41 protein-coding genes, 1 pseudogene and 1 riboswitch (1 of these 43 running past the window's edge) are annotated in these 57,671 nt (G+C 30.3%); of the genes and pseudogenes, 20 read left to right on the top strand and 22 right to left on the bottom strand.

All coding sequences use genetic code 11. From position 1 onward, the window contains the following. The 12 genes from FIA58_RS20085 to FIA58_RS20030 all read right to left on the bottom strand — a co-directional run. A protein-coding gene (locus FIA58_RS20085) for a thrombospondin type 3 repeat-containing protein (protein ID WP_140964490.1) crosses the window boundary here: on the bottom strand, positions 1 to 8,030 show its 5' portion. 3,358 nt of this gene lie to the left of the window's left edge; the window shows 8,030 of its 11,388 coding nt (coding positions 1-8,030); its start codon is at positions 8,028 to 8,030; its stop codon lies beyond the left edge, outside the window. Between the two features lie 17 nt (positions 8,031 to 8,047). Then, on the bottom strand, positions 8,048 to 8,758 hold the full coding sequence (locus tag FIA58_RS20080) for a hypothetical protein (RefSeq protein ID WP_140964489.1): 711 nt from the start codon (positions 8,756 to 8,758) through the stop codon (positions 8,048 to 8,050). A gap of 2 nt (positions 8,759 to 8,760) precedes the next feature. Then, positions 8,761 to 12,327, bottom strand: coding sequence for a choice-of-anchor J domain-containing protein (locus FIA58_RS20075; protein WP_140964488.1), 3,567 nt, complete (start codon positions 12,325 to 12,327; stop codon positions 8,761 to 8,763). A 10-nt stretch (positions 12,328 to 12,337) separates the two neighbouring features. Beyond that, positions 12,338 to 17,995: a hypothetical protein gene (locus FIA58_RS20070; protein ID WP_140964487.1), complete on the bottom strand. Its 5,658-nt coding sequence runs from the start codon at positions 17,993 to 17,995 to the stop codon at positions 12,338 to 12,340. After that, a complete protein-coding gene (locus FIA58_RS20065; RefSeq protein WP_243754714.1) occupies positions 17,992 to 18,594 on the bottom strand; it encodes a hypothetical protein in 603 nt (200 codons plus the stop codon). The genes FIA58_RS20070 and FIA58_RS20065 overlap by 4 nt, the downstream gene beginning before the upstream one ends. 48 nt (positions 18,595 to 18,642) lie before the next feature. Next, complete coding sequence (locus FIA58_RS20060) at positions 18,643 to 19,146, bottom strand: OmpH family outer membrane protein (RefSeq protein ID WP_140964485.1); 504 nt, start codon at positions 19,144 to 19,146, stop codon at positions 18,643 to 18,645. A gap of 309 nt (positions 19,147 to 19,455) precedes the next feature. Beyond that, positions 19,456 to 20,577, bottom strand: coding sequence for a type II secretion system F family protein (locus FIA58_RS20055; RefSeq protein WP_140964484.1), 1,122 nt, complete (start codon positions 20,575 to 20,577; stop codon positions 19,456 to 19,458). 1 nt (position 20,578) lies between these two features. Then, positions 20,579 to 21,061, bottom strand: coding sequence for a PulJ/GspJ family protein (locus tag FIA58_RS20050; RefSeq protein WP_165928965.1), 483 nt, complete (start codon positions 21,059 to 21,061; stop codon positions 20,579 to 20,581). Next, entirely contained in the window at positions 21,051 to 21,377 is a 327-nt protein-coding gene (locus tag FIA58_RS20045; protein WP_140964482.1) for a hypothetical protein, read from the bottom strand. The genes FIA58_RS20050 and FIA58_RS20045 overlap by 11 nt, the downstream gene beginning before the upstream one ends. Next, complete coding sequence (locus tag FIA58_RS20040) at positions 21,352 to 22,575, bottom strand: hypothetical protein (protein ID WP_140964481.1); 1,224 nt, start codon at positions 22,573 to 22,575, stop codon at positions 21,352 to 21,354. Before FIA58_RS20040 ends, FIA58_RS20045 begins: the two co-directional genes overlap by 26 nt. Beyond that, positions 22,575 to 23,285 (bottom strand): toxin-antitoxin system YwqK family antitoxin, encoded by a 711-nt coding sequence (locus FIA58_RS20035; protein WP_140964480.1) that lies wholly within the window; start codon positions 23,283 to 23,285, stop codon positions 22,575 to 22,577. The genes FIA58_RS20040 and FIA58_RS20035 overlap by 1 nt, the downstream gene beginning before the upstream one ends. A gap of 72 nt (positions 23,286 to 23,357) precedes the next feature. Next, positions 23,358 to 24,395 carry a tyrosine-type recombinase/integrase gene (locus FIA58_RS20030; protein WP_140964479.1) on the bottom strand — a complete coding sequence of 346 codons (1,038 nt, stop codon included), beginning with the start codon at positions 24,393 to 24,395 and terminating at the stop codon, positions 23,358 to 23,360. A 212-nt stretch (positions 24,396 to 24,607) separates the two neighbouring features. On the opposite strand from FIA58_RS20030, the pseudogene FIA58_RS20025 reads away from it, so the two are divergent. The 12 genes and pseudogenes from FIA58_RS20025 to FIA58_RS19970 form a co-directional block, all read left to right on the top strand. Next, a pseudogene (locus tag FIA58_RS20025) lies at positions 24,608 to 25,711 on the top strand (RHS repeat-associated core domain-containing protein); the annotation flags it as partial. A 40-nt stretch (positions 25,712 to 25,751) separates the two neighbouring features. Continuing rightward, complete coding sequence (locus tag FIA58_RS20020) at positions 25,752 to 26,078, top strand: hypothetical protein (RefSeq protein ID WP_140964477.1); 327 nt, start codon at positions 25,752 to 25,754, stop codon at positions 26,076 to 26,078. A gap of 428 nt (positions 26,079 to 26,506) precedes the next feature. Further along, positions 26,507 to 26,719 carry a VF530 family protein gene (locus FIA58_RS20015; protein ID WP_140964476.1) on the top strand — a complete coding sequence of 71 codons (213 nt, stop codon included), beginning with the start codon at positions 26,507 to 26,509 and terminating at the stop codon, positions 26,717 to 26,719. 520 nt (positions 26,720 to 27,239) lie between these two features. Next, positions 27,240 to 27,337: riboswitch (TPP riboswitch) on the top strand. 66 nt (positions 27,338 to 27,403) lie between these two features. After that, positions 27,404 to 27,610, top strand: a complete 207-nt coding sequence (gene thiS, locus FIA58_RS20010) for a sulfur carrier protein ThiS (RefSeq protein WP_140964475.1) — start codon at positions 27,404 to 27,406, stop codon at positions 27,608 to 27,610. Between the two features lie 71 nt (positions 27,611 to 27,681). Then, positions 27,682 to 29,505, top strand: coding sequence for a phosphomethylpyrimidine synthase ThiC (gene thiC, locus FIA58_RS20005; RefSeq protein ID WP_140964474.1), 1,824 nt, complete (start codon positions 27,682 to 27,684; stop codon positions 29,503 to 29,505). 45 nt (positions 29,506 to 29,550) lie between these two features. Next, positions 29,551 to 30,138 carry a thiamine phosphate synthase gene (locus FIA58_RS20000; protein ID WP_140964473.1) on the top strand — a complete coding sequence of 196 codons (588 nt, stop codon included), beginning with the start codon at positions 29,551 to 29,553 and terminating at the stop codon, positions 30,136 to 30,138. Continuing rightward, complete coding sequence (locus tag FIA58_RS19995) at positions 30,111 to 30,866, top strand: hydroxymethylpyrimidine/phosphomethylpyrimidine kinase (protein ID WP_140964472.1); 756 nt, start codon at positions 30,111 to 30,113, stop codon at positions 30,864 to 30,866. The genes FIA58_RS20000 and FIA58_RS19995 overlap by 28 nt, the downstream gene beginning before the upstream one ends. Further along, positions 30,859 to 31,482: a thiamine phosphate synthase gene (locus tag FIA58_RS19990; RefSeq protein WP_140964471.1), complete on the top strand. Its 624-nt coding sequence runs from the start codon at positions 30,859 to 30,861 to the stop codon at positions 31,480 to 31,482. Before FIA58_RS19995 ends, FIA58_RS19990 begins: the two co-directional genes overlap by 8 nt. Next, a complete protein-coding gene (locus tag FIA58_RS19985) occupies positions 31,469 to 32,239 on the top strand; it encodes a thiazole synthase (RefSeq protein WP_140964470.1) in 771 nt (256 codons plus the stop codon). Before FIA58_RS19990 ends, FIA58_RS19985 begins: the two co-directional genes overlap by 14 nt. A 205-nt stretch (positions 32,240 to 32,444) precedes the next feature. Further along, positions 32,445 to 32,828 (top strand): GxxExxY protein, encoded by a 384-nt coding sequence (locus tag FIA58_RS19980; protein WP_140964469.1) that lies wholly within the window; start codon positions 32,445 to 32,447, stop codon positions 32,826 to 32,828. 69 nt (positions 32,829 to 32,897) lie between these two features. Further along, positions 32,898 to 34,025: a 2-iminoacetate synthase ThiH gene (thiH, locus tag FIA58_RS19975; protein ID WP_140964468.1), complete on the top strand. Its 1,128-nt coding sequence runs from the start codon at positions 32,898 to 32,900 to the stop codon at positions 34,023 to 34,025. Positions 34,026 to 34,060: 35 nt separating this feature from the next. After that, on the top strand, positions 34,061 to 34,771 hold the full coding sequence (locus FIA58_RS19970; protein WP_140964467.1) for a HesA/MoeB/ThiF family protein: 711 nt from the start codon (positions 34,061 to 34,063) through the stop codon (positions 34,769 to 34,771). On the opposite strand, the gene aat is transcribed toward FIA58_RS19970, so the two are convergent. From aat to FIA58_RS19955, 3 genes are all read right to left on the bottom strand, one after another. Continuing rightward, positions 34,755 to 35,405: a leucyl/phenylalanyl-tRNA--protein transferase gene (aat, locus tag FIA58_RS19965; protein WP_140964466.1), complete on the bottom strand. Its 651-nt coding sequence runs from the start codon at positions 35,403 to 35,405 to the stop codon at positions 34,755 to 34,757. The two genes, FIA58_RS19970 and aat, sit on opposite strands and share 17 nt — an antisense overlap. A 100-nt stretch (positions 35,406 to 35,505) precedes the next feature. Further along, positions 35,506 to 35,883 (bottom strand): DUF3127 domain-containing protein, encoded by a 378-nt coding sequence (locus FIA58_RS19960; RefSeq protein ID WP_140964465.1) that lies wholly within the window; start codon positions 35,881 to 35,883, stop codon positions 35,506 to 35,508. A gap of 11 nt (positions 35,884 to 35,894) precedes the next feature. Further along, positions 35,895 to 36,770 (bottom strand): flavin reductase family protein, encoded by an 876-nt coding sequence (locus tag FIA58_RS19955; protein ID WP_140964464.1) that lies wholly within the window; start codon positions 36,768 to 36,770, stop codon positions 35,895 to 35,897. Positions 36,771 to 36,949: 179 nt separating this feature from the next. On the opposite strand from FIA58_RS19955, the gene FIA58_RS19950 reads away from it, so the two are divergent. Further along, complete coding sequence (locus FIA58_RS19950) at positions 36,950 to 38,104, top strand: sensor histidine kinase (RefSeq protein ID WP_140964463.1); 1,155 nt, start codon at positions 36,950 to 36,952, stop codon at positions 38,102 to 38,104. Positions 38,105 to 38,135: 31 nt separating this feature from the next. On the opposite strand, the gene FIA58_RS19945 is transcribed toward FIA58_RS19950, so the two are convergent. Further along, positions 38,136 to 38,525 carry an HIT family protein gene (locus FIA58_RS19945; protein WP_140964462.1) on the bottom strand — a complete coding sequence of 130 codons (390 nt, stop codon included), beginning with the start codon at positions 38,523 to 38,525 and terminating at the stop codon, positions 38,136 to 38,138. A gap of 3 nt (positions 38,526 to 38,528) precedes the next feature. Continuing rightward, positions 38,529 to 39,005, bottom strand: a complete 477-nt coding sequence (greA, locus tag FIA58_RS19940) for a transcription elongation factor GreA (protein ID WP_140964461.1) — start codon at positions 39,003 to 39,005, stop codon at positions 38,529 to 38,531. Between the two features lie 157 nt (positions 39,006 to 39,162). Here greA and FIA58_RS19935 point away from each other — a divergent pair, with 157 nt between their 5' ends. Beyond that, on the top strand, positions 39,163 to 39,594 hold the full coding sequence (locus tag FIA58_RS19935) for a hypothetical protein (protein ID WP_208022838.1): 432 nt from the start codon (positions 39,163 to 39,165) through the stop codon (positions 39,592 to 39,594). 189 nt (positions 39,595 to 39,783) lie between these two features. Here the strand turns inward: FIA58_RS19935 and FIA58_RS19930 are convergent, their stop codons facing one another. Continuing rightward, positions 39,784 to 40,410 (bottom strand): RHS repeat-associated core domain-containing protein, encoded by a 627-nt coding sequence (locus FIA58_RS19930; protein ID WP_140964460.1) that lies wholly within the window; start codon positions 40,408 to 40,410, stop codon positions 39,784 to 39,786. A 13-nt stretch (positions 40,411 to 40,423) separates the two neighbouring features. Here FIA58_RS19930 and FIA58_RS19925 point away from each other — a divergent pair, with 13 nt between their 5' ends. Then, positions 40,424 to 40,900 (top strand): hypothetical protein, encoded by a 477-nt coding sequence (locus tag FIA58_RS19925; protein ID WP_140964459.1) that lies wholly within the window; start codon positions 40,424 to 40,426, stop codon positions 40,898 to 40,900. Next, positions 40,872 to 41,471, top strand: a complete 600-nt coding sequence (locus FIA58_RS19920) for an SH3 domain-containing protein (RefSeq protein WP_208022837.1) — start codon at positions 40,872 to 40,874, stop codon at positions 41,469 to 41,471. Before FIA58_RS19925 ends, FIA58_RS19920 begins: the two co-directional genes overlap by 29 nt. 138 nt (positions 41,472 to 41,609) lie before the next feature. On the opposite strand, the gene FIA58_RS19915 is transcribed toward FIA58_RS19920, so the two are convergent. From FIA58_RS19915 to FIA58_RS19900, 4 genes are all read right to left on the bottom strand, one after another. After that, positions 41,610 to 42,647 (bottom strand): GMP reductase, encoded by a 1,038-nt coding sequence (locus FIA58_RS19915; protein WP_140964457.1) that lies wholly within the window; start codon positions 42,645 to 42,647, stop codon positions 41,610 to 41,612. A 334-nt stretch (positions 42,648 to 42,981) separates the two neighbouring features. Beyond that, complete coding sequence (locus FIA58_RS19910) at positions 42,982 to 43,899, bottom strand: GYDIA family GHMP kinase (RefSeq protein ID WP_140964456.1); 918 nt, start codon at positions 43,897 to 43,899, stop codon at positions 42,982 to 42,984. 123 nt (positions 43,900 to 44,022) lie between these two features. After that, positions 44,023 to 45,339 (bottom strand): hydroxymethylglutaryl-CoA reductase, degradative, encoded by a 1,317-nt coding sequence (locus FIA58_RS19905; protein ID WP_140964455.1) that lies wholly within the window; start codon positions 45,337 to 45,339, stop codon positions 44,023 to 44,025. Between the two features lie 33 nt (positions 45,340 to 45,372). Continuing rightward, entirely contained in the window at positions 45,373 to 51,339 is a 5,967-nt protein-coding gene (locus tag FIA58_RS19900; protein WP_140964454.1) for a PAS domain S-box protein, read from the bottom strand. A gap of 132 nt (positions 51,340 to 51,471) precedes the next feature. Here FIA58_RS19900 and FIA58_RS19895 point away from each other — a divergent pair, with 132 nt between their 5' ends. The 4 genes from FIA58_RS19895 to FIA58_RS19880 are packed head-to-tail and all read left to right on the top strand — an operon-like array spanning position 51,472 to position 57,548. After that, positions 51,472 to 53,643 carry a S9 family peptidase gene (locus FIA58_RS19895; RefSeq protein WP_140964453.1) on the top strand — a complete coding sequence of 724 codons (2,172 nt, stop codon included), beginning with the start codon at positions 51,472 to 51,474 and terminating at the stop codon, positions 53,641 to 53,643. A gap of 1 nt (position 53,644) precedes the next feature. Beyond that, positions 53,645 to 55,204, top strand: coding sequence for a peptide MFS transporter (locus FIA58_RS19890; RefSeq protein ID WP_140964452.1), 1,560 nt, complete (start codon positions 53,645 to 53,647; stop codon positions 55,202 to 55,204). Between the two features lie 16 nt (positions 55,205 to 55,220). Further along, complete coding sequence (locus FIA58_RS19885) at positions 55,221 to 57,032, top strand: peptide MFS transporter (protein ID WP_140964451.1); 1,812 nt, start codon at positions 55,221 to 55,223, stop codon at positions 57,030 to 57,032. 51 nt (positions 57,033 to 57,083) lie between these two features. After that, entirely contained in the window at positions 57,084 to 57,548 is a 465-nt protein-coding gene (locus tag FIA58_RS19880) for a thioredoxin family protein (RefSeq protein WP_140964450.1), read from the top strand. The last annotated feature ends 123 nt before the right edge of the window (positions 57,549 to 57,671 follow it).

Raw genomic sequence — 57,671 nt, 5'->3', positions numbered from 1 at the left:
ATACTTTTAGAATCCATAGCCTTAATTCTATTCAACTGGTCATATTTATAATAGTTAAATTGAGTAGAGAGTGCACTCTGGTTTTCATCTATTAATGAAGTAACCATTTCCTTAATATTACCATTATAAAGATCTCTGTTGCCTTCTAAGGAATTTTCTTTTGACAACTTGAATGGAGTAGTTGTATTGAATCGTGACTTGTAGTCTCCATTGTAGTAATTTAAAGCAAAACCAAATGCATCTTGAGCTACATTTAAGCCATCTTTACCTGCATCGTAATCTTTCCCGATTGTTTCAGAGTTTACGGTTTTTAACCAGCCTTGTAGTGTGTAGATATAATCTAAACCTTGCACTTCTTTATCACCTATTACTGTTCTAGCTAGAGGACCATGTTGATAATATTCATAATTCGCTTCTTTTTCCCAAACTATTTTATCCTTACTAGTGTAAACCTCGGTTATTCTGTTATCTGCATCATAAGTATATTTATGTACAAATTGCTCTAATTTATTATCTGGTTGATAAGTTACACTATTTACATTACCACTAATTAGATCGTAATCATATACAATTTTTTTAGTTCTATGTGCTTCATTTAATTCTGTGTCATTAACACGTTGCACTAGTTCTTTTACATTTCCATGAACATCGTAATCATAAAATATAGCATTGTCATATTCTGAGTCAAGTGTTGTATTTGTATAAGTATCAAAATACAACACAGCAGTTACTCTTTTAAAAGTATTATCTGAACCATAGTTTGTAAAAAAAGATGCTGCTCCTTGAAAGGCTTGATCATAAATAGTTTTGGTAACTTGTTTGAAATTTGAAGCAATGTTTCTTGGAAAACTATCATTATAATTATTAGTTGAATCAAAATCAATATCAATTGGATCATTATTATTATACAATAACTTACCTGTATCATCAATCTTATAATCGTTAATACTTGCAATAAACTCACCTGCTTCAAAAATTCTGCCTAGTTGATCATAACGAGTGTAACTAAAAATACCTGTCTGATTAACAGTAGAATTTTTTAATTGTTTCGCATTTTGAGAAGCCACAATTCTTCCTAATGCATCATATGCAAAACGAGTTTCACCTCCATCTGGTGTTTTTTGCCAAACTAGCTGATTCAAAGAATTGTATTTATACTCTGTTTGCATTGAATGACTAGGAACAGTATTACCATTACTTGCTTCATCTAATAATGTAAAAGCGGGAGTAATATCATTTCTTATAGCATCTATGGCAACATTGCTTGTTTGAGGTAATGTTTGCACGCCTTGTGGGGGAACTGTTTGTATTAAATTACCCGATTGATCATAATAATATAAAGTATATTGGTATTCTCCATCAAAACCTCTTTTTGTAAAAGTTTCTTCAGCATCATATAATGCTTGTTTTATATATTCGGTTCTGAAGTTTTGTCTTTTTTCTTCAAAAAGAGCCTCTAGTAATTGGGACTCATAAGTTCCTTGAATATTTGCATTGAATACTTCACAAGGAGTATAAACTTGAATATTATCAATGGTTAGATTAGGTATTAATGGAGCAGGTGGACAAACTTGATTTTCTATTGTATACACTTGGTCTATATACTCTATCCATCTTAATGTGTTAACAGGAAATAAACTAGATGCTTGAGTAGTAACATAAGCAACATATTCGTCTATTGCATCTTTAGTAGCTGCATATCCGTAGTTTAATTTGGAAGCACCAAATTCTCCTAATGTTATAAATAAAGGATTCTGTACATCAGAAACATTATTACTTCTAAAAGGATCAGGATACACATTTGCGACACCGTCAAGTAAATTAAAACTAGCTAAATAATGTATATAATCTTTTGCGATATAACTATAATTTGCTTCACAGAATAATTTATATGCTTTTTGAAGCTCTGTTTGTGTTATACCATCGCTTAAATCTTCGTCTATTTCATTAGGAAATATTTTAACGAGTAAAGGCAAGACAGCTACTTTTGGATCTGAAAAAGGATTAGCAGACCCTGTAACTTCGTTATAAAAATTAGATAGAAACTCATCCCATTCAGAAGCGCAATCTACAGGTTCAACGGCTGTAGGGATACATGTCTCACATGGAATAATGACATCACTATAACATGCATCAATGCTTAGACAAGAAATAGTCCCATTAGCTATTACATTAATCTTTTTACCATCAGAGACATTAGCTGTAAAAGCATTTAAATGCTCATTAAATTCTAAATTTGTGATACTATAATTAGCAACTTCCGCCAAAGTAAATTCAGGTATTGAAAACAATACTTTACATGTACCTATTTCAGAAAAATTGAATCCTAATTGGCATCCATTTTCTGTATTAGAAGCAAAGAAGTTATACACTCCTGTTCCAGCATTTGAAATATACTGTGTTAAGTTTGCGTAATTATTTGGATTTGTTCCGTTTGGAACTAAACCTTGACTAACATATGTTTGAATTAAATTATTTAAAACATCTTGAAGGCCACTTGAGGCAGAGACTAGTTCTTTACAACTGGTAATAGCGCATGTCCCTGTTCCTGTTACATAAGTATTCCCTCCCTTTTTTACTATTTTTTTACAATTATCATCAAAATATGGATATTCAGAATGAGTAAAAGCTACAGAAAATGAGAAATTACCATTATTTTCAACATTTAGTATGTCTACAAGAGACAATCCAAATGCTGCATGAGGAGCATTTTGAATAGCTTCAAAAACATTTGGGTGCAAAATTCCATCACATTTTTTAGGCTGAGAGTAATAAGGAATTGTAATAGGGCAATTTCTCCCTTTATCCAAATAAAAATGCATACCAAGTACTATATTTCCCTGGTTATCTTCCCATTGACTTTCAAATCCATAAATTCCTTGTGCAGAAGGTATAAAACTTTGAATTCCTATTATGTTTGGGTCTCCATATAAATAACCATCGTTTATTGTTTGCCCCTGAATAAAAGTAGTATGTACTTTATTTAATAATTTACCAAAAAATCCTTTCACAGAAATAATATCAGTTCCTTCATAACTATATACTCTTTCTGTACATTTACAACCAAAGTCGATATTTGTTATTGTGCCTGATATTGATTCTATAGTTCCATCTAATTTTAAATAGTATAATGTAATAATTAAATTACCATTATTATCTAATTGATCTGATATTTGAATACTAGTTATTTTTTTAGCATCAGTTACTAAATCGATTGGAGTATTTAAATTAAAAATAGGCAATCCACCAATTATAATACTATAGCTACCATTTCCATTATAAACCCAGATACCTTCTAAATTAGTATCGTTTAGTAATTCAGGAAGTATACCTTGTCCATATCCATAAGTATCAACAGCTGTAGTTGCTTGAATTAATGAAATGCCTGGTAGAGTTGTATTTAGGTTTCCAAAGTTTGTTAAATTATTGTTTGCTACATTTCCTCTTAACTCATTCATCAAACGTACTAATCCTTTTTCAAAACGTGTTTTATTGTAACAACCAGAACCTGATTCCGTTTCTGCATTTGTGCTTAATCCTGGATTATCAGGTGAATCAAACTGACAATTTCCTATTGCGGCAGTTGTGAAACCTTTAATTATTATTTCTTCTTTAGGACAGTTTGGATCTAATGTTTGCCCTCCTAATCTTGTAATTTCTGCTATAATTCTGAATTCAAATGGAGTAGTTGTTCCTGGTACATAGTAAATATTTTTAAATTTAGTAATGGTAAATCCTTGACCATAATTTGTCCAAATCAAAGGTAAAGCATTACTGTCTAGACATGGATTAGTAAAATTACCCGAAGGTATTATTTCTAATTGTATTGCACTAGAATTTCCAATCTTTACTTCCCATTGTTGTGAATTAGTCACTTGACCAGCTGTAATATATTCAACTCCATTAGGAAAATCTGTGTTACCACCAAGAGCTATATATAGATCTGGTGATAAATAAGGCATACTTGATAATTGTAGTTGATCAGTCGTAGAAATAGTCAGAGTACCATTCTCTCTTAGACTTTGATCAATTAAACCATTTAGGACATTTTCTATATCTATTAATAAAGGACATTTCCCTGTTTCTAAAAACATTGCCGAATCTGCATCTAGAGTAGCACTTGCACCTACAATTGCATCAGGAATGCCAGAATCAAAACCATAATCAGCAGAAACAAAACGTTTTTCCTTGTCTTTATAATATTGTAATGAGTTATTATCGCAAACAGGATTAGTGAATTTATCATTATTATTGGTAACAACATTAGAAGGGTTTAATGCATTATCCATCGCAACAAGCAAATCAGGGTAACTTGCTGTTTGTTTTTTAAACAAGGTATAGAATGTATCTGTAAATTCTGGGTCACCCATACAAGCATTATAGCCATTTCTTCTTAATGCATAAATGTGAGAAAATACAGTTTTAGTTTTTTCTTTTGTACTTGTATAATAATTTCTAAAGGTTTCCCAAATTCTATTTTTTTGATAAGCACTTATTTGATTAATTGGGTTATTAATGAAATCTAATAATTGTTGTGGTGTTTTTACAGTTGAAGAATTTAAAAAATCTCCAAATTGACTATTAGGTGCTAATCCATTACTAAACATAACTGTATAATAAGCTACCGCAAGCATATGCATTGGATATTCTGTTCCATTAACATTCAACTTAAAACCGTCATAGTTTTCATTTAGAGTTTCTTCTAATATACTTTTTCTTAAATCAAAAGTTGTAATTGTGGGAGTTACATTTGGTATAGGAGATTCAAATGAATATGTTGAGAAATTATAATAAGGATCATCAACTATATTTAAAATATCTGAAATAACACTACTATCATAATCCTCAATTTCTAATAAACTTTGATCAAATGTATCTGAATTAAGTCCATTAAATTTTTTCTCACATAATTCTTTAAAATACTTATAATATTGATATTCTGGATGGTATTGAATTAAAGAATTTGCCCAAGAAGGTTCCCAATTATTTAAGAAATCATCAACATTCGCCAAATATTGTGGTAAAACATAAAATTTGGTATTTTCTTCATCGCCGTTAAGAAATGTTAAACCTGTTACGTCAGTTAATGGAGAATCAATTAATATAGCAGGATCGTAAATGTTTTCATCTATTTTAATAACTTCAATAGTTGCCAGAGTGCCAAATGCATCAGCATAAGGAACGAAGGGGTCAGGATTTCTCCAGCTAAAGTTTGTAAGACCAGTTGATGAATTTACTCCTCCATAAACTAAACCATTATATTCATCAAAAACACTTAATGATTCGAAATTAGTAGTAGGTGTTGTTGAAGGATCTGGGTCAGGATCATTTGAGTCATCTTCTTCCTCGTCATCATCTGATGAAGAATCAACAGCTCCATACTGTCCTGTAGGACTTACATCTCCTAGTAATACTTCATAACTAATATTACAAGTATCATAAGGTTGATTACATAAATTTCTACAAGTATCTAACAATTGATCGAATTCATTTTGCAATTGTGACTCTGCAAGAATTATTTCAGGAGAAGTGGGAGTTACACTTCCTCCAATATAGCTAAAAGCATTATCAGGAAAAAGTATATCTAAATTTTCAATAACATATTGATTGCGCATTTCTTGTATGAAAGGATATCTTAAACTTACATCTCCTAGAATGAATTGTGCAGCATACTGTGGAGAAGCTAAATAATCCTCATATGAATCCCAATCTGAATTGTTTGGATCATAAGGTATTATTGGAATTAACCCTTCAAAAGTTGCATAGGATGAAGGTGTCAAATACCTTTCTCCTAAAGATAATTCGCAACTTAAACAAGACACGTTACAGTCTTCAATACTTGCACCTGTATCAAAAGAAATATTTGGGTAACAACCTCCATTAACATCAGTAATTTTAGCCATATACTGGTCTGTATATTCGTCTAACTTGGCTTGATTGATTTTTAGCGTTTTGTTTAAAGTATAGGTTCCTACTTTTAAGCTTTCAGAATCTAGTTGTGTGCTAAAATCATTATCGATTTCAGTTGCTAAATCTGTTCCGCTACCAACAAATCGTTCTGTAGCACAATCATCTAAAAGACTAACTGACCAATCATAAACAAAAGGATAAGAATCTGAACAGTCTGAAACAAAAGCACTTAGCGCATTTGCAAAACTGTACTCAAATTCAAGTGTTCCTTCTTTTACAACATCTACTTGCGTATTTAAACGAAAACCATCGTTTAACACTCCATTTAATCCTGAAGCATATAAAACATTATCACTTAAAATATTTACCGTTAACTCACCATCCAACACACCATCTAGTTGATCTAAATTCGCTGGACTTTCTCCTGTCAAAGCTGTTGCAATGGTTCTTCCCTGCGGGTCTATATAGCTGATGCTAACTTGTCCGTTAGGATCAACCACAACATTTTTTTTATATCTCTTAAAATCTCCTACTTTATAGCCAAACAATCTATTTAATTCTTCTTGTTTTGCTTGAGAGTAGAAGTAATTCATTTCATGTCCTTTTCCTATTTGATGTGTTTCACCAACACCTCCTTTTCTTCTTATTCTACCAGTATTATCTGGAGTATATTCTATTTGCGAAAATGGATATAGTTCTGCATCTGGAACAAAATCTTGATAATTATTTAACTGATCGTTATTTTGAGAATAATATTTACTTGCTCCTGAAAAAGGTGACATACCTTCAATAGATTCAGGAATACAAACATTAATAGTAGGATCATCCCAGTCAAAATCATTATGAGAATATGTTGTACCAGTCATGTTTCTGTTCAACATTTCAAAATAACTAATTCCAGAAGTACCTATTGGTGTAGGTAATATTTCAATAGCAGGTCTTCCTTGATTGTCATAAATTACTTCACCAACTATTGTTTGATTATCGGTATTTACTTTAGTAACTGTTTGTCTATTTCTTAAGCTACCATCAAAATAACTAACTACATCTTTCTTTTTTCCGTCTTCTGCATAGCTAGCTTGATATTGCCAGTTTTTAGAGCCATTTTCATGAGGTAGATTAATTTTTAAAACATTTGGCCAATCATCTACGGTTGTGTAAGTTGTTGTTGAACTATCAGTTGTCCAACTCCCGTAATACACTTTGTTTATATTGTTTAAAAAACGGCCTACAGGTCTAACTCTATATATTAGATACCCTTTGTTAAAAATCAATGGAATTCTATACTTAGTATCTTTCGTTTGAACTCTTGTACTATTTCTTTGAAAGTCAGATTCTGTTAAATCGATATCTTCTTTGGAGAGCTCATTAGTATAGACATCAGCATAATTATCAACCCAAGTCCATTCTAGTTCATACTCAACTGGTTTATTACCATTGTTCTCAATCGACCAAGAAATTTCAAGTTCTTCTTCGTTATTTGATTCTGCAATGTATCCTAAATTATTTTCCACAGTTCCGTTATATTTAATAAGGGAATGCGTCAAGTTTAATTTTGTACTGGCAATATTATAATATCTCTCCGTTTCAAAAGATAATTTTACATAGGTAGAATTTTTTGACTGATCAAAATTTGTAATAACAGCATTGTTAAAATCATAATATTTAACACTTGTGATTGTTAAATCAGATTTATGAATTCCTGGGAATTTAACTACTGCATAATCTTTTAACTTATAATCATTAGTAATATTGTTATGATATATCTTTAATGTTCCAGTTAAAGGAGTAGTCCCTTGTGATTGTCCAGAAGATACTACAACAGTATTAAAAATAGAATAACTTATTTCACTATAATAAATCGCCTGATATTTTAAACTGTTTTGAACCTCCTCTTGATATCCAAAATGCAGATATACAGCAGGGTCAACTGATTTAAAATTAGCGTTATTATTGCTTAATTGATTAAATAAAGGGTCACTAACAGATAAGTTTATGTTCCCGTTGTTTATTATTGCATTACCAGTCAATATCGCTGAATTAGTAATCTCTTTTTGCGAATAACCCAATAATGTGACTAATAAAATTAGTACTTTAAAAATAGTATTTAACTTTCCCATTTTGTATACCTATATTTTTATTTTAATGTAATTTCTCTTTGATCTTCTAAAACATAATTTGAATATGCTTTAGAAGGTTGTATTCCGTTTTTAGATTCAACAATGTATTTTGAAAAATCAAAAAAACTATTCTCTATTTTATTTCGATTAAAATTTGAATAAACAATCTCTAAAACAGGTAAATCTAAATCTTGCTTATTAAAATCTTTTGAGAAATTAATTGATGTATTATAATAAAACAATTGCTTTTGGATAAAATAATTTTTATTAATCTGAATTACAATTTTGGAATATTCTAATCCAGAAAAGGGTTTGTTTTCAATTATTAATTCCCAAAACTTTCCTTTATTGATAAAGCTTTTTATTGAACATATTTCTAGTAATTTTTTCAAATCAAATTGTTCCGTTGAAATAGGTTGCGAAAAAGAAAGCATCATTAATTCATCAGGGTGAAAAATGCTTAAACACATTTTTTTATTCCAAATAAATTCGGTTTTATCTATTTTTTGATAGATTTCGTTTTTTTCATTCTTTTTAAAAACACCATTATAAGTTTCATAAATCTGTTTAGAAGACTTATTCTTATAAAGGTTATATTTCGTTTCAAATTGTAATGGACTATTCTCAGAATAAACAACATTCAATTTATTTAATACCTCTTCAGCATTTTGAGCGTTTATAAAAACGGAAGTAAACGTTATTAAAAATAGAGTTAAGATTTTCTTCATTATTATTGTTTTATAACGTTTCCAGATCTTGTTTCTTGAATGGTTTTAACCCCTCTAGAAGTTTCTTTTTTAACACGAACTAAACCACCTTCTTTATCATATTCATAAAAAGTTGAATAATTGTTTTCATCTAATTCGGCCATTAGTCGAAATGTTTCTGGATCATATACAAATGACTTCATGCTTCCGTCCATTGGATGAATACGAACATCATCAAAATAAACAGGAATACTAGTGCTGTTATTCGTTAAAGCAATTTGAATATAAGCTGTATTTTCTGGAATAGTAATTTGTTTAAATATTCTTTGCCATCCATCTATTATATCGCCACTAGGAATACAATCTTCAGTTCCAATTTCTATTTTTGGATCTGAATTGTCTAAATATTTAATTTGAATAGTAGGGTTTGTATAGCTAACAACTTGTTTGTTAATTTCTTCTTTTACCCAAGCACTGATAATGTATTTTTTTCCACTTTCTGGTTTAAAATTCAAACAATCATTACATCCTTCAAGTGGTTTATAAGGACCACAGCTCATTCCAACAGGAATGTATAAATCTGTTTCACCATTTACAATAGATACACTTTTAGCAATTAAACCATTTGAAAGATAATTAGGTTCATCATAAAAGAAATTAAAATCATTTGCTCCATAATAATCTGCTAAGAAGCTGTATTTGTCATTTGAAGGAAAATCTGTATTCCCATATGCCATTAAATATTTTAACGATGTTCTTAAGAATGAAGATACTCTAGCTGTTGTACTAGAAGTTCTACTAAGCTCAGGGTTTAAATTAGGATCTTCTTCTTTGGTTAAAATCGATTTTCTAGCTGAAGAAGAAGCATCATTATCTACATAAAAACCATCTTCAATACCTACAACAAATAAATGAGGTTTTCCATCTGGTGTTGTTCCAGCACCATAGTTATTGTTGAATTTTTTCATGGTATTAAATAAGCTAGCTTGATTTGCTTTAGGAATAGCTGTTTGGCAACCATCAGTAATTAAAATAACGAAGTCTGGATTTATTTCTAAAGCTTTATTTAAACCACTATTCCAATAATCAGAATTTGGGCTTACTCTGTTTGTTCTGTAACCGTTAATCCAGTTTAAGTATAGACCTAAGTTATTAGCTGTTATAATTTCATTTAAAATAACATTATTTCCGTTATTTGGAATAGTTGTATTAGTTCTAGTATCCGTATCAGAATCTGATAAACCAATTAACGAAATACGTACGTTAGTTCCATGTGTATTATCTTCAAGTTGTTTGGTAACAAAAGATTTTAATTGTGTTCTAATTTTTCTTGCTTCTTTTTCATCTATAGAACCAGATTCGTCTACTACGATTGCGATGTGTCTTTCACAATTAATTGTATCTGATGGACAAAAATCTATATGTCTAATAAAAGTTTCATCTCCATTGTAAAACTGTCCTGAAATCCCTTTCACATCAGGATAAAATTCGTTTTCAAAAGAATAGTAATTACTTAATACTATGTCCTGAATTGGTAATTCAGATTGAGGTATTATTAATGAAACATCTAAGCTAATCCCATGATTAGCAAAAGAAAATCTAATGATGTCATTGATGTATGAAAAATTATAGATGGCTGGATTAGTGTCAGTAATGTAAGGAGCTAAATCCGTTAATTCTTGACAAGTAAAACCTGATGTTACTGTACCAGACGGAAGAGATGCTAGTTTATTAACTAAGGCTATTACTAAGTTTTTAACTACTTTTGAATTAGGATTTGTTACTGTACATGATTGGATGTTTTCACAATCATTTATGTAATATGTACTTAAATACTCGCCAGTACATTTCTTGTTATCACTTTTCTCTACTGTTAGTTTAACTTTATAAGAACCTTCTACAATATAATTGATTGTAGGATTGGCTACATTGGAAGTGAACAAAACAGTGGTTCCGTCTAAGTCATAAAAAGTCCAGTTATAATCTAAACCCGTTTCAATAGTATTAAATGAGAAATTAATAGACTCGTTTATGCATAGATCAGAATTAGGTTCTATTTCACCTACAACACATCTTGTACAAAAATTAATATGTTTTACCCTTGCATTTGAAATTAGGTTATTATTTGATAATTTGATTTGATTTAAAAGATAAGTATAACTTGTGGCATTAACAAAATTCTTGTCAATGGTTATACTATTTATTATTGGATCATCAGAAGTTTGCCAATTATTTATAGTTACATCTGGTGTATTTCCTGGAATTGTTGGATGAAATGAGAAAGAAAAATCTGTAGCATTAAAGTTGTATATTTTTGGATTAGGATCTATAATGTATTGGGATAATAATGTTAGCTCAGGACATGTGTAATCTACAATTGGCTCATTATTATTAACCTTTTGCCTTAAATGATTTAATAAGTTTTTAAATAAGTTTGATACGTACACCGCCGAGTTAAATTCACCTGTACATCCTCCTGTATTATTGTTTACTATTGTTGTACCTACCCAAGATGAAGTTTGATCATTACAAATAGGTCTAATGTAAACCTCATAAATAATATTAGGACTTAAATTTGTAATTTGAAAATTAGTTTGCGTTACTATTGTCCCTGTATTGTTATTTGGAACACCAAGATTATTAGGCTGAACAACAACTTCCCATGAGGATACTTGGCTAGAAGGATCGTTTGCATTCCAACTTAAACTGGCAGAATTTCCATTATAATTACTAATCTGAAAACTGCTAAGGTTTGGCTTTGGACAAGGAGGTAAAGCCTTAAACGTTTTGGGACCAATCCATGCACTCTTCACTATTCCATCTGGACAAATAGACCTAACATAAAATTTATATTCTTCATAAGGTATTAAGCCTGAAACATAATATGGATTACTATTTGTATTATTTCCTACACCATTAGTAGTTGCATTAACTGGTAATAATTCTACCTCCCACTGAGTAGCGATCCCATTATTATTCCAATTCAAAAAAGCTGAAGTAGAACTCACATTTAAATAATTTAACTGAGATGGAGCACTACAACTATCAACAAAACTGATATTATCAATTAACCAACTATTACCATTGTTGTTTTTCATAACAAAAGCAATGTAAACACTTTGACCAGTATAATTTGTTAAATCTATAGCTTTTTGAATATAACTAGTTTGACTTCCTCCATTCATTAATTGAGGTTCATTCCACGTTTGTAGTGTAGAAAAATCAGAGACAGAAGTTTGAGATCCTGTAGAAATTCGGATACTAAATTCACTCCCATATATCCCATGTTGAGTTAATTTTGTGTAAAAAGCTATAGCCTTATCTACATTAATATTAATTAAAGGAGTTACCAACCAATCTTCAGCTATTCCTCCACCTTCTTTTTGTATGTACGCTGCTTTACTTCCTAAATAACCTTGATTAGATATTGATTTCCAAGATTGTGTTAAGCCAATGCCATTATCAAAAACAGCCCAACCAGCTGGTGGAAAGCTAGATCCTTCAAAATCTTCATATAATTGCGCAAACAAACTACTTGTTAGAATAAAACAAACAGCACTTAAAAGTATTTTAAATTTTAAAGTATTCATTATTTTACTATTATTTTTTAGTTTGTATTGTTTTAGTAGTTAAGACAGGTTCATCACAAGTAACTATCTTTTTTGTAATAATTGCTTTTCTTTTTTTAGTTCCTTCACTTGGTGCTACTCTTATACTTCTTCTTCCAGTATGTGATTGCGTATTTGAAATTGTGATATTGTTTTCATCTAAACTACCTTCAAAACTGAAGTGAGATAAAGAATCACACTCTGAAAAGTTATAATCCTCAAAACCATCATAAGCAAGTTCATTGTATTTTGTATTAGAAGCAACAGCTAATGGGAATCTATAATTATATCCATATAGAGCAGAGGAATATCTATTTAAAGCATCTTTATTCTCAATTTCTTGCCCATAAGGATTATAGTTTGTAACTTCTGATGCAAACGTCCATTTGTCAATATAGCTTTCGTTAATTTTCCACTTATTAGCAACATCATAAACATAAAATGGGTAAAAATCATTATAAAAACCAGAAACTCTTGGGGTTGCATTATTTGAATGGTGTCTTCCTGTTAAGTACGCATACGATTTTTTGGCTCTCCAATTCCCTAATATATTATATAGGTAAGGATTATAAGATTCATCAATTACTTTATCGTATTCATCACTTTCATAATCTAATAATTCAAAATTGAAAACTAATTTACCTTCATTGTCAAATTTCATTTGTGGTAATTTACATTCACATTGTCCTGCCCATATATTTGAATATTCTACTGCTGAAGCATTAATAATTCTATATTCATTCCAGTTTGTAGATTGAAACAAATTAGGATCAATAAGGTCTGAATTATTAGGATTTCTTTTTGTCAATGGATTTGTCATTGAAGTAATTGAAGCCATACTGCCCATTTGAAGATTTCTATATCCTGAACGTATTACTTTAATAGAGCCATTATTAACACTATATTGATCAACACGTAATCCTTCTTTGTTAATTAATGTGATTACTCCATTATCCTCAACATCTACAACCCAAGCTTTGAATGGTCTTGGTCTATCTCCATATAGAGGTTCTGTATATCCATTAGTTCTACCTTGTGTTATCCACAATTCATCTCCAGCTAAAAGATAATCTTTAGCATTATAGTTCCCTTTAAAACGATACTGACCATCATTATTATTAGTATCTGTTAATTCAATATTCCATTCTAAATCTAGATTGGTTATCGCTTGTCCCATAGCTTTGTAATCACCATTCCAATATGCTGGATAATTAAAGCTATAATATTTATCATTATACTCATTAACTGTTTCTGTAATTAATACTTGACCCGTTTCTGCATCCCAAGCTAAATTTTTAGTAGAAACAACTGCTCCCACATCATAAGCTACTGTTTCTCTTAAAATTCCTGATGAATGTATCACCTTAGTTGTTACTGCTGTTTTTAATTTATCCTCAAGTCTAGAGAATTTTGGTAAAGGTGTTGGTACGACTAAGTATATTATTGCTAATGGTAAACCAGCAGAGTTGAAACGAATACCACCTGTTGTAGTTACTGATTTATTTTCCCTAAAATCATTAATTACATCATAATCTACACCAACAATATTCTGTTGAACTTGTCCGTTTGAATTTATGGTAGTTATTTCATTATCAAGAAGTCCATCACTTTTTATTTTTTGTATTTCTATATTGTCTTTGTATTTATAATCTACGCCTGATATATGAGCTGTTTGTCCTTCGGCATATACTCTTTGGCTTTTCATTTTACCGTCCATATCATTGGTATGAATTGAAAAACCTTGAGATAAAGTCAAGTGTTGCTTTGTGTTAATATTAACAATACTAGCTAAAGGCGATTTGTCATAATGAGAAGATAAAGTTGTATAATTTACTAAAGTTGGATAATCAAAGGATGTGAAAAATTCAGTTACAACATGACCTGTAGCATGTTTTTTTACTTTAAATATGACTCCATCTACATCTTTTTCTCTAGGTAAATTTCTAACTGAAACTTTTGAATAAGTAACCTTTGGAGAAGGAAAAAATGACTCTCCAAGTGGTTCTTCTACATAATTTTGTTCATCAGGCCCTAATAAAAGACCTGGGTTTGTTTTATCATAAAATGGTTGGACTAATGGGTTTTCTTTACACCCAAGAGGTTCGTACGTTGCTACTCCTGAAGTAGTTTTGTCGTTTTCACCACCATCTCCTTTTGTATAACTGTATTCTTGACCATAAGATTGTGAATAAGCTGCATTTCCAGTATGATTTGTCATTATATCCCATTCGTCAGATAATTTCACTCGTTTTACTCTACTACCACCTCCAATTTTTTTATTTTCAGGGTGTTTCAAACGAATCCAAGATTTATTAGTAATAAATTGACTTGCTATTCCCTTGTCCTCTAATCTTCCATTTGGGCTTTGTAATATTTGAAATACTGATGGAATTGTTCCAATTAACTCCATTACAATACTTTTCAAATCTTTAGATTCCTCATTATTTGTAATTCCATAAACAAGTCTGTTCAAATAGGTACGACCAAATTGCCAACCTGCTTTTGAAATTGGATTTACATCCTTATTTGCATTAACTCCATCTCCTTTTTTTGCCCACTTAATTTTTATACCTACTACATCACTTCCGTCAACTTTAAAATCATTATCGAGCTTTAAATAACCCGTTACATAATCATATTTATCAGGTGTACTAGCTCCGGGCATAGGGTTTGGATCAAACATATTAACCAAAAATCTAAAATAAATTGGCTGATTTATTAGATCACTAATATATTTTTTTCTGAATTTATCTTTTCCTTGTTCTGAATTTTCAATATTTTCATTGATTTTAATAAATAAATATTGAGAACCAAATAAATTATTAGTCATATTCTGTTGCGTCCCATTGCCAGCACCTATAACTTTAAACATTTGCATTGCCTCTTTATTTTGAACAAATGCATAATCATCCGCTTCATAATCTAATGAAATTGTCCCACCAGAAGGTAATTTAACGCTATTTAGATGCCAAGCTGTTGCATATTTATCTGCCAATTCTCTATTTGATTGATCAACGAAAGGATATTCAGCATTTGACATGGAACCAGAAGTAGGATTGCAACTGACATCTACAGGTGATGGTTTATAATTCCCCCAAACATCATAGGCTTTCATGTCGTAATCAAAATTATTTATGTACCCAAATTCATAAGGAGTGTATTTTCCCATATTTGAATCCCTATACGTAAAGTATACTTTTTTAAGGGTTAATTTACCAACAGGATCACTTGTATTTGAATCTGCTTTGTAAGAAGAGTAATTTTTATTATTTTCAATCCCTCGGCATAATGAATATTCATATTCAAAATGAGCTACTTTTATTGGCTTGGCTTCATCTTGATAAGCGTCATATTCAGGCTTAGAATATAATGATATTTTATCTAGTTTATAAGACTTTGAATCAATATTCAATCCTCCATTTTCTCCTTCTACACCATATCCATCTTCCCGTTCTGAAATTTCAAAAATAGCAATATGCGTTTTTGTTTCTATTTTTTGGATATAAGACATTTCTTTCTCCCCATATTGATAATTTCCTTTGTCGTCTTTTTTACTAGATTTCAATCCCTCATCATAGTTGGCTTTATATTTCCCAAAAGGAACTCTCCATTTGTATAATCCATCTTTTTTTGTTTTATTATCATATACAAATTTTGTGTAAGAACCTAAATCACCATCAGACGGACCTGATATACTGTCAATGTCTTGGAAATCAGAAGATAAAACATAAGTCAACAAATAGGTATGCGCATAGTCAGGTGTAGTAACCCTGTTAAAATATTGATCCCCGTCTTTTTTATTATTAGCTGAATTATCTCCATTTAAATAAGAAATCAAACCTGTTGAACAATTGCCATCATGCCCATCTTTATTACTTACATCAAAAGTAACTTCTCTTTTAACATGATTATATAATGCTTTACCAAAAACATATTGATCGCCACCATCTTTAATAATTCTAATTTCGGCTGTATGATGGTCTTTAGCATAATCACTAAATGATTTGCTAAAACCAAATTTTGCAGCTTCTTTTCTTGTTAATTTCTGAATAGCTTGATTTCTATTGACTCTTTGAGTTCTTACAATTTTATTAGTACTACCAATTTTTTCTGTTACATTATTATCAAACTTATAGTAATCTTGTGTGGTAGTTCTAGCATAACTACTTCCAGATAAATCAAACTTTATTGGAGCATATTTTCCAAGTTCATTATTTAAGATATCTTTTTCTTTATCAACATGATTTCCTCCAATATTTTTGAAATATATTCTTTCATAATCAGGCTTATTGTCTTTTTTCTCTTTAAAACGTGTTAAAGCTTGATTGCCACTAGACCATAATTTTGTATAACTATTTCCTATTGTTACAGTGGCATCAAAACCCCATTCTTGCGCTGGTGCTGGTCCAATCTCACCACCAGCATTTCCTCCTACACTCTTATCTACAATTTTATTATCATAGACATAACCAATTTGACCACTATAAGGTCTAAACATCCCTGATACTCCTTGTCCTTGAACTGTGTAAATATCAAAAGTATAATTAGTTATTGGTAAAACAGATGTGTGTTTGTTTACAGTTCTGTCTTTTTCTCTATTAAAATCTAAAACATCACTTTGTGAAGCATTATAACTATTTTCATATCCAAAACCTTTTTCTATTTTATATTTTTCGGAATCATCAATTCCTTGTTTTGTCATAAATCCAGAAAATTTTAATCCTAATTCAGGTCCATAAATATCAGCATCCAAATCCATATTGAACATGAAATTTGATGATTTCATACCCACTCTTTTTGTTGGTGTAAATGAGGCATCAATGAAAGATAATGAACCTCCATTTGAATAAGTTTTAGAATGCCCAGCAGAAAAGTTTAAATTTTCACTTACATCAAAACATTGGATATTTCTTCTTTTAGCAGAAAAATTCATTCCTTCAATACCTTTTCTACTATTATAGCTTACTCCTAAGCTTCCTGTTAATTCATTTTCTCTTTGAGTTTTACCTTGATTCTTATTGTGAAAAGACAAACTAGGCGATGCAGAAACTCCTTCTGTAACTGAAGATTCCATTTGCATTCCAACAGCCATAGATTTCCCTACATCTAAACTAAATCCTCCATTTACAGAAAACCCTATACCATCATAATTATTATACTTTACACTTAAACCAGCATTTAAACCACCTTTAATTATTTTTTCTTTGTCTTCATTTAATCCAAATAAAGCAAGATTTATTCCAACTCCAGAACCAACTGTGATATTGTCTTTCATGTTATTTTCATAGATCATAGAATCTCCATTAAAATCATCTGGCAAACCACGCATTTGTCTGTTAATTTGTCCCACATTTAAATTCCAACCAAGACCTACCCATGATGCTTCTTGATCCATTGTTACACCAGAGTTATAGGCTAGATTTATTGGGTAACCACCCACATCCATAATAGGAATATTGTAGTTGAAATCACCACTTGCTAAATCTACCATGTCTGAAGTTCCAATAGGAGTAAAGGAATTGAATTCTGGTTGAGATGGTCCTTCTGTTAAAGCATACATTTGTAAAGGTTGTGTAACCTGTAAAAACATCATTATGGCTAAATAATATGCCAAAAATTTAGAAAACTTACTAGATCTAATCTGCTTCATAATAGTATTTCTGTATAAGTGTCTTTGAATTGGAATTTTAACGTTCCTTTTTTGAATAATTTGTCGTTGTATATGAGTTGTATTTTTTCTTTTGGATCAATTCCTGAGAAAAAAAGTAATACTTTTTGAAAAGGAGCTACCTTGAAATTTCTTTCATAACTTACTCCAGAACATTGTATAGTGTCGTTTTTTGAAGTCACTACGTAAAAGTCTTTATCTAGTGAAAATGACATGTATTTTACACCTTCTTCATAAGATAAAGAAGTAAATTTATCTTTTAATAAATCATCTTCATCTTCTTGTTCGAAAGTAAATTCAAGGACTCTTTCTGTTTTATTTTCTTGATATAAAGAATCAATATTAAAGAGATCTTCATTGCCTTGGTCTTTTAGTAAATAATATTGAATGGGTACTTCAGTTGCAGTAAAGTTGATATCATCAACTTTTTGAGAATGTACTTTAGATTTCCAGCCAAATTTTTCCAATTGAAAAAGTTGATAACGAATAGATCCATCATCAACTAAAGGCTTTTTTTCTACTTCTTTTTTACACGAAAAAAAACAAAGTAAAACTAAAAATAAGATTGTAAATTTGTTCAATTGTTTATTTGCCTGTTTTATTTCCAGATGAAATTACATATTAACTAACTATAGGCCAGCATATTTTTTATTAACGTACTCCAATAATTTTCTTGTAACATCTAATGATTCATCAGCAAATAAAACATTTCTTTTATCGTTTGATCCTACTATTATTTTGTAATTATTCTCTTTGGAAAATTCTTTAGAATAACTAGCAATTCTTAACCATATTTTTTCAGATTCTTCAATTGCAAAAGATTGGTTAAATTGATCAAAATCATCTCTTTTAGAAACGAATTCTTTCATCATTATCTCTTTTATTTCTTTTGACAAATCTTCTCTTTGAATTTCGAGATAAAGACTATCTAAATTGGCTTTCTTTTTATTAAATTCTTTTTCTCCTATCTTTTTCATTTCTTTTGTCATTCTAAATTCTTCAAATAGCTTATTATTATCTACATAAACTATTTTTTCAGATGAATTTGAAAACTTGTATAGGATAAAACCTGTTAATAAAATTATTAATACAGAATTAATTAACGCTAAAAGACTCCATTTATTTTTAAGCATGACGTAATTTGATATCTTATTTGCAAAACTAAATCTTTAATAGTAATAAAGCAATAAGTATGTTAACATTTATTTTATAAAATTAGTTTTAATAATTTTGTCTTAACATTAGCATTTTATTTAATAAAAAATATGTAAAATAATTTAAACCATATTATTGAAAAGCATCATTTTAGAAGCGATTGTAATTCATTTAGTCATATAGTTTAAAAATAAAGTTTGTTGACCAAGAAATCTTTAAATTAAAACAAAACTATAAATTAAAGCTAATCACTAGTACTTGTATAAGTTAGAAAAGGCACTTATAAATTATTTAATAATTTTACTTAAATCAAACATAGGAGCATACATGGAAACCATAATAACTCCTACTACAATTCCAATAACAATAATAATCATAGGTTCAAGAACTACCCCTATCATTTTTGTTTGATGGTTTATTTCTTCATTATATTGTTCTGACAAGCGCTCAAACATAGTATCAAGTTGGTTGATTTGTTCCGCAACTTCTACCATTGAAACTAATTTGTTTTCATAAATTTTATGTTTTCTCAAACTTTCATGCAAGGAGGCTCCTTTAGTAATATCATTTTTAATACTTTCAATGGAGTAAGCAATAGGATAAAAGCTTATCATCTTAGAAGTTAAAGACAAAGAAGTTAGTAAAGTAGTTTTTGAAGTAATCAATAGATTCATTGATTGACAAAAACGAGAAATATATATTTTTCGAATAAGATTTCCAAAATAAGGTATTTTTAAAATTAAAGTGGAGATAAATTTTCGATAACCATCCTTTTCTCGCAATAGAAAATGGGTAACAACTAAAGCAATAATCGTTAAGAAAAACAATAGAAAAATAACTCCTGAATGATTTGAAATCTTGATAATGTATTGGGTGCTTTTTGGTAATTCACTTCCAAATTGCTTAAATACAGAACTAAACATGGGTACAACCTTATTCAACATAAAATACAAGACTAAAACTGTTACCAACATTACAATTGAAGGATAAGTCAGTACCGAAACAATTTGTCTACGCATTTGAATTTTTCGGTTGAAATACTTCTGGAGTTCTGTTAAAACTTCTTCTAGTTTTCTGGTTTCTTCTCCAATTTGAACACTGTAATATTCGTAAGGAGAAAATTGTTTGGATTCCAACATGGACTCATAGATGCTTTTCCCATGAACAATTTTATCTTTCAACTCTAAAATAAGCTCTTTTTCTTTTTTCTTTTCAACTTGTTGACTTAAGATTTCTAATGCCTTCTTAAAATCGACACCCGATTTTAAGAGCATGCCTAATTCTCTATAGAATATTTCTTTTTGCTTATCCGAAAAGGTTTTGGAAACACTGAGTTTTCCAAAATTGAATTGAAAATCCTTCTTTTGTTTTGGCTTGTTTTTTTTGTAATTGTTTAAATCTAAACTCATTTTATTCTTTCCAAAGAATTAATTGATTGGCATAAATCGGTTTGTAAAAACGAAGTGGTATGATATTTTTATTAATAACTAATTGCAATTCCAGTTTTTGAAACACTTTACTTTTTTTTGAATTAAAAAGCGAGTCCATACGGATTTCATTAATTTGTATTTTAAAAGTATCAGTGAAATTTTGTGCTTTTCTAATAAAGTAAGTTTCTTCCTTTTGATAAAAAACAGTATCTCCATCATAGGTTTGAAAGTAAACTCCATTCTCTCTTACCATCATTTTCTCACTATCAAAAACGGCTTTGTTTAAACTATAAGACAGTCTGTTGAAATCTGCTGTTTGTTCGTTTTCTTTTTTAAATGCTAAAATTTGTTCTGAAACAATTGTAAAAACACCAAAAATTAACCCAACTATTATAGCAGTAATGACCATGCTAACCATAACTTCTACAATTGAAAACGCTTTTATGTAGTTGCTATTCTTCATCAGTATGAATGTAAACGGTTTTAGTAACATTGGTAGACAAACTATCTTTATAAATAAGGGTTACTTCTTTCAAATAAGCATTTATCCAATTTTCTGTAACTTCTATATTTTCAATTTCGGTTTCATCTTGCAATTGCATCAAATAAAACTGTTGGTTTATTTCATTTTGATGGGAATATTGCTTAATTGATGTTTTGGGAGAAAACACATTGGCATATACCATTATAGCAATATAAATGCAAATCGAGATGATGGTTAATGCAATAACCGATTCTATTATGGAATTAGCTTTATAATACCTTTTTAATAATGGCATAACGGTTGTTTTTATTATTAAAAATGGGCATATCTATAAAAACTTTTGGTTTTTTGGTTATATCAATTGTAACGTCAGCAATAGTATTAGAGTAGCTAGAAGAAAGTGTTTTGTGATTCAATTTTGAAGTATAAACAGCTCCATATACATCACTTTTTAAAGTTAAAACACCAGTACAATAAATATTGCCCATTACTTTACCTTTTTCTTTTATTTCTAAAGTGTTTTTATTCAAATGAACTAAATCGTTACCAAAAAGCATTACTAAACCGGCAATTTTGAATGCTTCGTCAATGAACGCAAAAGCTTTCTGGTCTTCTTTATTATTATATAATGCAATAACAGAAGGATAATTCAATGTCACTTCTTTTTCAATACTAATTGACTCTTTAGCAAACACCTGAATAGTACCTTCAAAGCCTGATTCAATGGCTACTTTTGGTGCAATGATGATAACATCTTCTAAAATATTATTTTTTCTAATGTATATGGAATCATTGGAACTAACAATAAAATTACCTTTTATGATTTTGTTTTCCAAAGTTGTATTGCTCATTTGAAATTCTATAGTTTCATTAAAAAAAGAATTTACATATATAGAATCCTTTTTCTTATCTACAGCATTAAAATTTGTTTTGTAACTATTTCTGATTTCAAAAATAGAGTTGCATTTATCCGAAAGAGTAGGCAGTTGAATTTCTGAAATGGTTTTGTTTCCTTGAATACTAATTTTATTAGGTCTATTATTTATATAAGATTCTTTTATACGGTCGGTTGGCATAAAAAGGTTTCCTTTTATAGTAACATCACCCGAAAGACTTAAAGGTTGGGTGAAATTTGCCATATACAGAGCGATATTAGTACTAGCTACTTTTTGACCTACAAAATGTGCAGAAGAGATGGTGTCATTTTTCACATAAGATTGTGTCAAAAGTAAAGGCAATAAACCATGATTCTTAATAGAAAATTGTGATTGAATTCCAGTTTCTTCTTCTGTTAAAATAGATTCATCAGTAACTAAACTATTGCCTAAAGCATAATTTACTGTAGATTGGTTACTTATGAATAAGGTTTCATGTGTGACATAGTACAAATTCAGCTGGTTATATAAATTTGATAATAATAACAATCCTCCACAAAATATCGCTACAAGTAAGCAAACATAAACAGCATACAATAGACTATGTGCTTTTACCATTATTTTTCCTTTTTACTAAAAAGACGCGTAAAGAAGTTCTCTTTTTTGTTTTTTTCTTTTGGAGATTCTTTTGATTTTCCTTTTTGATTTTGAGACTTTTCTTTTTCAGCTTTTTTTAACTCTTTTTCTTTCTCCTTTTGAAGTTTCAAAGCTTCTTTCTCTTTAAATTTGGCTTCTTTAGCTAAAGCTTTTTCTTCTTTGGTTAATTTTGGTTTTGGTATAAAAATTTCACCATTTTTAAATTGGATAGTATCTTTTGAAATATAATTGACCCATTGACCATGTTTTTTTCCTTTTTTGAATTTCCCTTTTTCAATTATATTACCATTACCGTCAAATTTTTGAAAATCACCACTTGACAATCCATTACTGAATTTTTGAGTGGTTTCTAATGTTCCATTTTGAAACCATGTTTTCCATAAACCTACCTTTAAACCTTTTTTGAATTTCCCTTGTTCCGCTAATTGATTACTATGATAGAATTTCTTAAAATCATCATTTAAAAGTTGCCCAGCAACACCTCCTTGTGAAGAATGAATTAATCCTCCTTTGAACCAATAGTATTTTTTTGTATTTTTAATACTACTCACTTTATCTGTAGTATAAAACTCATATCTATATTCTTTATCAGATACTCTTTTAATAGTATACGGATCTGTAAAGGATATTAAAAAAATGTTGATGAACACAATTGTAAAAATCTTCTTCATTATATATGTGATTAAAAACGAGCGCAAGTTAGTTTTTTTTATAAAACCTTAATACTGTTTATGTTAATTTAACTAGTAACTTTCTAATTTAGTATGCACTTTTTCAATTTCTTTATCAATATAAGCTTGAGCATAATGTACATATCGGTTAAAAGAACTACTGCCATGACTATGACCACTTATTTTTCGAACTAAATGTTCAGGCATACCTAATATTAATAAAGTAGTAATAGCGGTTCGACGCATCATGTGCGAACTCATTTTATCGCAAAAACGTTCCTTTGTTTTGCTACTTACTTTTTTGGTTTTACCTTGCTTTTCTCTTGACACTTCGACTACATCTGTAAAACCAGCTAGCTCTCCTATTCTTTTTAAAGAACGATTAAAGTTGGATAAATTCTTTTCACCAAAAAGAGGTGTTTTGCTACTAGAAGGTTTGTATTTCTGATACACTTCTATAGCATAGCTTGGTAATTTAATGAAACTATAGGTTTTAGTCTTTTTTGATTTTAATTTTAAGTACCAATCTTCATTTGTTTTTTCAAAATTTTTATTGGTCAACAAAAAGATATCCGAAAAACGAAGACCCGTTGTACAACCAAAAACAAAAATATCTTTTAGTTTAATTTGAGTAGAAGTGAGTTTCTTTTCAAATTCTTTATCGTGAATTAAAAATTTTAATTGATCAGGGGACAAAACTAAAATATCAATTTCTTCTTTTCTTACATAAAACTGTTTGTGAAAATCCCCAACATATAAATCTTTCTCTTCTTTTAAATAATTAAAGAAAACCCGAATCACTTTTATGTTTGCACCAACATAATTGTCGAAGCATCCTTTTTTATACATAAATTCAGTAAACCCTTTATAGAATTTTTTCCAATAGGCTTTTTCCGATTTTAATTCTCGAGCTGTTAATCTTAGGATACTACAAACTCTAAGTTCAAAATTAGCCTCAGTACTATACTGAATTAAATTTTGAAGCACATATTTATAATTCACAATGGAACCAGTTGTTATTCTTTCTCCGTTTTTTTTCAATCTTTTTCCAAATTCAGAATCTCTAATAAATTGTTTGAATAAAGGAACTAAAAGAAGTGGTTTTTTCATTAAAAACTATTTTTGCAAAAATACACAAAAAACATCTCAAAAAAATACCTATATTTGAGATAACAAAACGTTCTTACAAACAGCATAAAAAAGCTCTATTTTAGGTCGTAAAAATGTCGAAAAAAGCATAAAAGTGCATTTTTAAGCATTTTTACATAGCTGTAATATATTGCAAATACTGATGCTAATCACATTTTGACTACTATCCTTTTGGAATGACCTTGCCAAGCCGCACCAGCTCTAGCACAGCCTACCGTTACGGTTTCCAAGGACAAGAAAAAGATGATGAGTTAAAAGGGGAAGGGAATTCGTTAAATTACACTTTTAGAATGCATGACCCTCGAGTGGGTAGGTTTTTTGCAACTGATCCTTTGACTAAAGAATATCCTGAATTAACACCATATCAATTTGCAAGTAACAGCGTAATTGATATGATAGAGATTGAAGGTCTTGAGGATGGATGGACTGTTAATAGTCAAGGACAAATTGGACCAGCTGCATTAGGACCTATAACTGGAGGATATTTTAATTCGTTTTATGATGCATACAGTGCTGCAAGTTTAAACATACAGAATCCATCAAGTTTTTATACTTTAAAAGCGTATGCTAGAACACCCTCAGTACAAATTCCTCAAGCACAAGTACGTGGGATTACTTTTGAGTCTCACCAAAAGCAATACTCAAGCCATTACTTGGCTGCACACGATCCTACTATGAAAGCAGTTAGCGTAGGCTTATTAGGTGGAGCTTTTGCAGTAGGGACTTTAGAAGCTTATGGTGCATATACTGCATGGTTTGGGACAACAGGATTTGCTGAAACGGTGACGGGATCTGGTTGGATTCCTGCTTTACAGAGTCAGTTTAGTCTGAATGCAGGGAGAACTATTTTTATAGGTGGAGGAAGTAGTTACTTTTCACAATATGTAGGTAATGGTTTTACTACTGATAAGATGGATTATGGTGATGTAGCTATCAGTGCTGTTTTCGGTGGTAACGGAGGATTATTTATGAGGTCATTAACAAATATTACAGTTGAAGATGTTTTTACAATTAATTCAGTCTCTGATACTGCCCTAAACTTTTCTTTAGGGAAAGTAAGTAGTAGTTTAAATAAGTCTATATCAGCTTCTAGTGGGGAAGTATTTAGCTCTTCTGCTATGGGTGCGTATATGGAAGGTATTTCAAACACAATGGTAAAGACAGGTCTTTCTTTATTTAAGAAACAAATTAAATCTTTAGAAATTAAACAAAAGGAAATAAACTCAGTTCAACTTAATGGTCTAAATAGTAATAAGAAAAAAAATAGTTTTAATTAGGATTTTCCGCTTTGAAAAACTATTAAATTAAAAAATAATCATGAATTTCACTAGTATATTAAAGGAAAAATTAGTACCTGTTATAATAATTGGGTTTTTAGCATTCTTAATTTATTATTTAAATAAGGAAAAATCATTAGAACCAAAAGAAATAGTACATGGTAAGATCATTGATATTAAAATTGCTGTTAATATTCAAACTTATTATATTTATAAATTTAGTTTTAAAAATAAAATTTATAAAGGGAGTTACTTGGTAGACGATATTAACAAAAAATTACTTAATAGATGCTTTGAGATCATTGTCAATATTAATGATCCTAATATTAATAAATTATGTATAGATAAAGAAGTAAATTGCCCTTAGCTGGTCCGAGCGTCTCTAAATAATCGGCATCGCTACCGCGAGCTTCTAGCTCGTGGACACAAAGTTTATAAAAACAACAAAAGCAACTCTTTTAAAAGTTGCTTTTGTTGTTTTATAGCCTAGCTTTACTAATTGTAATATAAAAAGACTAAAGTTCTAATCTAGCCCCGATTGTAGCAAGTTACCGTGTAACGCGGAAAGCGGGTGGGATTTTGTACTGAAAATATTTATACTGCTTCTTAAAAAATTAACACACTCACAATAGTCTTTTGACATAGTAGTATATTATAAAAGACAAAAAGCAACTTAGAAATGAGTTGATTTCTTTATGAAATAAATGCAATCCAAAACGTAATGCAACTTTTCCCTTTTTCTTTGTTATTTTGAATGTCTAAATACATATTTTTGAATCACAAAAATCTAAAAAAATGAGCAATGATCCTTTACATGGTAAAACTTTAAAAACAATTGTAGAACAATTAGTTGATTTCTATGGTTTTGATACTTTAGGAGAATTAATTAAAATCAAATGTTTTACTGAAAACCCTTCGATAAAATCAAGTTTAACTTTCTTACGAAAAACCGATTGGGCAAGAAAAAAAGTGGAAGAATTGTATGTTAAGACGTTGCCGAAATTTTGATTTTTTAAAGATGAATGAAATATTTAATAATTATCCTGTTATTCCCTATTTATTCTTTTTCTCAATTTGAATTAGATTATGTAACTATTCAAAAAAAAATAGGGAGTCAACAATATTGATAGCACTTTTATTCAAAAAAAACAACCAAAAACTTAGATACGATCTCTTTTACATCCTCTAAAAAAGTAGTTTATTGTTAAATGTCTATATTAGAAATTATAATGGCATTGATAAAAAGACAAAGATCAGTTCATTAAAGATTTTACAGCAATTAAAACAAAATCATTTCACGATCTAAGAGTTCTATATGATGATAAAAATTTGAAAATGATTATTGAATATTATGAAAATGATTCACAAATCAAATTAGTAAGTCTTGTACTATCAGTTGACAAATGAACCATTGATGGGTTTTTACCCCTTTTTTACCCATCAATACATCACTGATTTAAACATACAATCGTAAGCTACATTTTGAAAACGATTGTTTTTTTAGAAACAAAAAAATCACTACATTTGTTTTTCACTTTAGGGGTGTCTGTAATATTACAGGCTGAGATTTTACCCTCTGAACCTGATCTAGTTCATACTAGCGTAGGGAAAAGTAAGATGACTTCTTTGTACATTCATGTACTAGTATAGCCATTCCTAAAGTATAACTATATACTAAATTCAGTTAAAGGAATGGAATTAAAAATCAACAACCAAAAGAAAACTTTCGATTGTAAAACACTTACAATCCAAGAACTTATCGATTTCGAACTTCCCGAAAAACAAAACGGAATAGCCGTTGCTGTAAACCAAACCGTGGTTTCCAAAAACCAATGGACTACTTTTTCCCTATCTCCTTCCGATGACATTTTAATAATTACTGCTACACAAGGTGGTTAAATTTAGTATTCAGTTCCAAAAAATCAAAAAAATTTTAAACTATTTGACTTAACAACTTTAAGACTAAAAATATGACAAACGAAGAAAAAATATCAAGAGAACCTTTTCCAAATTCAAGAAAAGTGTATATCGACGGTAACATTCATCCAATAAAAGTTGCCATGCGAGAAATCGTGCTATCAGACACTAAATTAGCCAAAGGTGGTGTTGAAAAAAATCCTCCAGTAACTGTTTACGATACTTCCGGACCTTATACCGATCCAAATATCGAAATTGACGTTAGAAAAGGATTACCACGCTTGCGCGAACAATGGATTATAGACCGTGATGATGTAGAAGAATTAACTGAAATTTCTTCAAACTATGGGAAAGAGCGTTTGCAAAAAACAGAACTAGACCATTTGCGCTTTGAATATTTACATAAACCGATGCGTGCCAAAAAAGGAGCCAATGTTACCCAACTTTACTACGCTAAACAAGGTATTATTACTCCAGAAATGGAATACATTGCCATTCGTGAAAACCAGCGCATTGAGCAATTAGAAACTCAAACGAAAGCGATGCAATGCCAACATGTAGGGCAAAGTTTTGGAGCCAATACACCAAAAAGTAAAATCACACCCGAATTTGTAAGAAGCGAAGTAGCAGCTGGTCGAGCAATAATTCCAAACAACATCAACCATCCTGAAAGTGAACCGATGATTGTTGGGAGAAATTTCTTAGTAAAAATTAATGCCAATATTGGAAACAGTGCTGTAACTTCTAGTATTGAAGAAGAAGTAGAAAAAGCCGTTTGGGCTTGCCGTTGGGGAGCAGATACTATAATGGATTTGTCAACTGGTAAAAACATTCACGAAACTAGAGAATGGATCATTCGTAATTCTCCAGTGCCTATTGGAACGGTGCCTATTTACCAAGCACTAGAAAAAGTAAAAGGCGTTGCTGAAGATCTAACATGGGAAATTTTTAGAGATACTTTAATCGAACAAGCAGAGCAAGGGGTTTCTTATTTTACGATTCACGCTGGTGTCCTTTTGAGATACATTCATTTAACAGCCAATCGAGTAACAGGAATTGTCTCTCGTGGTGGTTCTATCATGGCAAAATGGTGTTTATTCCATCATAAGGAAAACTTTTTATACACCCATTTCGAAGAAATCTGCGAAATCATGAAGCAATATGATGTGGCTTTCTCACTTGGAGATGGATTGCGTCCGGGTTCTATTGCTGATGCTAATGATGCTGCTCAATTTGCCGAATTAGAAACACTGGGAGAACTAACAAAAATTGCATGGAAATACGATGTCCAAGTATTTATTGAAGGTCCAGGTCATGTTCCTATGCACATGATTAAAGAAAACATGGATAAACAACTAGAACATTGTTCGGAAGCTCCATTTTATACATTAGGACCTTTAACAACTGACATTGCTCCAGGTTACGATCACATTACTTCTGCCATTGGTGCAGCAATGATTGGTTGGTATGGTTGTGCGATGCTTTGCTATGTTACTCCAAAAGAACATTTGGGTTTGCCCAATAAAAAAGATGTGAAAGATGGGGTAATTACGTATAAGATTTCAGCACATGCTGCCGATTTAGCCAAAGGACATCCAGGAGCACAATACCGTGATAATGCTTTGAGTAAAGCACGTTTCGAATTTAGATGGGAAGACCAATTCAACTTGGCGCTAGATCCAGACACAGCAAGAGAATTTCACGATGAGACTTTACCGGCAGATGGTGCCAAAGTAGCGCACTTTTGTTCGATGTGTGGTCCAAAATTCTGTTCGATGAAAATCTCTCAAGAAATTAGAGATTCAGCAGCTGCAGAAGAAGGCATGAAAGCCATGTCGGAAGAGTTTATCGAAAACGGAAAGGAAATTTATTTGTAAGGATAGTAATTAGTGATTAGTCAAAAGTAATTAGTCAAAATTAATATGATAGTAATTTCAAATCCAATGGAAATAGTGAATGAAACAAACATCATCAATGCTCTTTTTGAAGAAGGTATGGAGTTATTTCATATTCGAAAACCAAATTATTCAATAGAAGAATTACGTTCTTTTTTGTCTGCAATAAATTCGAGTTATTATTCAAAATTGGTTTTACATCAACATCATGTATTGGCAGAAAAATTTCAAATAAAGAGACTTCATTTTACTGAAAAAGACAGACTTGCTAAACCTAACAGGTTTTTGAAACCTGTTAGGTTTCTTTCAACATCGGTTCATTCGATAACAGATTTTAATGGTTTACCCAATATTTTTGATTATTCCTTTTTAAGTCCAATTTATTCAAGTATATCAAAAGAGAATTATGTGCCAACTAAAAATGCCTTCGAAGAAATAAAAAAACGAACCAATCAACATACAAAATTGATTGCGTTAGGAGGTGTTTCGGTTGAAAACATAAAAAATACATTAAGTAATGGTTTTGATAATATTGCTATACTAGGAACCATTTGGAACAGTAAAAATCCAATAGAAAATTTTAAAAAATGTCAAAAAATCGTCCATTCGTTTTAAGTATTGCTGGTTTTGATCCTTCTGGTGGAGCTGGTGTTTTAGCTGATGTAAAAACATTCGAGCAACATCAAGTATACGGTTTAGCAATCGTAACAGGAAACACGATTCAAACCGAAAATGAATTCATTAAAATGGCATGGATTTCAATGGACTCTATCATAGAATCTATTGAAGTTCTTTGTAATAAATATGAAATTAAAGCCGTTAAAATTGGCATTATTCCTTCTTTGGATTATTTAGAAAACATAGTTTCAACTATAAAAAGAATAGCTCCGAAAACAAAAATTATTTGGGACTCGGTTTTAAAATCTAGTACCAATTTCGATTTCATGAATCTAGAAAATCAAACCAAATTAGAAGTAATTCTAAAACAAATCTATTTGATAACACCTAATTATAATGAGATTGTAACATTAAGTCATTCAAATGAAACACCAGAAAATATTGCAAAATCACTTTCTAAATCTTGTGCTGTTTTGTTAAAAGGCGGTCATAATTTAGAAGCATTGGGAACCGATTTCTTGTTTCTTAAAGATGAGATTATCACATTGTTACCAGAAACCAAAATTATTCTTAGCAAACATGGTTCGGGTTGTGTTTTATCTTCAGCTATTACTGCAAATTTAGCTTTGGGATTTGATACTACATCCTCTTGTCAAAAAGCTAAGATTTACATCGAAAAATTTCTTCATTCCAACAATACATTATTAGGATATCATCATGATTAGTAAATTACACTATATCTCACAAGGAAATACAGTTGACGAACAATTGTATAACATTGAAAAAACATTAGACAACGGTTGCGATTGGATTCAATTGCGTTTTAAAAATGGCAATTACAACCAACTTTTGACTCTTGCCGAAAAAACAAAACAACTTTGTAGCCAACACAAAGCCACTTTTATTATTAATGACAAAGTAGATTTAGCTTATCAAATGGAAGCTGATGGTGTTCATCTAGGTTTAGACGATATGCAAATTAAAGACGCTCGTGCTATTTTGGGCAACCAAAAAATAATTGGTGGAACAGCCAATACGTTGGAACACATTTTACAAAGAGTAAATGAAAAATGTGGTTACATAGGTCTTGGTCCTTTTCGTTTCACTACTACCAAAGAAAAATTAAGTCCTATTTTAGGTTTAGAAGGCTACCAAACTATTCTAAATCAAATGAAAGAAAATAATATCTCAACACCTCTTATTGCTATTGGAGGCATTCAAGTGGAAGATGTTTCAGCCCTACTAAAAACAGGAATTCATGGTATTGCTGTTTCAGGATTATTAACTCAAAACCCAACAATAACAACAACACTCAACGAAAAATTATATGTCAATATTTAAAATTTCAGATACAATATTTACTTCCCGTTTGTTTTTAGGAACGGGAAAATTCGGGTCTAATCAACAGATGGAAGAAGCTATTTTGGCTTCCGAAAGTGAATTAGTAACAGTAGCCTTAAAACGTGTCGATTTTGAAACCGAAACAGATGCTATTCTTTCCCATTTAAAACATCCCAATATTAATTTGTTACCAAATACTTCAGGTGCTCGAAATGCAAAAGAAGCTGTTTTTGCAGCGCAATTAGCCAGAGAAGCTTTTGAAACCAATTTCTTAAAATTAGAAATTCATCCCGATCCCAAATATTTATTACCCGATCCAATTGAAACGTTAAAAGCAACGGAAGAATTAGCTAAATTAGGTTTCATAGTATTGCCCTACATTCATGCCGACCCAGTTTTATGTAAACTATTAGAAAACGCTGGAACAGCAACCGTAATGCCATTAGGTTCTCCCATAGGAAGCAATAAAGGATTAAAAACGATTGATTTTTTAGAAATTATTATTGAACAAAGTAATGTTCCTGTTATTATTGATGCTGGAATTGGTGCTCCTTCTGATGCTGCCAAAGCCATGGAAATTGGTGCAGATGCTGTTTTAGTAAACACAGCAATTGCTGTCGCACAAAATCCAAAGTTAATGGCAGAAGCGTTCAAAGAAGCAGTAATAGCAGGAAGAAAAGCTTATGAAGCACAATTGGGTTCGGTTTCTAGTTTCGCACAAGCATCAAGTCCGTTAACGGCTTTTTTGAATGAGTGAATAGAATTTATTTATACTTAGTACTTATTTTAGCACGCAGATTTTACAGATTTCCGCAGATAAAAAATGACTTAGATGCATAAAAAAATCTACTAAAAATAGCGTAATCTGAGTGCTGAAAATTAAAATTACATAGATTTATATAAGTAAAAGCAGTTAAATCAAAGTGCAACAATAATTCATAATAATTTTAAAATCAGAAAATATGACAGAAAATGAACTATCATACAAAATAAGAGGAGCAATTTTCAAAGTTTACAACACACTTGGTCCTGGGTTGTTTGAATCGGTATATGAAAGTGCTTTATATTATGAATTGAATAAATTAGATTTAAAGGTTGCGAGACAAGTTGAAATTACAATTCCTTATGAAGAAATTGTACTAGATGTTGCTTTTAAAATAGATTTATTGGTTGAAGACAAAGTTATTATAGAATTAAAATCAGTTGAAGACTTAGCACCAATTCATTATAAACAGATCACAAATTATTTAAAACTCACAGATAAAAAATTAGGAATTCTAGTCAATTTCAATACAACTTCAATTCTCGATGATATAAAACGAATAGTAAACAAATTGCAGGAATAGAAAAGCAATTCATACAAAATTAAAAATCTGCCAAAATCAGCGAAATCTGCGTGCTACAAAAAACACAACATGAACACATTCAACGAAATATTCAAAAAATACGATTGGGATTCCATTCAAGAAAGGATTTATTCTGTTACCGCTAAAGACGTGGAACAAAGTCTATCTAAAAACAAATGTACAGTCGATGATTTTTTAAATTTCATCTCACCAGTAGCACAAAATTATTTAGAAGTTATGGCTCAAAAAAGCCATATCCTTACTAAACAACGTTTTGGCAAAACCATTCAAATGTATGCTCCTATGTATTTGAGTAACGAATGTCAGAACATCTGTACCTATTGTGGTTTTAGTTTGGACAATAAAATCAAACGAAAAACCCTAAATGATAGTGAGATAAAAGAAGAGATAAAGGTACTAAAAGAAGCTGGTTTTGATCATATTCTATTGGTTACAGGAGAAGCAAACTATACGGTGAACATTAATTACTTCTTAAATGCCATCACAATTATTCAAGAACATTTTGCTCATATTTCGGTCGAAGTTCAGCCACTCGATGAAGAAGAATATTTGGCTTTACACAAAGCAGGTGTACATGCTGTTTTGGTCTATCAAGAAACATATCACGAAGATGTCTATAAAAAATACCATCCTAAAGGTAAAAAATCAAACTTTGAGTTCCGATTGGAAACTCCCGATAGAATTGGGAAGGCTGGCATTCATAAAATAGGATTAGGTGTTTTATTAGGTTTAGAAAACTGGAGAACTGATAGCTTTTTCAATGCCCTACATATTGATTATTTACAAAAAAAATATTGGCAAAGTAAATATTCTGTTTCTTTTCCACGACTTCGCCCAGCTGAAGGGATTATAGAACCTAATTTCATTATGGATGATAAAGATTTAACACAATTGATTTGCGCTTATCGAATATGGAATCCTGATTTAGAAATTTCCATTTCAACTAGAGAAAATGAAAAGTTCAGAGATAATATTATTCCTATTGGTACCACAACAATGAGTGCAGGGTCTAAAACAAATCCTGGAGGCTATAGTGTTGACAAACAATCGTTAGAACAATTTGAAACGAGTGATGAACGTTCGGCTGCTGAGATAGCAACTATTATCCGGAAAAAAGGTTACGAGCCTGTTTGGAAAGATTGGGACAGGACATTTAGTAATGAAGTAAAGTCTTAAAGTCAAAATAAATACAATTCTTAACTATCTTAAAAATGCTTAATATTCAAGATTACTTACGATATACAAAACCCATGTTACTACCAGAAATTGGTAAAGAAGGTCAGAAAAAAATTAAAAAAGCTAAAGTTTTAGTAATTGGAGCAGGTGGTTTAGGTTGTCCAGTTCTTCAATATTTAGCTTCATCTGGTGTAGGAACTATTGGCATCGTTGATTTTGATTTTGTAGACTTATCCAATTTACACCGACAAATTTTATATTCAGAGCATGCTATTGGTTTACCCAAAGTAAAAATTGCAAATGAGGTTTTAAAAATATTAAATCCAAATAGTAATTATATTTCTTTCGAAGAAAAAATAACATCTGAAAATTGCAAAAAAATACTTTCTCAATTTGATATTATTGTTGATGGTTGCGATAATTTTGCCACACGCTATTTGGTGAATGATACCTGTGTGCAATTGGGAAAACCATTAGTTTACGGAAGCATTTTAAAATTTGAAGGACAAATTGCTGTTTTCAATAATAAAGGAAGCAAAAACCTTCGTCATTTATTTCCAGAACCACCTAATCCTAAAGATGTACCAAATTGTAGTTTGAATGGCGTTTTAGGAACTTTACCAGGAATTATCGGTACAATGATGGCTCATGAAACTTTAAAAATTATAGCTCATTTGCCTTGTTTGACAAATGAAATTATTGTTTTTAATACACTGGAATGGAATTTTGTTAAGTTGAAATTTTAGGGTACTTCAAAACCATCATAAAGTCATCTCTATCAATTTCAACACATCCTAAAGAAGCTAAATGTTCATTATACACTTGACAGTCTAGAACTCTGTAGTTATTTTGTTCCAAATGTTTTGCTAAGTGAATAAAAGCTACTTTACTAGCATTAGAAACTTTAGAAAACATACTTTCTCCACAAAAGATATGACCTAAATCGATTCCATACAAGCCACCAACTAATTCATCTTCTTGCCAAACTTCAATGCTTTTTGCTACACCAATTTCATGTAATTTGCAATACGCTTCCACCATTTCATTAGTAATCCAAGTTCCAGGTTGGTCTTTTCGTTTGATTTTTTTACAATTTGAGATAACTGCTCTAAAAGCAGTATTGAATGTTACTTTGAATTTCTTTTGATTGAGTACATTTCGCATACTCTTAGAAATTTTTAAATCTTCAAAAAATAGCACCATTCGCTCTTCTGGTGACCACCACATGATAGGCTCATCATCTTCAAACCAAGGGAAAATACCGCTTTTATAGGCCAATAGCAATCGCTCAGTTGACAAATCGCCTCCAATTGCTAGAATACCTTCTGGTGAAGCTTCCTCCACTGGTGGGAAATACAAATCTTTTGTTAGAAAATACATTTTAAAATTGTAAAAAGTCAAAAGTCTTAAAGTGAAAGATCAAAATTCCAATGAAAAATGACTTTATACTTTAAGACTTTATACTTTAAGACGTAATTTATTAAAAAGGTAAATCGTCGTGCTCTTCTTCGTTAAAATTAGTAGCTGGCTCAAAAGCCTCTGATGCTGGCATAGGAGGCATTTGACCTGTTACTGGAGCTTCTGGTTGCATTTTTTCAATTCTCCACCCTTGAATTGAGTTGAAATATTTAGTTTCTCCTTGTGGATTAACCCATTCTCTTCCTCTCAAGTTGATAGAAACTTTTACTTGTTCTCCTGGAGCATAATTGTTTAATAAATCCGTTTTATCTTGAGTAAACTCAATCATTATATGTTGTGGATATTGCTCTTCAGTCGTTACAACTAATTCTCTTTTTTTGAATGTCGCACTTATTTGCTGTTCTGGATTAATTACCTTTACTCTTCCTGTTACTTCCATTTCTTATAAATTTATTTATTTGCTAATAGTACTTTCCAAGCACTTAAAACCTCATTTTTATCAATATACTGTTTGGCTAATTCGTGTTTTTTAGTTTCATCATCACCACTTAAAACTGCTTTAACATTAAAATTTTCGTTTACAAAGATAGTAATTTCTTCTTCAGATGGAATACTTTCAATATTTCCTAAAATTCCTAAATCATTTCCATTAAAAACTGTACTATTCTTAATAAAATCTGGAATAGTATCTACACCAATCCCAAGAGTTGAAATTGGCTTCTCTACCTCAAATAATCCCATATTTGCTCTACTATACCAATTTCCGCCACATCTTGCTACTAAATCTATTTTGTGTTGGTCAATTATTCCATTCGCATCTAAAACTGCTTCATCAATATGAATTTTAACTACTTCACAAATGATTAAATTTCCAGCACCTCCTTCATTTCCTAATGCAATTATTTCATTTACTTTACATTCAAATTGCACTGGACTTTCAGCCACACGAAAAGGTTTTACTAAATCAGATTTTAGCATAGTTAAACCTGCTTTTTCAAATTCATTTACACCATCTGGATATTCTGTACTAGACAAAGACATTTGTTGCACAATCTCATAATTCACTACATTAATAACAACTTCTTTAGTATTTTTAGAATTAATTAAAGTATGCTTTACAGAATTATTTCTCACTCTTCTAGCTGGAGAAAAAATTAAGATAGGTGGATTTGAACTGAACACATTAAAAAAACTAAATGGAGAAAGATTTGAATTCCCATTTTCATCAATTGTACTAGCAAAAGCAATTGGTCTTGGAGCTACTGCTCCTTGTAAATAACCTTGTAATTTTGCTGGAGAAATATCATTTGGATTTATTGATACCATAGGTAAATAAGATTTTTACAAATTTACATAAAATTAAATCGAACCCAAATTGAAAAGTGATTTATATCAATTCCTTTTATTTTTCTAAAAACAAAATATACTTGTAAAAGGAACGTTTTATACTTGAAAACCCTTTTAACAAGAACTATTTTTAGTATTTTTACTTTTAAATTAGTCTTATGCAATTTTCCGAAAAACGAAATTTAACCCGTTGGCTCATCATATTAGCTTCCTTTTTAATTGTTATCATTATTCTTTGGAATACCTATATTTTTTTTCAAATCTTCAAAGAAGATGAACGAAATAAAATGGAACTTTGGGCCAAAGCCCAAAGTAATTTATTATCAGCTGATTTAGAAAACTACGATCCTGAATTAAATCTATTTATATTAGAAAACAACAAAACAATTCCATTAATTCTTACTGAAAATGATAACGTTATAGGTATTAACAACATTGACTATTTAGAAGTAAGAGACTCATTAGAACTCAAAAAAAAGATAAAACAATTAGAAAGGGAAAATAAGCCATTAGAGATGGAATTTAGTAAGGGGAAAATTCAATATCTCTATTATGGTAATTCAAACCTCATAAATAAATTAAAATTTTATCCAATTGCTCTTTTGCTAATTATAATTTTATTTATTGGATTAATCTATAATTTTTACAGAGCAACAAAAATGGCTATCCAGAACAAACTTTGGGCAGGAATGGCAAAAGAAACGGCACATCAAATTGGGACACCATTATCCTCGTTGATTGGCTGGTTAGAAATTCTCAAGTTAGACAATGTAGAACCTTCAACTATTACAGAAATCGAAAAAGATATTGATCGATTACAAACCATAACAGATCGTTTTTCAAAAATTGGTAGTGAACCCATCTTGGAAGAAAAAGATATAGTGGAAGAAACTAAAAATTCTTTTGAATATCTAAAACTAAGAACCTCTAAACATGTAGAATTTAGTTTTTCTAGTCTGGAAAAATCCATTATGATTCCTATTAACCCCATTTTACATAGTTGGACAATAGAGAATTTGGTTAAGAATGCTATTGATGCTATGAAAGGAAAAGGGAAACTTAATGTTTCTATAACTGAAGATAAAAACAAAGTTAGAATTAAAGTTTCAGACACAGGAAAAGGCATTCCGAAAAATCAATTTACAAAGATATTTGAACCTGGTTTCACAACAAAAAAAAGAGGATGGGGACTTGGTTTGTCACTTACTAAAAGAATAGTCCAGGAGTATCACAAAGGCCAAATAAAAGTAATTAGTTCAGAAATAGGAAAAGGAACTACAATTCAAGTTAGTTATAATAAAAAAGTTTTGTAATAAAGAAATCCCGATTTTATCGGGATTTCTTTTATATATTTTCAGCGATTTCTTTTGCAATTTGTTCGAATTCTAATTTTTCTAAACTTATTTTTCGTTGAAAGCGCATATCATCCATATCTTGTAAAGGAATTAAATGAACATGTACATGTGGTACTTCTAAACCTACTACTGCCACTCCAACTCGTTTACAATCTATTGATTTTTCTAAAGCTTTTGCGATTTTTTTAGAGAAAGACATTAGACCAAGATATAAATCTTCATCCATATCAAAAATCTTATTAATTTCTACCTTAGGCACACACAAAGTATGTCCTTTCGCATTAGGATTTACATCTAAAAAAGCAATAAAATTTTCATCCTCAGCTATTTTATAACAAGGTATCTCTCCGCTAATAATTTTTGTAAAAATAGAAGCCATAGTTTATTCTCTTGTAATTTCTAATACTTCAAAATTTAAAGTTCCGTTTGGTACTTTAATTTCTGCTATTTCACCTACTTTTTTTCCTAATAAACCTTTTCCAATAGGAGAAGTTACAGAAATTTTACCAGTTTTTAAATCGGCTTCACTTTCAGCAACTAAGGTATATTTCATTTCCATACCATTAGTTTGATTTTTTAATTTAACAGTAGATAAAACAAGTGCTTTAGAGACATCTAATTGAGATTCGTCAATTAAACGAGCATTAGAAACGAGTTCTTCCATTTTAGAAATCTTCATTTCTAAAAGGCCTTGTGCTTCTTTAGCCGCATCATATTCTGCATTTTCAGACAAATCTCCTTTGTCTCTTGCTTCTGCTATGGCTTGAGAGGCTTTAGGGCGTTCTATACTTTTTAATTGATCTAATTCTTCTCTAAGTTTTTTTAATCCTTCTGCTGTGTAATAAGATACTGTGCTCATAACTTCATCGTTTATATAAATAGAAAGAATCCCACCGAATGGGATTCCTTTACGCAAAGGTAGTAATTATTTTTTTTAAATATAATTTATGACTCTTTTTTAGCTAGTCAAAGTTAAATAAATTAAATTTGATTCTTAAAATTTATATTCATTAAAAATGAAAAAAAAAATTCTATATTTCTTCACTATTATTTTTTTAATAAGTTGTAGTAAAGATAGTGCAATAAACAACAAAAACCCTTATTTACCGAATTATCCTGTAGATTTAACTATAAATCTCAATTTACCAGAATACAATAACTTACAGTTTGTGAGCAACTCTGTCTACATTAATAATGGTGCTGCTGGTGTAAGAGGAATATTTGTATTCAATGCTGGTAGTAATAACTATGTAGCTTTTGATGCAGCATGTCCAAATCAAGCATTAAGTAGTTGTTCAACTATGACCATTAATGGCATTAAAGCTGTTTGTGCATGTGATGATGCTGAATATAGTTTCTTTACAGGTCAAGCACCAAATAAACAATACCCTATGAAACAATATCGTGTACAACAGGTTAATGGTACAACTTTAAGAGTCTACAATTAAAATCAAAATACACAAAAAACATCTCAAAAAAATACCTATATTTGAGATAACAAAACGTTCTTACAAACAGCATAAAAAAGCTCTATTTTAGGTCGTAAAAATGTCGAAAAGCGCCTAAAAGTGCATTTTTAAGCATTTTTACATAGCTGTAATATATTGCAAATACTGATGCTAGTCACATTTTGACTACTATCCTTTTGGGTTGTTAGGTTTGGCTGGGTTAAAATCATTCATTGTTGGAACTCTTCCCCCGTCTAATACTCTAAGAGCTGGATATTGTCCTTTATGCATTCCTAAAACAGCAGTATACATTCCTGGTTTTGAAGTTGGTAAATTTTTAATATCAGCTGGATAAGATGTTCCTTTAAACTCTTTTATGTCAGTTTCTGTAAGACCATATGTTGTTATAGTTGCTGTACCTATTTGTTTACGATTTTTAGTTGGATTTTCTGGATTAAAAGTGCCTGGATCATTAACATAAACTGCATATTTATATATCTGATTCGCTGGGTCAGGTGCATCATCTACCCATTTAAAGCCAGTCACATTACCATCTTTATCAATTACAGGAGTCCAAGATAAACCATTTAGATCAATACCATCTATAGGTCTATTAGCTGCAAAACTATAGGCTGAGATACCTGGATATTCTCTAAAAACAGGATCTAAGCTCAAAAACCTACCCACTCGAGGGTCATGCATTCTAAAAGTGTAATTTAAAGAATTTCCTTCCCCTTTTAACTCATCATCTTTTTCTTGTCCTTGGAAACCGTAACGGTAGGCTGTGTTTGAGTGCGTGCGTCCTGGCAAGGTCATTCCAAAAGGAGGGATGGATGGTCAAAATATGCATTCGGCTTGGCCTGATCCTTGGAATAAGAATTTTAATAAGTATAAAAGCGACCCAGTAACAGGGTACAATAGTAGAGGAAAGAGTCCAACTTCAGCAGGTTGTTTTTTAGTAGATCCGGCCAGATATATTGAATTTTTATCTGTTTTTGCTCAAGAATCACTCGATAAAATTGATAAAGAGCTGAATATTATAAATGTTAATTTACTTAACTATTTTGGAGCTTCTCTGCAATTTTCGAAAAAAGAAAAATTGATGATGATAGGAAAGAATCGATTAGTAAAAGCTCAAATTGGAGTTGGAGTACATAGAGATAATCCAATAAAAATTGAAATAGAAACAATGGAAATTTATGTAGCACCATGGTTAGAGACAATAAAAACAGACCTGCCTGTAGTTAAGGATAAATATGAGTTTCCAGAAAAACAAAATGACAAAAAAGATAAAAAAGATGGATAAAAATAATAGATTTATTTATAGTGTTTTATTATTTCAAATTATTTTTTTATTAATTTCTTGCAAAAATAATAAAGAAACAGGAGCGCTGAGTAAAACATCAACTAATGACAAAATAAATATTGACACTTTAATAATTGAAACAAAGTGTAGTTTTGAAACCTATGTTGTATACAAAGATTCAATACCGCTTTTTGAGTTACCTGAAGGGAATATCGTAAAATATTTTAGATTTGAAGACGATCTTGAATATGATTATGGAGGTGGTTTTTTATTTAAAAAATCGGCTAATGGATGGTTGCAAATTGGCAAAGATGAATTCAATCCAAAGTTTGAGAATTTATGGATTAAGTCTGAAAATATAGAGATTAGCACAAATAATTATGCTGATAATAAGATAAATTTATACGAAAAACCTACTAAAAACTCACAGATAATAGGATATATAAACAAAGAAGTTAGATTAAACGTAATAAATTGTAGTTCTGATTGGGTTTTTGTTAAATACAACAACATAAAAGGCTGGCTACCATTTGAAAATATTTGCACCAATCCTGTGACTAACTGTAATTAAATAGGATTTCTTCAGGTAGTCGAGCATCTCTAAATAATCAGCAACGCTTCCGCGAGCTTCTAGCTCGTGGACAAGACAAAGAACAAAAAGCAACTTTTAACAAGTTGCTTTTTTACATATATAGAGTTACTAAAAAAATTAATTATAAACCCTATTTTCCTGTTCCGCTACTCTTATAAAAGTAGTTCTTTTAGTGAGTTCTTTTAACTTAGAAGCTCCTACATAAGTACATGTACTTCTTAAACCGCCAAGAATATCTTGAACAGTATCTTCTACTTTTCCTTTGAAAGCAACTTTCACGGTTTTGCCTTCACTAGCTCTATAATTAGCTACTCCACCAACATACTTTTCCATAGCAGTTTCCGAACTCATGCCATAAAATTGTTTGTATTTTTCTCCTTTTATTTCTATTACTTCTCCTCCACTCTCTTCATGACCGGCAAGCATGCCTCCTAGCATTACAAAGTCTGCTCCTGCTCCAAAGGCTTTGGCTACATCTCCTGGAATGGCACAACCTCCATCGCTTATGATTTGACCTCCAAGTCCGTGAGCAGCATCTGCACATTCAATTATGGCTGAAAGTTGGGGATAACCTACACCCGTTTTTACCCGAGTCGTACAAACCGAACCCGGCCCAATGCCCACTTTAATAATATCTGCTCCTGCTAATAAAAGTTCTTCTACCATTTCACCAGTTACTACATTACCTGCAATAATGACTTTATCTGGAAAATTTTTACGTGATTGTTTTACAAATTTTACAAAATGTTCCGAATAACCATTGGCTACATCAATGCAAATAAATTTAAGCTTAGAGGAAAGTTCAAAAATTTCCTTAATCTTTTTTTCATCTTCTTTTCCTGTTCCTGTACTTACTGCAATATAATCTGTGACATTTTCTGAAGCATTTTTTAGAAAATCACTCCACTCTTCAATAGTGTAATGTTTATGAATGGCTGTGAATATTTTATGTTTTGCCAATTCGATTGCCATTTCAAAAGTTCCCACTGTATCCATATTTGCGGCCATAATAGGCACACCATTCCAAATTACAGAACTATGCAAAAATTTGAAGTTACGTTCCAAATCTACTTGCGCCCTACTGCTTAAGGTAGAACGTTTAGGACGAATCATAACATCTTTAAATCCTAATTTTAAGTCGGTTTCTATTCTCATTTTTATAGTGCTTTATCCAAAAGTATTGTTTTCTTTTTGTAAAAAATAAAAATAAGAAGAAAATGATTAACACTGTAGTTTTTTTCAATAAGAATAAATCAAGAAGATTCTTATTCCCAACTCTTTACCCATATCGAAAACACTAATTTTATGATTTTTTTGGAGCACAAAAACTGTCCTTTGGTAGAAAAACACACTCGCTATCCACTATATCTTTTCTTTAAAAAAAAGAAAAGGATGCCGTTCCTATCGAGGCTATAATTGACGTTTAGAATTTCTATACATCATTTTAATTAAAATCAAAATAATTATTTAATTATTAAATAATTAATTCTCACAACACCATTTCCTCATAACTCAAAATCGTAGTATAACCTTTATCTATAAAATACTCTTTTGGGTTGTTTTTTGAAATTACCATAACAAAATCGCCTCCCCATGCTCCTAGACTTTTTGCTACACCTTTGAAGTCGTGGAACAATTGTTCTTTTACGGTTTGAGTTTCTAAAACATCACTCATGATGGCTTGGTGTTTTTCCATTAATAAGGCAAAGTCTCTTCCTTCTGTTACTTGTAATGCTTCTTGAGTAATGGCATTTATTTTTGCAATTACTTTATCTACTCGGTGTTGTTTATTGATATAGTTAGCAATAGCGGATTTACTACTTTGTTTTTTGTTGAGATACACAAAGTGAATGTTTTCTTTAAAAGGCGGATCGAAATGTACTATTTCGGTGGTTGGTTTTCCATTTTCTACAGCATACAGTATAGGTCTGTTATTTTGCGCACATGCGATATCGTAACCACTCCCTCCAAAACTTTTTTGTAGTAGTTCAAACGCATCTATTTCAAGCCAAAGTCCAATATTGTTAATTAAGGTAGAAGAAGTACCTAAACCCCAAAGTCGGGGAAAAGTTAAATGGGTTTCTATAGTATAGCCTTCACTTTCAGTTAAGAATTTCGGATTTTGAACAAATGCTTGATGCAGAATTTCTAATAAAGTATTTTTAATTTTCGAATTAGATTCTTGTACTTTTTTATGTTGAATTTCTTCGAATGTTAAGACATCTTGAAACCAAATTGTAGCATCAGAATCAAAACTTTTCCAATTAATTTCTTTGTTTTTCCCTGAATCAACCACTAAATTTTGTCCGAATTTTGTGGGAACGGCTAATGCTTTTGCTCCGTCTAGAACGACATATTCTCCTGTAAGCAATAGTTTTCCGTTACTATAAAAGGTTTGTTTTTGCATGCTTATTTTGTTTTAGCCCTGATTGCAGCGGCATCCTTTCTTTGCGTATTACTTTCTTGTTTTTAACTACTTAGTTTCTCGCAAAGAAAGATATAGCGGAAAGCAGGAAATAGCTCCTAAAAATTATTTTCTTAAACTTTCTAAATAATCGACCACTAAACTGTGCGAAATAGTAGTGTTTTTGAAATAATCTAGCACTTGTGCTTTCTCTTCTTTAGTTGCTTGGTGTTGGTTTAAAATGTTATTGATGTGCATTTTCATGTGTCCTTGCTGAATTCCTGTAGTAGTTAGCGAACGAACAGCTGCAAAGTTTTGAGCCAATCCAGTTACAGCTACAATTTTCATTAATTCCTCAGCACTTGGATTTCCCAACATTTCTAGAGAAAATTTCACTAAGGGATGTAAAGTTGTTAAACCACCAATGGTTCCTAACGCTAAAGGCACTTCGATCCAAAACGTAAAAATATCATTTTCAATTTTGGCATGAGACAAACTGCTATATTGCCCTGATTTACTAGCATAAGCATGAACTCCAGCTTCGATAGCTCTAAAGTCGTTACCTGTTGCTAAAACTACGGCATCGATACCGTTCATGATACCTTTGTTGTGTGTCACTGCTCTGTAAGGTTCGATTTCGGCTATTTTTACAGCATTTACAAATTTTTCGGCAAACTCTTTTGAATCAATCGAAGGATCTTCACTCATTTGAGAAATCGAACAAGAAACCTCAGCCCTAACGATACAATTGGGCACATAATTGCTCAAAATACTCATAATCACTTGAATGTTCTTCTCCGTTTCAGTAAATCCTGAATATTCTTGTGCTTCGTTTTCTAAGGTTTTGGCAAACTGTTCCAAACACGTATTGATGAAATTAGCACCCATACTGTCTTTTGTGTTAAAAGTGGCATGCAGTTGGTAATAGTTGGATAATTGAGCTGTTTTATCCTTTAATTGTATATCCAAAATGCCTCCACCACGCTTTTGCATGTTTTTTGTAAAAGCTTCCGTATCTGCAAAGAATTTTGATTTTATTTGATTGAAAAAAGTGTGCAATTTTTCAAAATCTCCATTAAAAAGAAAATGAACTTGACCTATTTTTTCAGTACTAATTACAGTTGCTTTAAAACCACCTCTTTCTCCCCAAAACTTAGCGGCTTTTGAAGCTGCTGCTACAACAGAACTTTCCTCAATAGCCATAGGAATGGTATAGCTTTTTCCATTAATCTCAAAATTAGGAGCTACTCCGTAAGGCAAATAAAAATTAGTTAAAGTGTTTTCTATAAACTCATCGTGCAATTTTTGTAAATTTTCACTAGAATTCCAATACTGAGTGACAATTTGTTTCGCTTCTAAAGGATTAGAAAAATAGGTTTCAGTAATCCAATTGATTTTTTCTTCTTTAGATAATTTTGAAAAACCTTTTATATTTTGGGTCATAAACTATATCTTCTTTAAATGACTGCAAAGATACTAAACGGAAATTTTATGAACCGTTTTTATCCACTTAATTACTGTTTTTTCAAAATATTCTTTATCGATCGGTTTTAAAATAAAATCATTCATACCTATATCTAAACATTTTTCTTTTTCTCCTGTAATAACACCTGCTGTTAGAGCAATAATAACTACTTCTGCATTCATTTTTCGTATTACTTCTGTTGCTTCATAACCATTCATTATTGGCATTTGAATATCCATTAGAATTATTTCTGGATTTGTTTTTTTAAACACTTCAATAGCTTGAAGTCCATTAGACGCTTCTGAAAGAATGGCATTTGGCAATGCTTTTAAAAGTAATGTTTTTGTAAGTAACATATTAACTTTGTTGTCTTCAACTATTAAAATATTGATTTTATTTTTATCATTATTTACTAAGGTTAAATCGACTATTTCATTATCAAGAAAAGGATTATTTATTTTATTTAAATAATTTTGAAGTACATTAATTTTCAAAGGTTTTATAACATTATGGATATTCTTAAAACTTTTGTTTGAAATAAAATCGGAAGTTGAATTTTGCATGATAATTAGATGCCTATGCTGATTTTGACTAACAACATCGATTATTTCATGAGTAACTTTCTTATTTAAAAATTCATAATCAATGAGTATAAGATCATACTCTTCCTTATTTGTTATTATACTCGGTAAATCTGTTTTTGTAGAAATAGTTTTACATGGTAAGTTTAAGGAACGAAACATTCTTTCAATAACTTCACAAACTAAAGGATTATCTTCGACTACAAGTGCTCTTTTTAGTTTGTTATTTAAAATATTTTTATTCCCACACGGTTCTGTTTTAAGTTCAATTTCAAAACTAAAACTACTTCCTTTTTTTACTTCACTATTAATCTCTAACTGACTGTACATTAATTTCAAAAGACTATTCGTAATGGATAACCCTAAACCTGTCCCTCCAAAATTCCTTGTAGTTGAGCTGTCTTCTTGTGAAAAAGCTTCTAATATCTTTCCTTTATTCTCTGGTTTGATTCCAATTCCTGTATCTTTTACTTCAAAACGTATTTTTGATTTACTTTCCCTAACTTTTGAAGCGGTAATATTTAATTCAATTTGTCCTTTTAGAGTGAATTTAACTGCATTACTAAGTAAATTTTGTAAAATTTGTCTCAAACGAACTTCATCTGTCCATATATTACACTCTATATGTTCCTGAACATTTACAATAAGTTCTATGTTCTTTTGATGAGCTGTAAACTTAACCATATCTACAGACTGGTTTATAATTGTATGCAAACTTGTTTTACTATTTTCCAAAGATAACTTACCAGCCTCTATTTTTGATAAATCTAAAATATCATTAACCACATCTAATAAAGACTCGGCAGATTGATTAACTGTTTGTAAATATTGTTTTTGAACTTCTGTTATTCTTGTATTAAGAAGTAATTTACTAAATCCAATGATTCCATTCAAAGGTGTTCTTATTTCATGACTCATGTTTGCTAAGAACTCTGATTTTGCTTTATTAGAAGTTTCCGCTAATTCTCTGGCTAATATTGCCTCTTCTGCTTTTTTTCTTTCTGTAATATCAATTAATACTCCTTCTAAATACTCAACTACATCATTAACTATAATTGCTTCACCATGTTCCTCAATCCATATTTCTGTACCATCTTTTTTAATTAATCTACTTGTTACTAAAAATGATTTTTTTTCTTTTATAGCTTTATCAATTTCTTGAAGTGCCTTAGCTTTATCATCTGGATGATACAATTGATGAAGTCTTACTCTTTCTGAAAAGAAATCTTCTTTTGAATAACCTGTTAATTTTTCAAATTCATTATTAAGAAAAACTTTTGTTCTTTTTTTATCAAATTTAACTAGGTAAACTCCTCCTGGAATATTATTAGCTAATAGTTTAAACTTTTCTTCACTCTCTTGTAGTGCTTTTTTATTTTTAATTCTAATGATTGAAGTCGCAATATTATTTGCCAATGTTTCTAAAATAATTATCTCTTCTTTATCCCAAACTCTAACAATTTTAAAATTATCAAAACCTAAATAACCTATTAATTTATTAATATGAAAAACTGGTACCAAAAGTGATGAAAGAATTCCTCTTTCTTTTAAACTTTTTTTATGTTCTACATTTATTATATCATCAGTTATGATTTGAAAAGATTTGTTTTTAAATAAAGCTTCAAATATTTGAGGGTATTGAGATGTTTTTAATCCTTTAAAATTAGGATTATTAGTATTCAATATCTCTTTTTCAACAAACCATTCAAATTTTTGATTCACAACCTTTTGTTCTGGGTCATATTCATAAAAGCAAACTCTATCAGACTGTATTGCTTTAGCAAGATCACCTAAGGTTTTATCAAAAATTTTATCAACATCATCTTTTTGAATTAATTTATTGGTGTATTTAGATAAATGCGTTAATATATTATTTTTATAAATAATTTGTTCTTCAAGTTTTTTCGTATTGGTAATATCTCTCATTACACAAGAAAAACCTGTTAAGTTATTATCTAAATCCCTCTTAATTCTAACTTTTTGGGAAAACCAAACCATTTTTCCAGACTTTGCCTTAACTGGTATTACATAAGCCTCAAAATCATTTTGTTCTTTATTTTCTGGGATATAAAACCTCAATACTTTAGCTTTATCTTCAGTTCTTAAAAAATGAGTGAAATGCGCACCAATGATTTCTTCTCTCCTATATCCAAGAATACGAAGTGTCGCATCATTAATAAGGGTAATAAAACCCTGTTTATTAGCATCATATATTATATCTGGTGCATTTTGAATTAATGTTTGATATTCATATTCTGCAATTATCTTTTGAGTAATATCATGGCCTGTTGCAATAAATAAATCATCTGAATACTTAAAATCACTCCATTGAATGTATTTGTAATCTCCTGAACTTGTTTTTAATTTTCTAACATGAACAGTGTCTGGCTGAAATTTAATATTGTAATCTATTTTTTCAAACTCTTCATCTTCTGTTAAATTCCAAAATTCATAATTTAATACTTGATCTGGTGTATAACCTAATACTGCTGTTATTGAATCACTACAGAAAACAACACTGCCAAATTTATTACAAGCAATAGTGATAGAATTAGACTGATTAATAATATTATTTGTAAAAACTAGTTTATCATGAGTGTTCAAGAAGTTAATTCTTCTATAGAAATTGATAATTGTAATTATAAATGAAGCACTTAGCAACTGAATATAAATCCCCTTATTTTCATCTTCTAAAATCAATAAACACAATACGAGAGCAACAATTATAACCGTGTAAATAATGTAATTTCTAAATTTTTTAAAAACATTATAAGAAAAGAAGAGCAACAATAAAAATTCGGAAAAATTAACAAAATTAATTTCTGAATAGCTTAGATTATTCAAAACAACTAACGTGATAAGAATAAAAAAGAATCTAAAAATCCATTCTAAATTTTTCTTTATCTTATGAATATAAGAAAACAGATATAAAAAAACAGAACAAAAACCAAGAATAATTTTTGTAATTACCTCATTTTCATTATAAATTTCAAAAACAAAATAAGCTATTTGTGTAGTAATAATGATTATTCCAAAATACAAAAAGTAATTTTTTAAATCATTTTGCAATTCGTTTTCAGATATGTTTTTCACAAAATCCTTATTATATCTTGAAGAGTCTCTCACTAGATAATTAAAGGCGAAAATTGTTAATGAACAAATGAGCAAAATAAACCACCAAGTTTTATAAAATGGTGTTCGAATAACAAAAGAATAGTACGTAACACTTCCTAAATCATTTCCTAATGAATCAACCTCTTTTACATAAAACTTATAACTCCCTGGTGGTAAATTATAATAACTTATATCCTTGTTTTTTGTAGGTTTAGTCCAAAAATCATTTAATCCATTTAGCTTGTAAGAATAATAGTTGTTTTGAGCTAAAGAACTATTTATTTGTCCAATATTGAAACTAAGGGAATTATCAGAATGTCCAAAGCGATGATTTTCGTTAGGAACATTAAAATATTTATTATTTTCTTTTACATCATAATCTTTATTGTTTACAAGCAATTTAGTTATGTAAATAGGTGTTAATCTTTTAGCTTTGCGTTCTTTTTGATTTTTGAAATAATACTTATATAATCCTTTTACTGTACCAAAATATATATTGCCCTCATGATCAATATAATCCGATTTAGTATTCGTTTCAATTCCATCAAACATATTACTAGAATTCAAACTCTCTACATTTATTATTTCTCCGTTTTTACCAGTAGTAATCCTTTCTAATCCTAAGTTTGATCCGACTAATACATTATCATTTATGCCAGTTAATGTATATATTAATGTAGACGAAAGACCATCGCTAGTTTCAAATGACTTTATTTTATGCTCACTATTTACAGAATAAATTTTATTTTCACCAGCATACCATACTGTATTATATTTATCTTTAGCACTTAAGAATAATAATTTATTAAGTATCTTCTTCTTAACTTTAAATTCTTCGTTTTCAAAGTATAAAGAATACAAGCCTATTGCTGAAGCTACTAGCCATTCATTCTCCTTGACTTTTTCAACACTATATACATTTGTAACTTTTTTATTCTTAAAGAAATGCCCAATTTTTTTAAAATCTGAGTCTAAAATTATAAGACCATCTCCTATTGTTGTTACCCAAATACGTTTTTTATCATCTTTTTTTAATGAAGAAACGACAATATCAGGTATCACTTCATTTATTAAATCATTATTGTATGTAAAAAGCCCCTTTTCAGATCCAATAAGTAACTTTTCATCAAAATCTAAAAGATTAACAACCCTTGTATTGAAATCTATTTTTTTCTTAAATTCTAAATCAAAAACATCTTTTCTCTTAAAAACATTCAATCCATAATCTCTGCTATAAACAAATAAATCTTTTTTGTGTTCGGAAACAGCAAATATGGATTTTGTCTTTAGTTCAGGTAAATTATTATACTTAACAAAAGTCTGATTACTAAACTGAATAACACCTAGCGTTGTTGAGCCTAAAAACAAACTACTATTTTCAACAAAAATATCATTAATCTCAGTATTTGGAAATCCATTTTCTGAATCAATAATTGTATAATTTCCGCTTTTATAAACTACTCCGACACCTTCAAAGTTTTTACCTGAAATCCAAATATTTCCAGAATCGGTTTTATAAATGTTATTAATGTGAATATTTTCTTCTGAATTTCCTTTAACAGTCGCAATTAATCTATTATAAATATATTTATCCTTGTTAAAATGAACTATATAGATATTCCCTTTATCGTCTCCTATATAATTAAATGTGTTTTTAGTTTCAGTTATACAGATGTCTTTATTTTCGAAGTCAAGTAAAAAAAATCTATTATCCGTATATTGAAATAACCCTTTATCAGTTGCTATTAGTAAACTTTTGTTTTCTAATTTACTAACCGTATTTATTTTGGTGATTTTTTTGCTTTCAATACTTAAAAGTGGGTGGATCTTTGAATTTTCATCTATAGAATAAATTCTATTTTCACTAATGCCATAAATTATGTCTCCAACCTTAATGATTTTACGAATTACATCAATCTCATTACCTACAAACAAATAGTCTATACTTTTAATAAACTCTTTACCATTAAAAACTAATATTCCTCTATACTTTGTTAATAAAAAAAGCTTACCATCATTTTCAGCAATATCGGTTATAAAAAAATTCTCTACATCCTTGAATTTATTATAATTAATAAAACTATTACCATCATAACGAATTAAGCCCGTTCCATTAGATCCATACCAAAGAAGACCATTGCTGCTCTTAAATATTTTATTGACAGAAGAAGTAGGGAAACCTTTTTCCTGATTTATTATTTCAAAGTTATATTGCTGACTATAATTTGGGAAAGAAATCAGTAATAAAAATGAAAATAAAATTAAATGGTAAAGTTTAATCATATTCAGTAAATAGCAGGAAGTTAAGCTTGTAAAAATATGAAAAAAAAAACATCTTTACCAAAATAAGTTAAATTTGATGGATATTTGATAAAAAATCCCTATTATTGGGGGGTTTTTAATAAATAAAACAATATGACAATCAAGAAAATTACCACACTTTTTTTATTTATCGCTTCTTTTTCAATAGTTGCGCAACAAAAAATAACCCTTGAAGAAATTTGGTCGGGAGCCTTTAGAACCAAAGGTATGGATGAGCTTCATGCCATGAAAAACACTAATCAATATACTGTTTTAGATTTTAACAGAACTAGTAGAAGTATGCAAATCGACTTGTATGATTTTGCAACTTTAGAAAAGATCTCTACACTAATTGACACAAAAGACTTTCAAGAATTATCTTCAATAGACAGTTACACATTCGATAAAACCGAATCTAAAATACTATTAGCAACAAATTCTTCCCCTATTTTTAGACATTCTTTTATTGCTGATTATTTTGTTTACGATATCAAAAGCAAATCGTTAAAAAAATTCACAGAGAAACAAATTCAAGAGCCTACTTTTTCTTCAGATGGCTCAAAAATTGCTTACGCTTTTGAAAACAATTTGTACATTTATGATGTAATTACACAAACTCATTTACAAATTACTCAAGATGGCAAGAAAAATGCAATAATTAATGGAATTACTGATTGGGTTTACGAAGAAGAGTTTGCTTTTGTAAAAGCTTTTGATTGGAACAAAACAGGAGACAAAATTGCTTTTATTCGCTTTGATGAAACTGATGTTCCAGAATTCTCAATGGATATTTATAATGAAGGCCTTTATCCAACTCAAACTGTTTTTAAATATCCTAAAGCAGGAGAAAAAAATGCACTTGTTTCCTTACATATCTATGATTTGAAAACAAATGTTAGTACTAAAATTGATTTAGGTAATTACTCAGATTTTTATATTCCAAGAATTGAATGGACAAATGAAGCGAATACTTTAAGTGCTCAAATAATGAATCGTCATCAAAATAATTTAGACTTGCACTTTATTGATGCTGTTTCTGGTAAAACAAAAATTGTTTTGAATGAAAAAGACAAAGCTTATGTTGACATTACTGATAATTTAACCTTTTTAGTGGATAATAGTTTTATCTGGACATCAGAAAAAGATGGATTTAACCATGTTTACCACTATGACAAAAATGGAAAGTTACAGAACCAAATCACTAAAGGAGATTGGGAAGTAACAGCCTATTATGGTTACGACGAAAAGAACAAGACAATTTATTATCAATCTGTTGAAAACGGCTCTATAAATCGCGATGTCTATTCCATCAATATTTCTGGTAAAAAGAAAACTAAATTAACTACAAAAACAGGCACTAATGACGCTACATTTAGTCCAAATTTTCAATATTTTATAAACACTTATTCCAGTGCTACTAATGCTCCATTATATACTTTGAACGAATCCAAAACAGGAAAAGAATTAAAAAAAATTCAGTCTAATGAAGAACTTGAAGCTAAAGTAGCGACATATGATATTGCTCCAAAAGAATTCTTTACTTTAACTACTTCTAAAGGATATACTTTAAATGCTTGGTCTATTAAACCAAAAGATTTTGATACTTCAAAAAAATATCCTGTATTAATGTACCAATACTCTGGTCCTGGTTCTCAACAAGTAGCCAATCAATGGAATTCTGCAAATGATTATTGGTATTATATGTTGGCACAAAAAGGTTATATAGTAATTTGTGTAGACGGTAGAGGAACTGGTTTTAAAGGAGCTGATTTTAAAAAAGTTACTTATAAAGAATTAGGGAAATATGAAGTTGAAGACCAAATAGACGCTGCAAAAGAAATAGCTAAATACAATTATGTAGATCCTTCAAGAATTGGAATTTGGGGATGGAGTTATGGTGGTTTTATGAGCAGTAATTGTATTTTAAAAGGAAACGATGTCTTCAAAACAGCTATTGCAGTAGCTCCTGTTACAAGTTGGAGATACTATGACTCTATTTACACAGAAAGATACATGCAAACTCCACAAGAAAATGCTAGTGGTTATGACAATAATTCACCAATTAACCATGTAGAAAAACTAAAAGGAAATTATCTTTTAATACATGGAACAGCGGATGACAATGTACATGTTCAAAATACCATGAAGATGATTGAAGCATTAGTACAAGCTAACAAACAATTTGATTGGGCTATTTATCCTGATAAGAATCACGGAATTTACGGTGGTAAAACCCGACTTCAATTATACACAAAAATGACTAACTTTTTACTAGAAAAACTATAATATGAGTGATAAAACTATCGATCAAAAAGAATTATTTGGACATCCAATAGGGTTATTTGTTTTATTTGCAACGGAAATGTGGGAACGTTTTTCATTCTATGGAATGAAAGCTTTATTAGTTTTTTATCTTGTAAAATATCATCTATTCACTGACGAAATTGGAAATTTAACTGTTGGAAGCTATGCAGCATTAGTTTATGCTTTACCTGTATTAGGTGGATATTTAGCAGATAAATATTTAGGATTTAGAAAAGCTGTTATTTTTGGCGGAATACTACTAGTTATTGGACATATTGGAATGGCTTTTGAAGGAAATCAGGCTGTAAAATTAGCCGATGGAATTATTAAGAGAGATGAAAATGCACTTCAGATATTTTACTTTTCCCTTGCATTTATAATTATGGGTGTTGGTTTTTTAAAAGCAAATATTTCATCAATTGTAGGAGAATTATATGCAGTAGGTGATAAACGTAGAGATTCTGGATTTACTATTTTCTACATGGGAATTAACTTAGGATCTCTTCTAGCAACAATAATCTGTGGTTGGTTAGGAGAAACCTATGGATGGGGTTATGGTTTTGGAGCAGCTGGAATAGGAATGACTTTAGGCTTAATTACTTTTGTAATGGGACAAAAATATTTTAAAGGGAAAGCAGAGCCTAAAGATTTAGAACTTTTAAATAAGAAAACTGCTGGACTTTCAACTGAAAAATGGATATACATATTGTCAACGTTAGGAATAATTATAGTATGGCAAATGGTTCAAAATCATTCAGTAGTTGAAAAATTATTATTAGGCTCAGGGATTGTTTCTCTAGTTTATATTGTTTACTACATGATTGCAAAATCAGGTAAAATCGAAAGAAATAGATTATTAGCATTAACTATTTTAATTATATTTTCAGTTTTATTCTGGGCATTATTTGAACAAGCCTATACCTCATTAAATTTATTCGCAGATAGAATATTAGATAGAAATGTTTTTGGCTATGAAGTACCAGCTTCAATATTTTTAAGCTTTAATGCTTTATTTATTGTTTTATTTGCTCCTGTTTTTGCATGGATTTGGGTTAAATTAAGCAAAAAGAAAATGAATCCGAATGCTGCAGTTAAATTTGGTCTTGGAATAATGTTAGCTGGGTTAGGATTTGGAGTGCTTGTTTATGGTGGAAGAATATCCGGAACAGGTGAAGTGGCTATTATTTGGCTAGTCTTAACTTATATGATACACACTTGGGGGGAATTATGCGTTTCACCTGTAGGATTATCCTATGTTACAAAATTATCTCCTGTAAAAATTGTTGGTTTTATGATGGGTGTTTGGTTTTTGGCAACAGCTGGAGCTGAATATATAGCATCAGTATTAGCAAATATTGCTAGCATACCATCCGTAGCAGGTGAAGTTGCAGATATGCAATTAGCTAAAATGAGTTATCTAAACTTATTTGAAAAATTATTTTATACTGGTATCGTTTGTGGTGTTATTCTCTTAGCACTTTCGCCTTTTATTAATAAATTAATGCATGGTATCGACGATACTAATGAAGAAGAATCTAACTAACTTACAATTATAAACTATGAGTCAAAATTCAACTGATCAATTTTTTAAAAGTACCGTTTTAGGTCATCCATCTGGATTATTTGTATTATTCTTTACAGAAATGTGGGAGCGATTTTCATTTTACGGAATGCGTTCCTTATTAATATTATTTTTAACTGCTTCTGCTTTTGGTGAAATGCCTGGCTGGGGCTGGACAAGGGAAAATGCATCTGCTTTATTTGGTTCCTATGTTGGTTTGGTCTATTTATCAACTATGTTAGGTGGTTATTTTGCAGATAAAATAATTGGATTTAGATGGGCAGTCGTTGTTGGTGCAACTTTAATGACATTAGGTCATGCGTCTATGGCTATTGAAACAGAATTTTCAATTTACTTAGGTTTAATTTTATTAGTTTTTGGTAATGGTTTCTTTAAACCAAACATGACTTCAATTATTTCCGAAATGTATAAGCACAGACCCGAAAAAAAAGATGGTGCTTACACTTTATTTTATATGGGTGTTAATGCTGGAGCTTTTTTTGGAATATTACTTTGTGGTTATTTAGGTGAAAAAGTTGGCTGGACATATGGTTTTGGTTTAGCTGGAATTTTTATGTTTTTTGGAATGTTACAATTTTGGTTATCACAGAATATTTTTGGTGACATTGGTTTAAAACCAACAGCAGAAAGCAAAGCAAAATCAGAATCAGAAGATACTGACAAAAGAAATCCTTTTACAAAATTAGAGTTAGGAATAATTATTATTTGTTCAATTTTGGGACTACTTTGGATTATTAATGATCCTGCATCAAAAATCTCAAATGGTTCAGTGAATATATTTGGTTTTTTAGGAGAAAATGGTAACAACATTGCTATTGTTTCGGCTTTACTATTATTTGTTATTTTATTAGTAGTACGTTTAATAAAATATTCTCAAGTAACAAGAGAAAAACTAATTGCAGTTACATTTTTTGCTTTCTTAACTATTTTCTTTTGGGCAATTTTTGAACAATCACCAAACTCATTAACAATTTTTGCTAGTGATTATACAGACAGAGTTCTAGTTGGCAGTTGGAGTACTTTTTTCTTAATTATAAACTCATTAATAACTGTAGTACCTTTAGCCATTATTACATGGGTTTTATATTTACTTTTTAAGCAAACTTTTAAAAATTATGCTATTGCTAATATTATCCTTGCAACAAGTTTCGTTATCATATGGGCTATTGCAATATGGATGTTAGTGAAAGATTTCTACACCGCAGGATTTCTATCGTTATCAGATTCTACATTAGAAATGCTGAAAATAGATAAAGTATCAAAAGCTATAACTGAAGTTCCCGCTACATGGTTCTCTACTTTAAATTCATTATTTATAATTTCATTAGCTCCGTTATTTTCTAAATGGTGGGAAAGCAAATATAACCCTAGTGCAAACATGAAATATGGAGTAGGAATGGGATTATTAGCCTTAGGAATGGCTTGCGTAGCAATTGGGGCAACAGGCATTGAACCAGGGGCAAAAACTGCTTCCGTAAGCATGATTTGGTTAATTTTAGTATATTTATTCCACACAATGGGAGAATTATGCATATCTCCTGTAGGTTTATCATATGTAAGTAAACTAGTTCCTGCAAGAATGATTGCCTTTATGTTTGGAGTATGGTATCTAGCCGTTGCGATTGGAATGAAAGGAGCTGGTAAATTTGGAGAAAACATCGACAAAATAGCTAATGAACATGGTTTAAGCTACTTCTTTTGGATGTTAACAATTGTGTCCATAGTAATAGCTGTATTCTCTATTTTAATGACTCCTATTATAAAAAAACTAATGCATGATGTAAGATAACAAACAAAAAATGGCATCTTTTTTGCCTAACTTTGTATAAAATTAAAGAATATGAAAAAACTATTTTTATTTATAGCAATCATTACATTTAGTCTAACAGGTACTGCACAAGAATTAACTTGGCATACAGACATGGCTAAGGCATCTGAATTATCAATTAAAGAAAAAAAACCTTTATTATTGTTTTTTACAGGTTCTGATTGGTGCGGATGGTGCATTCGCCTTCAAAAAGAGGTTTTAAAAACTGCTGAATTTGAAAAATGGGCTAAAGAAAATGTCATTTTAGTGGAACTTGATTTTCCAAGAAGAACTCCTCAAGATGAAGCTATTAAAGCACAAAATTACCAAATGCAAAATATGTTCCAAGTAAGAGGTTATCCAACGATTTGGTTCGCAAATCCTGAAAAAACGGAGGAAGGTAAAATGAATTTAAAAGGCATTGGAAGTACTGGCTATGTAGCTGGTGGTCCTAAAGTTTGGCTAGATGGTGCATCAAAGATCGTTGCCAATAAATAATAAAATCTTATTTCAACCTATAAAATCCCTTTTCAGCAGTAGCATGAAAAGGGATTTTTTCTTGCTTACAAGTTACTTCCCATTGGTTAACTAAATAAAAAGAATTACTATTATCTGCAATAA

Source organism: Flavobacterium jejuense (genome assembly GCF_006491595.2).
GTDB classification, from domain to species: Bacteria; Bacteroidota; Bacteroidia; order Flavobacteriales; family Flavobacteriaceae; genus Flavobacterium; species Flavobacterium jejuense.
This window is presented reverse-complemented; position numbering and strand designations above follow the sequence as displayed.

Coding starts and splice junctions, on each gene's coding strand:
- FIA58_RS20080 (WP_140964489.1), bottom strand. CDS start 8,758: ATGAAGAAAATCTTAACTCTATTTTTAATAACGTTTACTTCCGTTTTT.
- FIA58_RS20075 (WP_140964488.1), bottom strand. CDS start 12,327: ATGAATACTTTAAAATTTAAAATACTTTTAAGTGCTGTTTGTTTTATT.
- FIA58_RS20070 (WP_140964487.1), bottom strand. CDS start 17,995: ATGAAGCAGATTAGATCTAGTAAGTTTTCTAAATTTTTGGCATATTAT.
- FIA58_RS20060 (WP_140964485.1), bottom strand. CDS start 19,146: ATGCTTAAAAATAAATGGAGTCTTTTAGCGTTAATTAATTCTGTATTA.
- FIA58_RS20055 (WP_140964484.1), bottom strand. CDS start 20,577: ATGAGTTTAGATTTAAACAATTACAAAAAAAACAAGCCAAAACAAAAG.
- FIA58_RS20050 (WP_165928965.1), bottom strand. CDS start 21,061: ATGAAGAATAGCAACTACATAAAAGCGTTTTCAATTGTAGAAGTTATG.
- FIA58_RS20045 (WP_140964482.1), bottom strand. CDS start 21,377: ATGCCATTATTAAAAAGGTATTATAAAGCTAATTCCATAATAGAATCG.
- FIA58_RS20040 (WP_140964481.1), bottom strand. CDS start 22,575: ATGGTAAAAGCACATAGTCTATTGTATGCTGTTTATGTTTGCTTACTT.
- FIA58_RS20035 (WP_140964480.1), bottom strand. CDS start 23,285: ATGAAGAAGATTTTTACAATTGTGTTCATCAACATTTTTTTAATATCC.
- FIA58_RS20030 (WP_140964479.1), bottom strand. CDS start 24,395: ATGAAAAAACCACTTCTTTTAGTTCCTTTATTCAAACAATTTATTAGA.
- FIA58_RS20020 (WP_140964477.1), top strand. CDS start 25,752: ATGAATTTCACTAGTATATTAAAGGAAAAATTAGTACCTGTTATAATA.
- FIA58_RS20015 (WP_140964476.1), top strand. CDS start 26,507: ATGAGCAATGATCCTTTACATGGTAAAACTTTAAAAACAATTGTAGAA.
- thiS (WP_140964475.1), top strand. CDS start 27,404: ATGGAATTAAAAATCAACAACCAAAAGAAAACTTTCGATTGTAAAACA.
- thiC (WP_140964474.1), top strand. CDS start 27,682: ATGACAAACGAAGAAAAAATATCAAGAGAACCTTTTCCAAATTCAAGA.
- FIA58_RS20000 (WP_140964473.1), top strand. CDS start 29,551: ATGATAGTAATTTCAAATCCAATGGAAATAGTGAATGAAACAAACATC.
- FIA58_RS19995 (WP_140964472.1), top strand. CDS start 30,111: ATGTCAAAAAATCGTCCATTCGTTTTAAGTATTGCTGGTTTTGATCCT.
- FIA58_RS19990 (WP_140964471.1), top strand. CDS start 30,859: ATGATTAGTAAATTACACTATATCTCACAAGGAAATACAGTTGACGAA.
- FIA58_RS19985 (WP_140964470.1), top strand. CDS start 31,469: ATGTCAATATTTAAAATTTCAGATACAATATTTACTTCCCGTTTGTTT.
- FIA58_RS19980 (WP_140964469.1), top strand. CDS start 32,445: ATGACAGAAAATGAACTATCATACAAAATAAGAGGAGCAATTTTCAAA.
- thiH (WP_140964468.1), top strand. CDS start 32,898: ATGAACACATTCAACGAAATATTCAAAAAATACGATTGGGATTCCATT.
- FIA58_RS19970 (WP_140964467.1), top strand. CDS start 34,061: ATGCTTAATATTCAAGATTACTTACGATATACAAAACCCATGTTACTA.
- aat (WP_140964466.1), bottom strand. CDS start 35,405: ATGTATTTTCTAACAAAAGATTTGTATTTCCCACCAGTGGAGGAAGCT.
- FIA58_RS19960 (WP_140964465.1), bottom strand. CDS start 35,883: ATGGAAGTAACAGGAAGAGTAAAGGTAATTAATCCAGAACAGCAAATA.
- FIA58_RS19955 (WP_140964464.1), bottom strand. CDS start 36,770: ATGGTATCAATAAATCCAAATGATATTTCTCCAGCAAAATTACAAGGT.
- FIA58_RS19950 (WP_140964463.1), top strand. CDS start 36,950: ATGCAATTTTCCGAAAAACGAAATTTAACCCGTTGGCTCATCATATTA.
- FIA58_RS19945 (WP_140964462.1), bottom strand. CDS start 38,525: ATGGCTTCTATTTTTACAAAAATTATTAGCGGAGAGATACCTTGTTAT.
- greA (WP_140964461.1), bottom strand. CDS start 39,005: ATGAGCACAGTATCTTATTACACAGCAGAAGGATTAAAAAAACTTAGA.
- FIA58_RS19935 (WP_208022838.1), top strand. CDS start 39,163: ATGAAAAAAAAAATTCTATATTTCTTCACTATTATTTTTTTAATAAGT.
- FIA58_RS19930 (WP_140964460.1), bottom strand. CDS start 40,410: ATGACCTTGCCAGGACGCACGCACTCAAACACAGCCTACCGTTACGGT.
- FIA58_RS19925 (WP_140964459.1), top strand. CDS start 40,424: ATGGATGGTCAAAATATGCATTCGGCTTGGCCTGATCCTTGGAATAAG.
- FIA58_RS19920 (WP_208022837.1), top strand. CDS start 40,872: ATGACAAAAAAGATAAAAAAGATGGATAAAAATAATAGATTTATTTAT.
- FIA58_RS19915 (WP_140964457.1), bottom strand. CDS start 42,647: ATGAGAATAGAAACCGACTTAAAATTAGGATTTAAAGATGTTATGATT.
- FIA58_RS19910 (WP_140964456.1), bottom strand. CDS start 43,899: ATGCAAAAACAAACCTTTTATAGTAACGGAAAACTATTGCTTACAGGA.
- FIA58_RS19905 (WP_140964455.1), bottom strand. CDS start 45,339: ATGACCCAAAATATAAAAGGTTTTTCAAAATTATCTAAAGAAGAAAAA.
- FIA58_RS19900 (WP_140964454.1), bottom strand. CDS start 51,339: ATGATTAAACTTTACCATTTAATTTTATTTTCATTTTTATTACTGATT.
- FIA58_RS19895 (WP_140964453.1), top strand. CDS start 51,472: ATGACAATCAAGAAAATTACCACACTTTTTTTATTTATCGCTTCTTTT.
- FIA58_RS19890 (WP_140964452.1), top strand. CDS start 53,645: ATGAGTGATAAAACTATCGATCAAAAAGAATTATTTGGACATCCAATA.
- FIA58_RS19885 (WP_140964451.1), top strand. CDS start 55,221: ATGAGTCAAAATTCAACTGATCAATTTTTTAAAAGTACCGTTTTAGGT.
- FIA58_RS19880 (WP_140964450.1), top strand. CDS start 57,084: ATGAAAAAACTATTTTTATTTATAGCAATCATTACATTTAGTCTAACA.